Origin of the sequence: Fictibacillus arsenicus (assembly GCF_001999465.1) — a bacterium.
Lineage (GTDB): Bacteria > Bacillota > Bacilli > Bacillales > Fictibacillaceae > Fictibacillus > Fictibacillus arsenicus.
This window is the reverse complement of record NZ_MQMF01000002.1, coordinates 974,445-1,032,115: the sequence shown is the minus strand read 5'-3', so window position 1 is coordinate 1,032,115 and position 57,671 is coordinate 974,445. Positions and strand designations below refer to the sequence as shown.

Genomic DNA, 57,671 nt, shown 5'->3' with positions numbered 1-57,671 from the left:
GCAAGTGATCTTGGAAATGTCATTGATATCAAATTATCACCAGAAGCTCGAGGCGTAAGCGGGGTAGGTACTGTCCATCATATTGCATGGCGTGCCAGCAGTTATGATGAACATGAAATGTGGCAAAAGCACGTGAAAGAACATGATTTTCATGTCACGGAGATTATCGACCGTCAATACTTTAATGCTATTTATTTCCGTGAAGAAGGTCAGATTCTCTTTGAAATCGCAACAGATCCTCCTGGTTTTACACGGGATGAGACAGTAGAGGAACTAGGGGAGAGCCTGCTTCTGCCGCCATGGCTCGAACCACATCGAGACCAAATACAAAGACACTTGCTGCCTGCAAAGCCAAGAATCTTAGAGGAGGACAAATAAATGAAACACTTGTTTAAAAAAGGAACCGATGAAAGAAAGCCAGTACTTCTCTTATTGCATGGTACTGGAGGAAATGAAGAAGACTTATTAGCTCTAGCAGATATGATTTCGCCAGATTCTGCTGTGTTAAGTGTACGGGGTAATGTTTCTGAAAATGGTATGCCTCGGTTTTTTCGCAGATTAGCAGAAGGTGTCTTTGATGAGGAAGATTTGATCTTCCGTACAAAAGAACTTAATGAATTTATTGATGAATCTGCAAACAAATATCAGTTTGACAGAAACAACGTGGTCGCAGTCGGATACTCTAATGGTGCCAATATTGCTGGAAGCCTGATCTTCCATTATGAAAATGCGTTAAAAGGAGCTATCCTGCATCACCCTATGGTGCCAAGGAGAGGGATCGAGCTGCCGGAGCTTACTAATCTTCCTGTGTTCATCGGAGCAGGTAAGAATGATCCGATCTGTCCGGCAGCTGAAACGGAAGAGCTTGAGAATTTGCTCACCAAGGCTGGTGCTAAGGTACAAGTAAAATGGGAGAACATGGGGCATCAGCTTTCTAGAGCTGAAGTAGAAGAAGCTGCAGAATGGTTTGCCGAAAATTTTAGCTAAAGAGGTGAGAGAATGAAATCAATCGATCCTGACACTCTTTCCATAAAAGAGAACTATAAATTTTTAACAGGAAGCATCATTCCGAGACCTATCGCATTTGTCAGTACATTATCAACTGATGGGGTCTTAAATGCTGCACCATTCAGCTATTTTAATGCCCTAACTTCTAATCCGCCTTTGATTGCCATTTCTATTGGCAGAAAGAACGGTATTCAAAAAGATACATCACGAAACGCAGAAGCACAAGGCGAATTTGTCGTTCATATTCCAGATGAAACCTATATTGAAGCGGTAAATCTCACTGCCGCTAACCTTGGTCCAGAAGAAAGTGAAGTGGATCTTGCAAAATTGACAGCTGTGGATTCTGTTAAAGTAAAGGTTCCAGGGATTGCAGAAGCAAAAATCCGGATGGAATGTGTTGTCGAACAAATTTTGCCGCTTGGCGGAACATCAGATCAGCCTGCAACCGATCTTATTATTGGAAGAGTAGTTCATTATCCTATTGCTGAAGAATTATATAACGGCGGCAGAATTAATGCAGAAAAATTAAGGCCAGTTGGAAGACTTGCCGGAACTGTTTATGCAAAACTTGGAGAAACCTTTTCATTAAACCGGCCAGAATAATAAATGAAGTCTCTCTCTTTTAAAGGGGGAGATTTTTTTCGTGTCAAAAAACGACAATGGTGGGTTGTTAATTAACACTGAGTCTATGGATATATATCCTTTGGGATAATAATTGTTACTCTTTTTTGGGTATTATTTATCGTTTTGCCTGAAATAATCATAGGCAATCTGTAGCGAAGAATTTGAACTGGAGAACGGTTCATTATGGGTTTCCCCTGATTTATATGAAAGTATGAAGAAAAATTCGGTAGATAAATAGAAAGTTTGTAAAAGAAAAAAAGGGACGTAATTCACATTTTTTAACAAATTTTTCTTATTTCACTAAAATAAGTTCGTTTGTCCTGAGTCATAAGACAGTAATATTTCCGATAATTAAACACTTTAAATTTTTTCTTGTCCAAAAGTCACGAAATGACGAATATCACCTCATACAAAGGATTTATTTTCCAATATATAGGTAAAAAAGTGACATATTATTACACTAATTTACAGTAGACTTGCTTTATCCTTTAAATAGCAACAAAGAATTACTAGATTTTTATCTAAAAAAAGCAGGAGGTGTGACCGGGATTTACTTTTACTAGTTTGATCTGTACGACAAAAATGAATAGGGAGGGAAAAGCAACATGAGTAAAAAACGAAATAAAGTACGATGGCTATCCGTATTTTTAGCTTTTTTAATGGTTGTTCCATTGATGTTCCCATCTCAAGCTAATGCCGTATCGAAAGACAAACCTTCTACTTCAGCTAAAAAAGGAGCATTAGAAGGTACTAAAAGTAAGGTTTCCAAAAAACTAAATGAACAATTCAGCAAAAAGGATAAGGTCACGTTTCTTATCAAATTTAAAGATCAGGTAGATACAGCCGAGGTAGCAAAAAAAGCTGCTAAAGAAGCAAAAGCTCAAAAATTAACTGCGAATCAATCAAAATTAATGAAGCGTTCTTCAGTCGTTTCCTCTCTTCGTGCAAAGGCACTTGAAACTCAACAGCACACTAAAACATACTTAGAAAAACAACAGAAAGCAGGAAAAGCAGCAGATATCCAATCTTTTTATGTCGTTAACGGTATGGCAGTAACGGCTACAAAAGATGTTATGGAAGAAATCGCAGCTTTCCCTGAAGTTGAGAAAGTCCTTCCAAATGAAACAAGACAGCTTATTCAGCCAGTAAGTTCTGTTAAACTTCCTGAAAAACCAAAACAAAAATCTGCATTGCAGGTACAACCGAATAATGAAACATCATCCATAGAATGGAATATCGAACGTGTAGGAGCTCCTGCCGTTTGGAATATGGGAATAGATGGCGCTGGAACTGTAGTTGCATCCATTGATACGGGTGTACAGTGGAATCACCCAGCCCTGAAAGAGAAGTATCGCGGATTTGATCCGGCTAACCCTGATGCTGCAAACCATGAATACAACTGGTTTGATGCAGTTGGCGGACAAGCAGCTGCTTACGATGATCTCGGTCATGGTACACACGTCACGGGTACGATGGTAGGTTCAGAGCCTAGTGGTGCAAATCAGATCGGTGTGGCGCCAGGTGCAAAATGGATTGCTGTAAAAGCATTCTCTGCAAACGGCGGATCTGATGTAGATTTATTAGAAGCCGGTGAATGGATTCTCGCTCCAAAAGATGCAGCAGGAAACCCTCACCCTGAAAAAGCGCCAGACGTTGTTAACAACTCTTGGGGCGGCGGACCTGGACTTGATGAGTGGTACAGAGAGATGGTTGCAGCATGGCGTGCAGCTGAAATTTTCCCAGAATTCTCAGCTGGTAACACAACCATCTTTAACCCAGGCGGTCCTGGATCTGTAGCAACACCTGCAAACTATCCTGAATCGTTTGCAACAGGTGCCACAGACATTAACAACAGTTTAGCTAGTTTCTCACTTCAAGGTCCTTCTCCTTATGATGAAACGAAGCCTGAAATCTCTGCTCCAGGCGTAAATATTCGTTCTTCTGTTCCAGGAAGCGCTTATGAGGGCGGATGGAATGGAACATCTATGGCAGGACCTCATGTATCAGCAATTGCTGCGTTGCTTCGACAAGTTGATGCGAGCTTAACGGTAGAAGAAATGGAAGACATCCTAATGTCTACGGCAACACCTTTAACTGATGCAACATTCCCTGATTCTCCTAACAATGGCTACGGACATGGGCTTGTAAATGCTTTTACAGCTGTATCTTCAGTAGTTACAGGTTTAGGAAGAATTGAAGGGACAGTAACAAAAGAGGGAGAGGATACAGAAGCTCCTTCTGTCACACATGAAGCACCAAGTGAATCTTACAAAGAAATGCCTTTAAACCTTGAGGCACAAGCATCAGATAATGTCAGTGTAACTTCTGTTCTATTAAGCTACCAAAACGAAGATGGAAGCTGGATTGAAGTGGCTGCTGAACGCACCGGTGGAGACTATAAGTCTGGTACGTATGCGGCAACCATTCCTGGAGATGCATTAACCGGTGATCAGATCGTTTATAAGTGGATCGTCAACGACTTCGGTGGTAATGAGGTTTCCACAGATGATTATGCAGTAACGCTCTTGCCTGGAATTTCAACTGGCTATGAGGAAGATTTCGAAGGCAGCCCGACTGGCTGGACTTCATTTGGTACTAACAATAGCTGGGAGCACGGTGTTCCAGCAAGCGGACCTGGAGCAGCACATTCTGGTGAAAAGGTGTATGCAACTAACCTTGCAGGAAACTATGCAAACAGTGCTAACATGACACTCGTCATGCCTCCAGTTGATCTGCCAGAGGGCAACAGCTATCTGCAGTTCAAACAATGGCATGACCTAGAACGCAACTATGATTATGGACATGTATTTGTTTCTACTGATATGGAAAATTGGACACAGAAATTGCGCGTTAACTCCACATCCGGAGGTTGGATCGATGGAGAGGCAGACTTAAGCGAGTACGCGGGTCAGCGCGTTTATGTAGCATTCAATGTTACTACTGACAGTTCAGTTGTAAAAGCTGGCTGGTATTTAGATGATGTGAAGCTTATGGATCAGCCTTTAGCACCTGCTCAAAAAGCTAAATTAGGTGAAGGTTCCATCGATAAAGCTCCATCTTTAGAAGCGAAGCCAAAGGTAGACCCAGCTAAAATCTCACCAATGAAACCTTCAGAAGAAAAAGAGCCATCTAAAGACGGAGATGCAGCACCGATGGCACTTCCGATGAGAGCACAAGTTAGTGTACTCGAGTCTGGAAGATCGGTGTACACAGATCCTCAAGACGGATCTTACGGCTTAACTCATGGAGCAGGAACTTACACAGTAATGGCTGAAGCATACGGATTCCGCTCAGCAACTCAAACTGTAAATGTTGAACAGGATGGAACAGCTATTGCAAACTTTACTTTAGAAGAAATTCCAAGAGGTACTGTTTCAGGTACTGTAACGAACGAAGTTACAGGAGAACCAGTTGCTGGAGCTACTGTAATGCTTATGGAAGATGCAGCAGTAGCGCCTGTTGAAACAAATGAAGAAGGAACGTACACAATTGAAGCTTATGAAGGAGAGTACACTCTAAAAGTCGTTGCTCCTTCTTACTACAGCGAAGAAGCATCTATTACAATCACAGGCGGAGAAAATGCAGAACAAAACATCGAATTGAAACCTTTCATTGGTTATCCTGGCGAGATCGGCTATGATGATGGCACGGCTGAAAATGCACGAGCATTCTATGATGCAGGAAATGGATGGGCAGTGAAAATGTCTCTTGCTGAAGGTAATGAAAAAGCAGCCGTAACTGGCGGATTGTTCCGATTCTGGGATACAGAATGGCCAGTACCAGGCGGAACTGATTTCCAAGTGGCTGTTTACGATGCAAGCGGTCCAGACGGTACTCCTGGTAAGAAACTAGCAGGTCCGTTTAATGCAACTGCACTTCGTAACGGCGAATGGACACATGTTGACTTAAGTGAGCATGGCATCATGGTAGAGGGAGATTTCTACATGGTGTATATCCAGAGTCACCCGAATCCGAACACACCAGGTCTTGGAACGGATGAAGATGGAGAATGGTCAGGAAGAAGCTATCAGTTAGTTGGAGGAGCATGGTCTCAGTCTCCTGAAGATGAAGGAAACTACATGATCCGTGCAACGGTTAACTACGAAGTAACGGCACCTGTCATCACTTCTCCTGCAGATGGTTCGTTTACAAATGTAGAAAACGTAACCGTATCTGGTACAGCTGCTCCCACAACAACCGTTGAGATTTATAACGACGGAGAAGAAGTTGCGAGTGTAGCAACTACAGATGAAGGAACGTTCTCTGCAGATGTCACACTTGAGGATGGTGTGAATACACTTACAGCGAAAGCCGTTACAGAACAAGGTTCAACCGATGAATCAGCTCCAGTAACGATCACGCTGGATCAGACAAAACCGAGAGTAAGCATCACTTCCCCAGAAAACAATATGAAAACGAATCGTGAATCTGTAACAGTTACAGGTACAGTTGATGAAGCTAACCTTGACTGGGTAAAAGTAAATGGTCAAAGAGCGCAAGTTGATGAAGAAGGTAACTATAGCCACCGTATGCTCCTAAATGAAGGAGAAAATGTGATTAAAGTTGTGGCTCTCGATAAAGCCGGAAATCGCCATGCTAAGACTGTAAAAGTGTATGCGAAGTTTGAAGCGCCAGTTATTGAGAACTTGATGCCTGATACAGACAAAGAGCTGAAGAGCGGGGAGTCTGTGAAGATCGAGTTTGACAGTGAGCCTGGCCTTGATGCGGTATTCGTGATTCACATGCCTTTAACAAACACAGGCGGATTAGCAAATGCTACTGAACTGCCGATGCGAGAAACTTCAGAAGGACATTACGAAGGATACTACACAGCAACTTCCAATGTGAAAGCACCGGGAGCTGTAATTGAAGTAATTGCTTCTGATGATTATGGCAATGAAACTCACGAAAGAGCTGCAGGAAAACTGTATATTAATACGAAGAAAAAGTAATAAAATTTAGTAAAAAAAAGTTTATGCCGGTTCCTTCTTTTCTAAGGGGGAACTGGTTTTTTTGTGATATTTAGTACCTGGTCATATAATTTGTTCATAATTCGACAAATATAAGTAGATGCTAAACACATAATCTGTGTTAAGATAGTTAAGATGTGAAATAAAGGAGACTGATTTAATGAGCGAACATTCGAAGTACGACATTCGTGAATGGAAGAAAAAATTAGCACCGTTTGAACGACCGCGTATATCAGCAAGTGTATGGCAATTAATTAATTCAGTTGGGCCATTCCTGATCTTATGGGTTTTAGCTTACCTGAGTTTAAATATATCGTTTTGGTTAGCGCTTCTCTGTGCAGTTCCAGCAGCAGGCTTCTTAGTCCGCACATTTATCATTTTTCATGATTGCACACACTATTCATTTTTTAAAAGCCGACGTGCAAATCAAATCGTTGGTATCTTTACAGGGCTATTTACTTTTTGTTCATATGAACAATGGAAAAACAGCCATGCGACTCATCACGCTACAAACGGAAACTTAGAAAAGCGAGGCGTTGGTGACGTCTGGACGATGACATTGCAGGAATATGCCGAAGCTTCATGGTTTAAAAGATTACAATACCGAACATATCGCAACCCGATCGTTCTTTTCTTGATCGGACCGTTATATATCTTTTTAATCGATTACCGCTTTAATGCTAAAAACGCTTCAAAAAAGGAAAAAATCCATGTTTGGCTGACAAACGTTGCATTAGTGGCAATTGTTTTATCTGTAGGCTTTGCGATTGGATGGAAAGCATTTCTGCTAGTTGAACTTCCGATCTTCTATATTGCAACATTCTCAGGCGTTTGGCTGTTTTATGTCCAGCATCAGTTTGAAGATGGTTATTTCGAGCATAACGAAAAGTGGAACTATGTAGAGGCTGCTTTAAAAGGAAGTTCGTTCTACAAGCTTCCTAAAGTGCTGCAATGGTTCACTGGTAACATCGGATTCCACCATGTGCATCACTTGAATTCCCGTGTTCCTAACTATCATCTTGAGAAAGCCCATAAAAGTGATCCAAGGCTTCAAGACGTGCCTACACTTACGCTTTTAACAAGCCTAAAGTCATTAACGTTTAAGCTATGGGATGAACAGTCTAAGAAGTTTATCGGAAACAGAGATATCCGCAACTTTATTCGTAAAAATAAAACAGCATAAGTGTAAACCATCGGCAGCCTTTATTGAACAGCCGATGGTTTTTTATTGTTCCAATTGCTAACATCTGTACATATATTGGTTGTATGCCTACTCAGGAAAAGGAGGAGGGAGCAGATGAGGTTAAATGTTCAATATATACCGATGAGTAAAATAAAGCCTAATTTTACCGTTAAAATAACAGAGCACATAAAAAAACTTAGAAATGTAATGTGGGATTGTATGCACATATTAGTTGTGAAAAAAGAAAAGGATGGAAACTACACGATCATCAGCGGTAACGATCGTTATGAATACCTTCAAAAACATACTAAAAATAAGTTTGCTCCGTGTATTATAGATGAAAACAAAATGTTCACAGAATTAAAATATTGGATTCACCGAGTATTCAATGTGCAAAAACAAGACAAGGAAAATAAGGATTTTTTTAATAAGTTAAGTCCAAAGAGTGTTTCAATTATCCGTAATTTTTTAAAAGAAGAACCTCGTTTTAAGAGTTTATCACGTGTGGAAAGAACAAAAATTCTCATACTGGCTTTAAGGTATAAAAAAACAGTAATTACTTCAATGAAACTTAAGGTAGATGAATGTTTGGAAAAAACTACCCAATAGATTAAAAATAGGGTACAATTTTAATGTTAGGAAAATAAAGGGAATAAAGAAGGGGACTGTGGTGACAAAAAAACAATTTCAGAGCAAACCAATTACGATGTCTGTTACACAGCCTGCCTCTTTAAATAAAAATGTTAAATGTTAGAGACCATCGTACTTACGAAGGTCTCTTTTTTTTTAGAATAGCCTGTTATAATTTCATTCATCATCGCTTCTTCCTAATATTGGTTTGTTCATATTCAGTTAAAAAAAAGGGAGATTTGATGGATGAAAAGAAATAAAAATGACGGAAAACTAATTTCAAAAGTTGAGGTTCCTGTGCATTGTGATTACGAAGGTCAAATAACAATATTCAGGATTGAATATTTGGTAGATGAATTAAAAGTAGTCGGGTTTATTATCAGGCCAAAATCTGATAACAAGCTGCCAGTTCTTATATATAACCGTGGAGGAAATGGCGAATATGGAAAACTTGACGATGAGCGTCTTTATCGGTTGAGCAAATACGCCTTAGAAGGGTATGTTGTTTTAGCATCACAATATCGGGGGAACGATGGTGGTGATGGGAAGGATGCATTTGGGGGTGACGATGTCCGGGACGTTTTCGCGCTTTCGTGGCTTGCAGATGATCTGCCTTATGCAGATAAAGGCAATAAAGTAATGATTGGTCATTCACGCGGCGGAATGATGACTTACCTTTGTATGAAGTACGAAATGGATTTAAAAGCGGCTGCAGTGATTGGAGCTCCGACAAATTTACTGCGCAGACCATTAGCATTTCCTATGGATAGCATTTTAGCTGAACGCATTGGTGACTTTTCAAAAAAGAGAGATGAATACTGTGAACGATCTGCATTACTTTGGCCAGAAAAAATAAAAACGCCTATACTCATTCAGCATGGAGAAGCAGACTCTAGAGTGGATTATAAAGACGCAGCAGAACTTGCAGAATTACTAACAAAAAATAATGTAGTGCATAAGTTCATTCTTTACAAGGACGGAGATCATGCACAAATAAATATGAGCAAAATCGAGACAGAGAAATTTTTGAATGGTTTTCAAATTATATAAACAATTAAAATAGAAGAGCAAAAAAACATGCACTCAAAAATTCTTGAGTGCATGTTCTAATTCATATCCCATAAATCACTAACTTTTATAGTAGGGTCGACTCTTTTGACAGCAGATAAGATTTTACGAATGGTTATCATTCTTGGACTTTTTCTAGGGTTCGATGCTAATTCTTCTATCATTTTTCTTTCTAAACCTGAAGTTCGTGTTAACCAGTCAGTATCTCTATTATGCCGTTCGAGCCAAATGCCAAGCTTACTGCGTTTCTGCTCCACTCTATTCATTTCGATGATACCCCCAAGTCATTTGCTTTTTCTCTATACTATTTGTTACCCCCTGGAAAAAAATTAAAACCTTTTTATACATTTTTCTACATCTTTTGGACTATTATGGGAACAATTTGATGTTTATTAGTTAAAGTTTTTTAGTAAAAAAATCCTAAAACAAATGGTTGATTCTTTTTTTATTGAAGCAGGAAATCAATTAAAGACACAGAAAAAGCTTTATGTAGGTAGGTTTTTAAGAGGTTGCTATTCAAAAGAATATGATTAGTCTTTAATCATTCTTGTGAAAAAATTTATAACTAAGCAAATGGGGGCAGCATTTTCGCTTTATTGGTGACATGATGAATGAATGAAGAACGGTTCGATCGGCGAGAAATTGTCGTCTTCAGGTGGAAATAGCATTTTTACAGGTGTAAATAACAGGTTTATCGACGGAAAAGACACTTCTATCGGCGAACGTGTAACAGAAAAAAGAACACGTACCGTAAACCCATATAAACCCCACCGATCCCCTCAGCCAATCATTCTTCTACACCTTAATTTTCTAAGCATTTATTTAATACGTATTTTCTTTTCTTTTTGAGAGATCTTCAATTATAGTGATAGCAAAGGTGGTGTCATAAATGGAGGATGTAAGAAGTTTATTTCATGTTCTGAACAGAAGATATAATGGTCTAGAGAAAGAGTGCTGCCGTATGGAGGGGACAGGCATTTCACTTGTACATAGTCATATCCTTTACGAAATTGACAAACATGACGCACCTTCCATGCAGCAGATTGCAGATTTGCTGGGCATTGATATTACAACTTTCAGCCGGCAGATTCAAACGCTTATGAAAATGGGACTTGTGATTAAAAGTACTAATCCGTCAGATAAACGATTTTATTTTTTATCTTTAACGGAAAAAGGGAAGCGTACTGCACATGAGATTAATAACATGGTTAATGCAAACTTAGATGAGATCTTTTCGCAAATGAATGAATTTGAACGGGATACGGTTGTTCATTCATTAAAAATACTAACTAGATCGATGGGGCAATTAAGAAGGAGCAAGTTATCAAGATAGATTCTTATATAAAACTTTCGAAACCCGATTCAGGGTTTTCTTTTTTTAGGTTGCTTTAAAAACCTTATTTCATCTATGACAGTTGATTGGAGTGTAAGGTGTGAGACTCCTGCGGGACAGGCGGGCAGGTGAGACACTTAAAAGTGAAACGTTACGAATGTGGCTCGCCGCCTGCCCAGCGGAAAGCGAATACCTGGAACGGAAATCAATCCCTTCCAAAACCAGCAAAATTTGCAAAAACAGCCTTTACGTACAACAAAAAGAGCACCTGAATAAGCAGATGCTCTGTAATAAATGATTGTTAAGTTATTATTGCTGAGTCATGCTGAAACTTTTATCTAATTTCTTTCTTTCCTGACTGAAAGAAGAAAGTGAACGAGCAGCTGTTGCAATTGGGGGTCTTGGATGTTTTTCTTGGTGAAATGACGTCTTACCAGATTTCGAATAATCACTTCACTCATTTTCCTTTTCCTCCTTTCTTTGTTTTCTCCATATTTCTCGCCTAATCGATAAAAATCCTCCAAAATGTCGAAACAATAGTACTCGTTCCCTAGATAATTAATCCAAAAGCAAATAGCAGGACAATGGATGTATAAATACTTGGGCTAATTTAAAAGTAAATATTCAGAATATATTGACTAGTGTGAACGCTTTCAATTATCATTTAGATGTAAGACCAGGTCATAAGGAGGGGGTTATCAAAGATGAATTCTATTTGGTTAGCCATTATTGGGATGGCAGTATTTGCGTTCGGGTACAAGTATTACTCCAAGTTTGTAGCTGAAAAAATCTATAAGCTGGACCCGAATTATGTAACACCGGCACACAAGTACAACGATGGGGTGGATTTCGTTCCAACGAACAAATTTGTACTCTGGGGGCACCACTTTTCATCCGTAGCAGGGGCTTCACCGATTGTAGGTCCTGCCATTGCCTTGTATTGGGGCTGGCTGCCTGCATTTTTATGGGTCATTCTTGGTACGGTATTTGCTGCAGGTATTCATGATTTCGGTACGCTTGTACTATCGGCAAGACATAAAGGACAGTCGGTAGGATCGATTACAAGCACGATCATCGGTAAACGTGCAAAGGTTATGTTCTTATTCATTATTCTTATCTTGATGTTAATGGTTAACGCTGTATTTGCTTGGGTAATTTCAAATCTGTTTATTAAGTTCCCAGCAAGTGTACTGCCGATCTTTATCGAGATTCCACTTGCGGTTTGGATTGGTTATGCAGTTTATAAAAATAAGAAAGAAATGCTTGTTCCGTCTATTATTGCGCTAGTGATCATGTATGGAACAGCTATCCTTTCAAGTAAAGTTTCATTTCTGCAAATCGATCTTGTGAAGTATTTTGGCGGTGAAGGAGCTGCTGGAGTATTTGGTCTAGGAGCAGTTGGGTCATCATTCTTAATCTGGATCGTTATTTTGATGGTGTACTGCTACATTTCATCCGTTCTTCCGGTGTGGAAGCTTCTGCAGCCGCGTGATTACATCAACTCCCACCAATTAGTAGTAGGTTTAGTAATGCTTTACTTAGGACTTGTTTTCCTACAGCCTAAAATTACAGCTCCAGCTGTGAACGCTGCTGCAGGAGATGTTCCTTGGTTCCCATTACTATTTATCACAATTGCCTGTGGTGCGATCTCAGGATTCCACGGTCTCGTATCTTCAGGAACAACATCTAAACAGCTTGATAAAGAAACAGATGCACGCTTTGTTGGTTATGCAGGTGCTGTTGGTGAAGGTACGCTTGCATTGATTGCAATCATTGCTGTATCAACGGTTTTTGCTACTCAAGGTGACTTTTTAGCAACTTACAACAGCTTTGCTGCTGCGAGTTCAGGCGGTCTCGGAGCTTTCATTCAAGGGGCAGCTCAACTCGCTACAGGACTTTGGATCCCGGCAGATATCGCTGCTACGATTGTTGCGGTTATCATCGTAAGTTTTGCTGCAACATCACTAGACACATCTTTTCGTTTGATGCGTTACATCATTTCAGAACTTGGTGTTGAATACAACATGCCATCTTTAGAAAAGAAGCACGTTGCAACATCCATTGCAGCTGTGTCTTCAACAGCACTTGTTATTCTTCCGCAAGGTCCGAACGGTTTTGGATCAGGAGGATATCTGTTATGGCCATTGTTCGGAACAAGCAACCAGCTGTTAGCAGGAATAAGCTTATTACTTATCACGATCTGGCTGAAACGCCTTGGCCGAAATTACATGGTAACACTGATCCCGATGTTGTTCGTGTTCTTCATGACACTTTGGGCAATGATTCAGCAGGTAGTCTTCACGTGGTCTGGTATGGGAGATAACGATGCGAACATGCTGCTCTTTATCTTCGGAAGCTTGATTTTAGGCTTTACGCTCTGGATCATCTTAGAAGCACTATCTACATTTAGAAAAAAGACGGTTGAACCATTATCTACAGATATGTAAATAAGGAGTAGAGTAGAGGCTATTTTGATAGTCTCTACTTTCTTTTCAAGAAGGAGGCAGCAGGCATCATGACTTTTGTAGAAAAATTAAAAGCCGCGGTAGATTTGTATGACCAAATTTTGAAGCAGCCGCACCGCGCCGAGATAGCAAGAGAATTAAGAGATGAAGAGGATCTGTTCATGCTTTTATGTGTATCAGAAATGCTTGGGATCCCAAACCCTGCCTATTATTACACACTTGAACTGTATCCGCTGCTTCTCGATAAATTTCACGATTGGCATGTAAGGATGGGGATGGATAAATCACCTTTAGAAGGAATTCGCTGCTGTTAGGAGAGATAACGATGAGGGTATATTTTATTGGAGGAAAAGGCGGAGTTGGTAAAAGTACAACGGCTTCTGCATTTGCAGTAATGTGTGCAAGAGAAGGGAAACGGACATTGCTCGTTTCAACTGACCCGGCACATAACACGGGTGACCTTTTTCATATGAAAAAGGTTACGGGAAAAACACAGGTAGCACCAAATCTGGATCTGATTGAAATTGACTCAGACCAAGAGGCCATAACGTACATGGCTCAGGTGAAGCAAAATATTAAAGGGCTGGTCAAAGTGACGATGCTTGAAGAGGTTCACCGCCAGCTGGATCTAGCAGGTAAATCACCCGGTGCTGCAGAAGCGGCTGTATTTGATAAGATGACCTCAATTTTGCTGGAGGACAGCAAGGATTATGATGCAGTTGTGTTCGATACTGCGCCGACCGGGCATACGTTGAGACTTCTGCTTTTACCGGAATTCATGGGAGTCTGGATGGACGGGTTGTTGGAGAAACGTAAAAAGGTACAGGACAATTACACACAGCTTTTGTACGACGGTGAAACAAGAGAAGATCCAATCTATGATGTGCTGCAAGCCAGAAGGCAGAAGTTTAGTATGGTAAGAGAATTAATCGTTGATAAGGAAAAAGTAACGTATATGATGGTTCTGAACCCTGAGAGGCTACCGATACTGGAGACCGCAAGTGCCGTGAATACCTTAAAAGAACATGGCATCTCAGTAAGCAAGATCATTGTGAACAAAGTGATACCAGAGGATGTAGAAGGTTCATTCATGCGGAACCGTAAAGAAGCAGAGCGACCGTATCTTGAGGAAATTAAACAAATGTTTAAAGATACGGACAAAGTCTATGTACCGATGTTTGATCATGACATTGCCACAAGAGATGGATTAGAAGAGTACAGCCGTTTTCTTGAAACGGTTAAATTGCAGAATGTGTAATAGGAACCAGCGTGCGGATTTTGAGTCTGACGCTGGTTCTTCTTTGTGGGTTCATTTGAGGAGGACAGAAATTGGATGTAATTGGTGAAATATGTGATGAAGGGTAATTTTTCTATGATGGAGCTGGTTTTTTATGTGATTCGCTGTGATATTTATGTGATTATACTGCTTTTTAATTTAATCGTTCTGCTCGAATTAGAAATTGTGTTTTTAGGCGGGGTTAAGTTACTTTTTTCTTGCTAAAAATAAGGCGACAGTGTGCTTTTTAGTGATTGTTTCTCCATGTTTCAGAATCGCTTTCTCAATTCCACTAAATAAGTTATCCTTTTGCTCTTGAGGAAGCACTTGGTGCCCGGAATGTGTGTTTAATAGTCCGATATAGTCTTGTGGTGTGTAGATTTGATCCCATTTGTATGTATGGACTTGTAATTGATGAAAGTGACCGGATTGCAGGGTGAGATCGCTTCGTTCCTTAATGAATTCTTCTATAGAAGGTATGCTGCTGTCATCTAGATGCGATGCATGCTCTTGGTAGACGCTTCTTATAGATTGATAAACAGGTTCGTTGGAAGCAATGTGAGCGAACCAAAAGAAGGCAGACACTCCGTCTTCCTTTAATAGAGAAGCTGTTTTTGGATATCCGATTTCAGCTGAAATGAAGTGAAAAGCGGTGCCAGAGAAGGCAAGATTATACTGATCCGTTGCTTTCCAGTCCTCGAAAGCTGAATGAACGATTTTAACGTTCGGATATGCTGAAAACTTGTTATGAGTGAGCTTTGCAAGGTTCTCGCCATATTCGATACATATAATGTTCGTAAAGCCTTGTCCAATAAATCCTTCCGTTGCTTTTCCAGTTCCGCAGCCGATTTCCAGTAGGTGATCATCTGGCTGTAAATTAGCGTATTGAATAATATCTTTATAGAGTTGATCAGGGTAATGTGGACGATATTTTTCATAGGATGAGGCAACAGAATTAAACGATTGTTTAAGAGCATTCATGTATGATCAGCCCTTCTCGAGAGATTTAAGGAAAATGATACCAAATTTAAGTCTCGTTGCCTAGAGTGAATTGTGTCTAAATTGTAGGGGGTCTGACCCGGGTCAGACCCCCTTTTTGATAATTCGTTCATTTTGCCTTCTGTTCTAAAGGATTTGCCTCCCTGCATAGGATGGGAAGATGAATAACTGCTGAGGGGGAGGTAAAATGAGCGAGAGAGATTACTTAAGGTGGTCCCAAATTCCTTATCCAGGAGAACTATATCCCCCAATGAATGCTGTTACACCTGAAGCAGGATCGTGGCCTATGTTTTTTGTAGCAAGAAGAGGTCAAGATTTTATAGATCCATTTGGCCAAACCATTCAGTGGAACATCAAAAACCCGAATACGGTAAATTGGGAAAGTGAGCTAATCATAGTCAAGCAAACACTTCAAAATATTACCCCTCAGCAGATTCGAATCGCACAAAGCTGGGGAACAGGAGAGGTCAGCAAGCAATTAATACCAGTCATCTATAACATGATGGAAACGTATGGTGTTGCCTCAACCAATGCTGCCAGGTTTTTAGGTTTTTATCACGCGGCTATTAATGATGCTTTTGTAATGGCATGGCACTTTAAATATCTTTGGGATGTGGCGCGTCCTTGTCAATATGACCGCAATTTAGTGCCGATTTTGTTCACACCCCGCTTTCCAGGTTATCCTTCAGCACATGCTGTTATGGCTGGATGCTCAGAAATAATACTGATTCATTATTTTCCTCAAGAACGATTTCGGATCAATCAAATGATGGAAGAGTGCGCGATGTCCCGTCTTTATGCAGGGGTACACTTTAAAGTCGATAACGATGAGGGGCTTAGGCTAGGCAGACAGCTCGGGCAGATTGTCGTTAACCTCATAAAATCGCAAAATATATGAAGAAAAACCGGACGCAGCGGTCCGGTTTTATTAATATCCTCTATAAACATATTCTTCTTCAGGCTTGTCGATTTTCCTCCAGCTTTTTACTTTTACATAAGGGATATCCGCCTTAAAGGGCTGATAATACATCGTTTCAATGGTGCCATCGACTTCGATCCACTTGTCGTTCTTGAATGTAGTCCCTTTTGGGAATTCGACCATCATGCCGAAGACCCCAGAATCTGCAATACAATGAATCACTCCAAAACGAAGGAGAAAGAGTTCATTGCTTTTCGTTTTTGATTGATCCTCAGCGTTATAAGTAAAGCCCTTAAACTGAACATTCTTTCCAAGGAAAATTCCCGGCTTGTAATAGATGCTTTCTATTCCTTTTAAATAGTTCTTATCATTTAGCACGACTTTTTCGCCTTTTGTAAAAGGCCTTAACTCTTTATCCATTATGGTGTTGTAGCTTTCTTTCCCGTAATACACGCTAGTGTCAGGTTTTAAAAACTGATGCTCTCCAAAATCACCTTCGTTCTCGAGACCTTTAAAGTGAAATCCTTTTGTTTTAACAGTCTCTGAGTCAAGAGAAGCGATAGGAAAAAATAACCCTGATATGATTGGGAAAATCAGAATGCTGTTTACCGTCATATTTTTTAATCGTGACGGTTTTTTGTGATGATCGTGGCCGCAATCCAAAGCGCATGTTTCGTCATGCTGATAATCATCGTCTTCGCTTTTTCCGTAAATATAGAACTGGACAAGCGTCAGAAAACCTAAGATAAAAATAGCTGAAAAAGAGATATATGAATATTTCATGTTAATGTATTTGCTTATATCACCTGTGGCATGCAGATGCATAAACAAAAAGGTAAATCCGATTAAAATAAGGATGCGTATCATGTAATGGCACCTCCTTTTTATAAGAATAATGATCCGATTAATACAAGCACAGATATATATCCAATAAGGCTTAGAACTAATTTCTTCTTAAAAGCAGCGAGCATCATAAGCACGTTTTTAATATCAAGCATCGGTCCGTAGACTAAAAATGCCACGATGGAACCGATTGTAAAGGTACTTTGAAATGAGGAAGCAATAAATGCATCCGCTTCAGAACAAAGCGATAGTACGAAAGCTAACCCCATCATAACAAGGGATGATGACACTTCACCTTGTCCGATCGCTAAAAGTGTAGATGTCTTCACGTACGTCTGCATTCCTGCTGCAATTAAAGCACCGATAACGAGGTACTTTCCAACTGAGAAAAATTCTTCAACCGCATGTACGAATGTCCCTTTAAGTTTGTTGAAAAATGAAACAGGCTGGGTTTCGATCGCTGCAGCGGTTTCGTTAGCTGCTGGGTTCGTGGACAAATGATGGATTTCGTTTTTAAGTACTTTTGCATTCTTAAATTGAACGGCGAGAAGAAATCCAACTAGTACAGCAACAACCATCGCGAGTCCGCCTCTATAAATCATCACGTCCCATTGATTTCCGAAAGCAACAAAAGTAGAAAATAAGACAACAGGATTAATGATTGGACCTGTAAGCATAAATGGAATCGCTGCAAAAACAGGTACACCTTTTGCGATCAATCTGCGCGTGATGGGGACAATGCCGCATTCACAGGCAGGGAATATCGCACCTAAAAAAGCTGCAAATAACACAGCCAGCACTTTATTTTTCGGCATGATGCGTGCCACCATTTCTTCGGTAACAAACATTTGTATAACACCGGCAATGAGCACTCCTATTAGAACAAAAGGAAGTGCTTCAATGAGGATGCTAATAAATACGGTATTCATCTGTAAAAACGTTTTGTCGAGCATCCTAAAATCCTCCAAACTCGTAACTTCTTTAACTCATATAAATATAAACTTCATAAAGATAATAATCCAATTACAGCATATACACTATAACTCAAAAATCAAAGGAAAATAAATGGTAAATGAAGAATTAGAATAAAATGGGAAATGGGGACTGTCCCCATACAATTTATTTCCCGCGATGAAATCGAGTAAAAGGGGTTAACAGGATGAACCATTTTGAACTGCGTCCTAAGCAAAGATCTGCATTTCGAATTTCGCTAGGCAAAAAGTATTATACGTTTAAGAGATTTCTAGAATGGTATACAGATAAGAAAAAATACGCAAAAACCATAAATAATGAAAAACTGCCTTTTGTCAGTTTTACACATCAAACCATTCTTCTTCGTAAGCTTAAAGATGTTGAAATGTGGTATCAGCATAATAAGGTAAAGAATCTTAAAATCGCGATACAGTGTTTAAATGGGATGGTAGTAAAACCAGGAGAAACCTTTTCGTATTGGAAAGGTATTGGGACAATAACCAAAGCAAAAGGATATGTTGATGGAATGGTGCTTTTTTATGGGAAGTTCAAGAAAGGAACTGGGGGAGGACTCTGTCAGCTTTCCAATCTGATTTACTGGATGACGCTTCATACACCGTTAACAGTTACCGAACGTCATCGGCACAGTTATGATGTGTTTCCAGATTCCAAAAGAACACAGCCGTTTGGAAGCGGAGCGACATGTGCCTATAATTACTTGGATCTGCAGATCACTAACCATACTGAGGTAACCTATCAGCTTCATCTGTATTTAACTGAGACACACTTAGTGGGTGAATGGCGGTCAGAGCAGGAGCCCTTACAAAGCTACGAAGTGTATGAGAAAGAACATTGGATTACACCTGCATATTGGGGAGGCTATTTACGCCACAACCTCATTCACCGTAAAGTATTTAACCGGCAAAAACGGCAGATCGACGATGAATATGTGACAGAAAACCATGCAATCATGATGTATGAACCTTTATTAGAAGCTTCTCAGAAAGAAGCATAAAATTGCCTTAACCGAAAACAACAGGCTAAGGTTTTTTAAGATTATAAATGCATAATTAGGTAATTAAAGGTGCAGTTCAATGCCCATTTTTCGTTTTTACTCTTTTCTTGAAAATCACTTTCTCCTGCATTATTGTAAATGAATGCTCAATGATTACGACAAAAAGGGTAATGATAATAAAAAGAGAAGAGAGAAGGGCTGCCTATGATTCGCACGTTAGCGGTAGTTGATCAAAAAGTAATCATAAATCCGCCATTAGAACGCTTGGAGGAAATCCAGGCAGACTGGGTTTGGGTTGACTTTGACAGCCCGGTAAAAGAAGAAACGAACCTGCTGCGCTCATTTTTTGATTTTCACCCTCTGGCAGTAGAAGACTGCGTTAATAACTTGCAAAGACCAAAAGTAGAATTTTACGAAGAACATTTGTTTTATGTTGTTCATGCACTGGATGAAAAAACATTGGAAGCAACCGAAGTAGATTTCTTCACAACGAAAAATATGGTGGTCACCTTTCATAAAACTGAAGTTCCTGAAATTGATTTTGTGTGGAACTATTTGAAAGGTTTGAAGGTGGTTCCGCCTGAACTAGGAAAAAATGAACTTATTCATAAATTAATGGACAAGCTTGTAGATATGTATTTTCCGATCATGCACAGACTTGAAGAGCGCGTTATTTCGATTGAAAGCAACGAGGATGATGAAGCACCTAAGCTGATCAACCAGATTTTTGATATTCGTACTGATCTTCTTTCATTACGAAAGACTGTGGTACCTATGCGGGAACTTCTTTATCGAATCCTGGAGTCAAAGCGCGTTGGACTTGATGCAGATGAAAGGTCCTACTTTCATGATATTTACGACCATCTTTTAAGATTAACGGATATGATGACTTCTGCCCGTGAGATGACATCAGATATCCGCGACAACTATATATCTCTTAACTCATACCGCATGAACAACATCATGAAAACATTAACGGTCATTACGACAATCTTCATGCCTTTAACTTTTATCGCGGGTCTCTATGGAATGAACTTCGTTAATATGCCAGAACTGAAATCAGAAAATGGGTACTTTTATGTACTAGGTATTATGATTTTATTAGGAGTTATGATGTCTTTATGGTTTAAGAAAAAAGGCTGGTTTGAGCAGGATTAAATAGAGAATACGTAAAGAAAAATATTTTTATTCCAAAACTATACAAAAGATATAGGACTAAATCAGTATATTGAAATATTTAAAAAAATTCATATAAGTGTACTGTATTTGACAATAAGCGGGTTTTTATAACCTGCTTATTGTCATTTTTTATAGTAAAAAGATCTTGTTATTCAAAAATTTGTGTTTTTTTTACTGCGTTTGTTTTTCGGTCGCTACTTTCGGACTAGTTTTAGTCTATTAAAGCAAGGGAACGGAATTATTACTATTAAATAATATTACACCGGGGGTAAACGATGAAAAAAATTTTATTATGGTTAACACTTTTTATGCTTGTAATGGGGTTACTAGCGGGTTGCTCTAACTCTAACGGGGAGGGTGCCGAACCAAGAAAGACAAAGGATGGAAAAATAATTGTAGATTTTTGGACTTTTTGGGGTTCAGAGACAAGAAGGCCCATAATTGAAAAAATAGTAGATGATTATAATGCTTCCCAAGATAAGGTCTTTATTAAACATACCTTTTTGCCATGGGGAGATATTTGGACAAAGAATCTTGCAGCGATTGCAGCAGGGAATCCACCAGATGTCATTATAAATGATATTAATTCTGTTTCCCATAGAGCGAAAAATAACCAAGCAGAGAATCTGTCGAAGTACATAAATAATGCTGATTTTAAAAACAAGTTCTATCCGGAACTTTGGAAAACTGTCGAATATGAAGGTGACCCATATGCAGTACCTTTCAATACTGATACGCGATTATTATTTTATAATAAAAAAGCTTTTAAAGAAGCGGGGCTTGACCCAAACAAACCTCCTGAAACATGGGAAGAACTAGAAGCCTATGCAAAAAAACTGGATAAAAAAGATGGAGGTAAATATGAACGTATAGGATTTTATCCGCTCTGGGGTTCTTTTGGACCTGAAAGCTGGATGATGAATGCTGATAATGGTGAGGGTTACATCGACAAAGATGGTGATGTGGCAATCGCGACAAAAGAAAAAGTAAAAGCGCTGAATTGGATCAAAAGTTGGAACGATCGTATAGGCAATGAAAATATTAATGCTTACAAAGCAGACTTTGGAAGTGAACAATCAAATCCTTTTATTGCAGGTAAAGTTGCTATGATGATCGATGTAGGCACTTTCTACACACAAATTAGAGACTATGGAAAAGATATGGATTTTGGCGTGGCACCTATTCCTGCGGTTTCTAAAAATGAGAAGAATTGGAGTCAAGGAGGAGGATTCGTTGCTGAAATTCCAAAAGGTTCAAAGAATCCGGATGAAGCATGGAAGTTTATTGAGTACTTAACTGATACAGAAGCACAAACATACTGGGCAACAGAAAACTTTGATAATGTAGCAAATATTAAAGCCGCTGAAAAAGCACAGTCATTGCTTGAAGGAAAAGATAAAGAAGTATATGGAGCAACAGTTAAAAATATGGAGGTAACGAAATTGCATCCTGTTCCAGTAAATGCACCAGATTATCAATCCAAGATCAATCCAACAATTGATGCTGTACTCCTAGGGGAAAGAAAAGCAGAAGAGGCTCTTAAAGAAGCTGAGAAATCTGTAAAGCAAAGTATAGATCAGTAGAGATCAAGGGAGCTATGCCTCCCTTGTTTAAGTATGAAGGGGGTTTTGAGATGGAGACGGTCTATGCGAATAAAAAAAAGAAAAAGATAAGTAAAAAAAGCCAAAAGGTAAAAGCAAAAAACCGCCATATGATCCGTTCTTTAAGATTAAGAGAAGAGCTATCCGGATATTTATTTATCGCTCCATGGATCATAGGTTTTCTATTTCTAATGCTTGGTCCATTGTTGTTTTCTTTATATACAAGTTTTACGAATTACAACATTACTTCAGAGATGGAATTTATCGGATTGGAAAATTATAAACGCATGTTTACTGCAGATCAGCTGTTCTGGACCTCATTGTGGAATACACTTTACTATGTTCTTTTTTCTGTCCCGGTTACAACAGCAGGTGCGATATTATTAGCGGTTCTTCTTAATCAGCGAGTACCTGGCATGAAGTGGTATAGGACACTTTATTATTTGCCAGCAGTACTTTCTGGGGTCGCGGTCTACTTGCTTTGGATGCAACTCTTAAGTCCATCAACAGGTCTTGTGAACACGGCTCTATCGTGGTTTGGAATTAAAGGTCCTGCTTGGCTTTTCAATCCTGATTGGACTAAACCTGCTCTTATCCTCATGAAGCTTTGGAGTGTTGGTGGCGGAATGCTGCTCTATTTGGCAAGCTTACAAGGCGTTCCAAAAACAATGTATGAAGCTGCTGATATAGATGGTGCTGGATCGCTTCAGAAGTTTTTCTATATTACGATCCCGATGATCACACCCGTTATCTTTTTTGATGTAGTCACCAGCTTGATTGGAGGATTTCAAATTTTCCAGGAGGCTTATGTGATGACGGAAAACGGGGACGGGGGACCAATAAACTCTCTTCTTTTCTATAACCTGCACATGTGGAATAACGCGTTTGAAATGTTCAACATGGGATACGCATCTTCAATGGCTTGGGTATTGTTTGTAATTGTAATGATTTTAACCGTTTTGAATCTAAAATTAGGTAAAAAATGGGTTTATTATGATGGAGGGGATGAGAAGTGAGCACAGGTGCAATACCGTTTTATCAAAAGAAGTTCTTTCGTAAACTCATAAAAAAATCACTTGTTTCCTTGATTCTTTTTGCAGGCAGTCTTGTCATTTTGTCACCTATTATCTGGATGATTTCTACATCTTTGAAAACGCCTGAAGAAATCGCTCAATTTCCTCCTTCATTTTTACCAGATCAGTTTCGTTGGAGCAATTACATAGAAGCTTGGAGTACTGCTCCATTTACGAGGTGGGCAATGAATACTAGTTTTATTACGTTTTTCGTAGTGATCGGCAGTGTACTAGTAAATTCATTAGTAGCATACGGCTTTGCCAAGATAAGATTTAGAGGGAAAAATATATTATTTTTGATTGTCCTCTCATCCATGCTGATACCGGGCTTTGTTCTTCTTATACCGCAATATATGCTTTTTTCAAATCTAGGGTGGGTCAATACGTATCTTCCTCTGATCGTACCAGCTTTTCTGGGCAACGCATTTTTTATCTTTCTATTAAGACAATTTTTTATGACTCTGCCTAATGAAATGATTGAAGCTGCAAAAATCGACGGTGCTAATCATTTTCAAATCTGGTGGAAGATAGCAATGCCTTTAATGAAGCCAGCTGTTATCACCATCGCTATTCTTTCGTTCAATGGGGCATGGAATGATTTTTTAGGTCCTCTATTGTATATAAATGATGAAAAATTATATACCTTACAGATTGGTCTTCAAACTTTTAAAGGAACCGTACAAACTCAGTGGCATTATTTAATGGCTGCATCTGTAATGGTTCTGTTGCCTATAGTTCTTATTTTCTTTTTCTTTCAAAAATACTTTATTGAAGGTTCCAATATAACTTCTGGAACAAAAGGATAAATTAGTAAGTGGAATTCTTATATGTTTGATATACAGAAGAACCAGTGTCAGTGCTGTTTAAAACCCTCTGAACAGGGGAACCTACTTGTAAAGAACCCGTTTGGAGGGAAAACAGATGAAAAAAGATATTATCGGTACATATGCAAGAGAAGAAGAGGCAGTTGGGGCGATTAAAGCACTTGTTGAAAAAGGCTACAAAGCTTCAGAAATTTCAATTGTAGCTAAAGATGATGAGATCGTTGACAATGTGGCAGATGAAACGCATGTAAATGAAGAAAAAGTGCTGGATGATGATATGGATAGTGCTACATATGGCACGATCGCAGGCTTCTTAACAGGAATCGGCGGCGGAATTGCCGTCCCAGGGCTTGGTGTTCCAGGAATAGGTCCATTGCTTGCTGCAGGACCTTTTGCATCGATGTTTGATGACGGGGAAAACGATATGAAAGAAATTCTTGTGAAAATGGATGTTTCAGAAGATGATGCAGAACGTTATATGCAGGATTTAGAAGACGGGAAAATCATCGTGATGGTCGAACATAAATAGATGATGGATAGACAGAGCGCCCTGAGGGGGCGCTTTTTTTTATTTGAATAGAAAACAAGTGAAGGGAGAAAATAAACTCAAACTTTGACCTAAGCAGGGTGATGCTATATGTTACGGCGGAAAAAGAGAACAAGTTATACACTGCTTCCTTTACTAGGGCTGGTGTTTACGGGTGGATTTTTTGCTTTTTTTACGTTAATCAGGAATCAAGAACCTTACCGCACCTTGGATAAAAGGTGGAGTCGTTCAATCTATGATTCGGGCACTTTATCAAATCCTTTAATGGTGTTTTTCTCCCGTCTCAGTTCAGGATTTTTCACAGTTCCACTTGGGCTGATGCTGTTCTTCAGCTATCAAAAAACAGGGAATCGGGACAAGAGCAGATTAATCCTTTTTAATGTGATTGGTATACGAATGTTGAATGCACTTTTTAAACAGTTGTTTAAAAGAAAGCCTCCTGAATGGGAGAGGTTAATAAAAGCAAGCAAGTATGGCTACCCAAGTGCACATACAATGAATGCTGCAGGATTTTATGGATTATTGCTCTTTTTATCAGGAATGTGGAGAAATTTGTGGGCGCTTTTCGTATCATTTATTTTTTTGATTATGATTGGAGTCAGCCGTGTAAAGCTGGGAATCCACTATATTCTAGATATGGTTGCTGGACTGGCAGGTGGTTTATTCCTAAACCTGCTGAGCATAAAAACATACAAATGGTTCTTTAAACGCTGATTTTTTGTTTCAGCGTTTTTTTGTTCATATTGAAACTTTTTCCATTCTTAAACCGTTAATATAAAGTAGAGAGACAAAAGGGGAGGTAGACATGGGATTGATATTAGATATTGTGTTTGCCATTGTGATCACTGCTGGTATTGGAATTGCCATTTTTTATTTTATAAAGAACATACGAGATAAAAAGAAATCAGTGCCGGTGTATGGATTATCTTATAGCGGTGAATATACGCAAAAAAACTTTTGGACGAATGAGATTGTTATTTTTGCTATTATCACTCAAGGATTTAGTTTCTTGAAATTATCTTTAATTGTAAACATCATGATGCTTAGTTTGATTTTAATGCTTATTTTTTTGTACTTTACACAAATTTTGCGCGGTGCTATTGGTAAAAACGGAATCGTGTCTGCGAAACATTTTTATGAGTGGAGACAGGTTGATTCTGTTGAATGGATAACGGGTCTGCAAGCAGAGAACCCAGGGTATCCAAGCTGGGGGCTTGTCCGTTTTCATACAGGAAGCCGTTATGTTGAATTTATTATTAAGAAAAAGGCAGAAGAGGAAGTACGGTCATTTGTAGAAGAAAAAATGAACTTCGCTAAAGCGAACTAGTTCAAAGGATTTGTTTTTGTTGTAAAAGGTATTCTGTTTTTTCCCTCGAATAAGTTAAATGTAAAAGGGAAAAGGTGGTTTTAAATATGAAACCATGGATCAAGGCAGGGTTTATCACAGCTGGCGTAATAGTTCTTGTCAGCACATTTTTTATTGGTAACCAAGCAGACAAAGCAGTGGTTCAACAAGGCAGCTTTAATACGGATTCACTTTACATCGTCAGTGTTTTATTAGGAGCTTCTCTAATCGCTGTCGGGTTAAGGATTAAGGGTAATAAAAGTAAAGCATCAGCTCCTAAAAACAGTGCGAAATAAGCACTGTTTTTTATCGTTTTTTGTAGGTCATTCCAATCTTTTGTATAATACGAGTAGTTAACTATTAATTGTGTCAGAGGAGACAAACATGAAATACGAAGATTTTAAAGAAATTGTACACGGCAGAAGAAGCGTGCGTAAGTTTACAGATGAAGGTGTTTCTGAGGAAGATCTATACGAAATCATGGATTGTGCCCGATATGCACCTAGTGACACAAACTCGCAGACATGGGAATTTATTGTGATCCGTAATAGAGATAAAGTGAAAAAGATTGAAGAAATGACGTGGGATGCCATTCATAAACTAGCGGCAAAAGCAGAAGAGAACGGAAAGACGAAGGAAGCGAAACTGCTGACACGTTCATTCGGCCCTTATGCTACTGCGTTCTCGGGAGCTCCCGTTTTAATCATCTGTTTAGCCACTCCGTATGAATCAAAGTTCCGTGAAAAAATCTTTGATCCGATCGAGCTTGCAGAAGAGTCCGTTTGGGAAGAAGAGGGCATCAAGAGCAGCTGTCTTGCCATTCAGAATTTAATGCTTGCAGCCCATGCGCGCGGCTTGGGATCATGTCCCATGACTGGTCCTGTTTTATTAGCACAGGATGGCATCCGTGAATATTTAGATATTCCTGCTCAGAAGCAGATCAACATGGTAATTTCACTCGGCCATCCGCAGGACCAGCCGAAAAAACTGGCTCGTAAAGCAGTTGAAGAGATTGTAACGTATGTAGATTAATATGAAACCGGCTATTTGGGTTAGTTATTGACCTGGAGTAGCCGGTTTTTCTTTATTTGTGCTCGTTCAAGAGGATTTATCCTCGCTGAACGAGCGCCATCTGAGATTTATGAGCCATATTTTCATCAGAAAAATGTGGAAAAAGGATTTTTTTCGACATTTAGCGAATATATGCAGGATAAAAGTATGATGAATAAAGAAAGAGGAACATCTATGAAAGAAACATTTGATTTAATAGACTTTGCGCTGCAAAAGAGCGGTCTTGAATCTCTTAAAGATACCACTCAGGTTCAATACTTAGGTGAAGGCGCATGGCATCAGGCATATCTTATTCAGCTACGTGATAAAGAAGCTGTTGTTGTAAGGTTTCCTAAGCAGGAAGCATACGGCAGGAAAGTAGAATTTGACGAGGCGGCAAGTCTTGCAGAATACGCAGGTACGAAAGCCTATTACACACTGGCAAACAGCGTGAAACCTGGTATCTGTCCGGAGTTTTTTCATTATCATGTTGAAAAAGATAAGACGTTTACCGTTGAATCCTATGCTGGAAAAGCGATAAAACTTGAGAGCTTTACGTTCATGGAAGCATTTCAGGCTGGTGCAGAAATGGGTGAGTTTTTCCGAAATATGAACATGGCCCAGCACGGCTTAAAGGGATTCGGATACTTGAAATGGAATGGTACAGCCGTTGAAGGACAGTTTCAGTCCAGTGTCACTGATTTTATGAAGGAAGAGAACGAAGAGTACTTAAGCGATTTTAGAGAGTTCATCCAAAACTATGATCAGCCGATTCTCCCATCTGCAATTACTCATTTAGAAGAATGTATGAATAATAGGGAGATTGATGAATCAAACATCGTACTTACAAATCAGGATACCTCTCCTGAAAATATATTGCTTCATACAGATGGAAGGGTAAGTCTTATCGATCCTGTTCCGCTTTTATATTGCGGAGATTCTTTAGCGGGCAACTTTATAAACAATTATCACACACTGTATCCTGCATTTTTTAATTCACCTCGTTACGCTAAGCATCAGTTTGACCGTTTTGAGGAAAAGCTGCAAACGATAGCTGATGGATTTATGGAAGGCTATTGTAATGGTGATGCTACTGTAAGAAGACGGGTGAAACAAGAGGAATTTATTAAACTGACAAGCTTAACTGCTTTTTTGCAAAAAGTCTTGCATTCTGACATGACGTTAGAACAAAAAATTCGTTACGGAGAAAAAGCTGCAATCGCCAACAGAATTCCTGTACTTGTTAAAAGAATAGAAGAATTTCAATGGGAAGATGAAAAAAGCGGAACAAAGTTGGCATAACACGCATAGCATAGGCATATTCTTAATTTGAAAACTGACAGTTGAACGATAAGCTTTTTGTATGACTTTTAAAAGTTTTCAAAAAACGGTTGACTTTTAAAAACCGAATGCTCTATAATCCTATTCAAGAACAATAAAAACATCAACACGTTAATGTGTTAAACATAATTTGATATCTCTTATCCAGAGAGGCGGAGGGACTAGGCCCGATGAAGCCCGGCAACCAACAAACCACATTTGGTTTGGAAAGGTGCCAATTCCTACAGATCATTTTCGATCTGACAGATAAGAGGAGGCCAAAATCCTCTTCTTAGGAAGGGGATTTTTCTTTTTTCCTCTTCTAACCTTCAAAACAACTTCATGTCAATTATTTCATTTTTAAAATTGTATACCGTTTAAGGGAAAAGTTATAACCTTTATCCCTAGTTTACCTATAGATTTTATCAACTTAAACAAAAAAGGAGAGAGTAAAATGACAAAATCTTTTGATGGATACGATATTGAAACATTGCTACTACACGGGGGGCAAGCGCCTGATCCAACCACCGGTTCAAGGGCGGTGCCAATCTACCAAACAACGTCTTACGTTTTTTCGGATACGGATCATGCACAAAGCTTATTTGCACTAGATGAGCCAGGGAATATCTATAGCAGAATCGGTAACCCAACAGTTGACGTATTTGAAAAAAGAGTAGCACTTCTTGAAGACGGGGTGGCCGCAGTGGCAACTTCTTCCGGGATGTCGGCTATCGCACTCGCTATCTTAAACATTGCACATGCGGGAGATGAAATAGTAGCGGCAACAAACCTTTATGGAGGTACTTACAACCTATTTTCTATCACTCTTCCGAAATACGGAATTAACGTAAAGTTTGTTGATGCAGAGGATCCGGAGAATTTTAGAAAAGCAGTTACTCCGAATACGAAAGCGTTCTTTGCTGAAACAATTGGAAATCCTAGTTTGAACGTACTAGATATTGAGGCTGTAGCTGATATTGCACACGAAAACGGAGTGCCGCTGTTAATCGATAATACGTTCGCAACGCCATATGTGACTAAGCCATTAAGCTGGGGAGCGGATATTGTTATCCATTCAGCGACAAAATGGATCGGCGGGCATGGTACAGCGATCGGCGGTGTGGTCGTTGACGGTGGACGCTTTAATTGGAACACTGAAAAATTCCCAGGATTCACTGAGCCCGACAGAAGCTACAACGGGTTAAGATATGCGACAGATTTTGGAACACTCGCATTCGCTACAAAACTTCGCGTTCAGCTTTTACGAGATTTCGGTGCATGCTTAAGTCCTCATAATGCATTTCTACTTTTACAGGGACTAGAAACGCTGCACCTTCGAGTTGAAAAACATGCGAAAAATGCACAAGAGGTGGCAGAATATCTCGAAAAACATCCAGCGGTCGATTGGGTATCCTACCCTGGCCTTGAAGCACACCCAAGTCATGAGCTGGCTAAAAAATATTTAAGCAACGGTTTCGGTTCGATCGTAAACTTCGGAATAAAAGGCGGACGCGACGCAGGTCGTAAAGTGATCAACAACATTTCACTTTGGTCGCATGTAGCAAACGTCGGTGATGCAAAGTCACTCATAATCCATCCTGCTTCTACCACTCATCAGCAGTTAAGTGGTGAGGAATTAAAAGCTACTGGAGTAACTGAGGAACTGATCCGCTTATCCATCGGCCTCGAATCGGTAAAAGATTTAACGAACGATCTGGACCGCGCGATTCAGGCGGCAACGGGAATTGAATCGGAAAATAGAGAGATCACGATTAACGATGAAGGTGTAATCCGCTGGGCATTGCAGTCGTCACTATACAGAGCAGTTGAAAACGGCCAGGAGATTCAGCGGCCAAAGACACTTGCAATCGTCGGGTTAAGTTCCAATCCGGCAAGACCGAGCCACAGACTTGCTCGAAAAATGCAGCGTCTTGGCTATAAGATCGTACCGGTAAATCCGAGAGAAACGGAAGTACTTGATGAAAAAGCTTATCCAGATCTAAAGTCTATTCCGTTCCCAATCGATGTGGTTCAAGTGTTTAGAAGTCCTGAAGCAGCGATCGAGCTTGCGAAAGAAGCTGCGATCACTCAGCCAAAAGTATTCTGGCTTCAAGAAGGAGTCATCTCACCGGAAGCGGCGAGGATCGCAAAAGAAGCAGGAATAGACGTTGTCCATAACCGCTGCACATATAAAGAGGCGCAGCGTTTAAGAGGTACGATAGCAACATATGCGTGTGAAGTGTAAATAGAAATAGACAAATAGAGATAACAAAAGTGGAGGGAAATTGAAATGAAAAATTGGTGGAGAGGAACGCTGCTCGTTAGTTTAGCAGCTGTACTATTATTGGCGGGCTGCTCAAGCTCAGCAAAAGAAGGAGAAAAACCAGAAAAGATCAGATTGGATTACGCGTTCTATTCACCGACAAGTCTGGCACTAAAAAAGTTTGGCTGGGCAGAAGAAACCTTTAAAAAAGAAGGCATTGAAGTAGAGTGGGTGCAGAGTCAGGGAAGCAATAAAGCGTTGGAATTCCTGAATTCCGACAGCGTGGACTTTGGTTCCACGGCCGGAGCAGCTGCACTTATCGCAAAAGATAAAGGTGCACCGATCGAATCTGTCTACATCTATTCACAGCCGGAATGGACAGCACTAGTTTCGAAGGACGGAAACACGATTAAGGATGTAAAAGACCTTAAAGGAAAAAAGGTAGCCGCAACATTTGGAACAGATCCTCACATCTTTTTATTGCGTGCACTGAGTGAGGCTGGACTTTCAGCAAAAGATGTACAGATCGTAAACCTTCAGCATGCTGATGGTGCGAACGCTCTGATCAAAGGTCAAGTTGATGCTTGGGCGGGACTTGATCCGCACATGGCAAGAACAGAGTTAGAATCTGGCGGAAAATATATTTACCGCAATCCGGATTTTAATACGTATGGAACGCTGAATGTCCGATCAGAGTTTGCTAAGAATCATCCGAAGCAAGTGGAACAAGTGATTGAGCTTTACGAAAAAGCAAGAAAGTGGACACTTGAAAATCCAGAGGAAGCAGCAAAACTTTTATCTGAAGAGGCGGGGATTAAAGAAGATGTCGCTAAAAAACAACTCGAACGAAATAACTTCTCGGAACCTGTTCCAGGATCACAGCACGAAAAAGCTATATCGGCTGCAGGCGAAGTACTTCAGACAGAAGAGATTGTCAAAAAGGATACTGACATCCAGAAACTCGTAAAAGAATTGATCAACCCTAAGTTTGCTGAAAAAGTAATCAATAAATAACACAGAAGGAAGGAGGAAGTGCCAGTGATTTCAGAAACACAAAAATGGAAAGCGGGCGATAGAGCAGCAGCTGCTAAGCTCTCTTCTCCAAAAGGTTTATTCAAAAAAGGGCGCGGAATTGTTCTTGGTTCTATCCTGCCGGTCGTCCTGCTTATAGCTTGGGAGCTGGCTGCGAAAGCTGGATTGCTGGCGCCGCACCTGCTTCCGGCACCAAGCGTTATTTTAGAAAAGATAATTAGCATGTATAGAGATGGTTCTCTGTTCGGCCATGTTTCAATTACATTAACACGCGTGTTCTTAGGATTTGCGATTGGTACAGCAGCCGCGGTTGTGATTGGAGCCGTCGTCGGGTATGCCAAAACAGCTGAACAGCTTCTGGATCCATTGTTTCAAGCAGTTCGTTCCATTCCTTCTCTCGCTTGGGTGCCACTGTTTATTTTATGGATGGGAATCGGAGAGCCTTCTAAGATTTCCTTGATTGCAGTCGGCGTGTTTTTTCCGGTGTATTTGAACATCGTGGCAGGCATTCAAGGGGTTGACCGAAAGCTGATCGAAGTAGGAAAGATTTATCAGCTATCTCCATTTCAGCTGACGAAGCGCATTATTTTACCAGCAGCATTGCCATCCTTTATTACAGGAATGAGAAGCGGACTCGGGCTAGGCTGGATGTTCGTTGTCGCCGCTGAGCTGATGGGAGCAAGTGAAGGATTAGGGTATTTGCTAGTCGTCGGTCAGAACACGTATTCACCAGATACCGTCATTGCCAGTATCCTGCTTTTTGCCTTATTAGGGAAAGTGACAGACTCGGTTCTAAAATGGATTGAATATCGTTCTCTTAAATGGCAGGACAGCATAAGCAACCAAGCGTAGAAGGAGGGGAAACAGATGCTTCAGATTAACCGTTTAAAACGGACGTTTAACAATAACCAGGCTGGATTTCAGAACATTAATTTTTCCGTGGATAAGGGTGAAATCATCGGAATCTTAGGCACGAGCGGATGCGGTAAAAGTACACTGCTGCGTGTGCTTTCAGGACTCGATTCGAACTACGAAGGTAAGATTTCTTCAAATGACGGAAAAAGCAATATCGGGATGATGTTTCAGGAACCAAGGCTTCTTCCATGGCTGTCTGTGAAAGACAACATCTCATTTGGTCTAGAAAAAGAAGAACGAAAATCAAACAAATATCAAACGTATTTAGACCTTGTAGGATTAACCGGCTTTGACAATCATTATCCGAAAGATCTCTCTGGCGGAATGGCACAGCGGACAGCAATCGCAAGAGCGCTGATCACAGATCCTGAAGTTTTGCTTTTGGATGAACCGTTCAGTGCACTAGACGCATTTACAAAAATGCAGCTGCAGGACCTCCTTCTATCAATCTGGCAAAAGAAGCAAACGACAATGCTTCTTGTCACTCATGATATCGATGAAGCTCTCTACCTGTGTGATAGAATTTTCATCTTAAAAGGCCAGCCTGGAGAAGTTTTTGCTGAAGTAACTGTTGAGAAACCAAAGCCGAGGACGCGTGGAGATGCTTATCTCTCAAAACAGAAGGCGCATATTTTAAATCTATTAAATGTTGAAAAGAAAGCAGCAGGTGACGAGCAATGACAAAACTAGCAGCCATTGAACCTGTAAGCGGGACCTATAATGTTGTGACTGACAGAGATGACGCACCATTTTCTTGGGATACCATAACGGAAAGGTTCAACAGAAGAGATGATGGCAAGACGAACATGGCTTATGAATGTGTGGACCGCCATGTAGAAGAGGGGCGCGGAAAAAAGACAGCTCTGCATTACTTGGATGATTCACAGGAATATAAAATCACGTACGAGGAACTAAAGAAAACAACAGATAAATGGGCAGCAGTGCTTTCTAAGCATGGTGTAAAAAAAGGAGATTTCGTATTTGTCTTCCTGCCTAAACATCCTGATTGTCATATTGCCATGCTTGCAGCTATTAAACTAGGAGCAGTTGTCGGTCCGCTGTTTGAAGCATTTATGTCTGATGCTGTAAGAGACCGCATTGCAGATTGTGAAGGAACTTTTTTAATTACAGATCAAGACCTCTATAAGCGGGTCCCACGAAATGAGCTGCCGAGCCTTCATACGGTCTTTTTAACAGATGGAGCTGGAAGAAATGGAGAGATCTCATTAAAAGATGAAGTGAAAGCTGTTGGAGATATTGAGAGCCTAGTGGAGTGGGTCGATCCAGAACATGGTTTGAATATCCACTATACGTCAGGCTCTACAGGCAAGCCGAAAGGGATTATTCACGCTCATCGTGCAATGACACAGCAATATTTAACCGGCCGCTGGGTACTTGATATTCAGGAAGACGATGTTTACTGGTGCACGGCACATCCAGGCTGGGTTACAGGAACCGTGTACGGAGTATTCGCACCTCTTTTAAATGGAGCAACGATCGTGGTACACGGCGGACGTTTTAAAGCGGAGCAATGGTATGAAACGCTGCAAAATACCGGCGTAACCGTTTGGTATAGTGCTCCTACTGCCTTTCGAATGCTTATGGCAAAAGGGAATAAGCTGCCTGAACAATATGATCTATCGAAACTGCGCCATATTCTGAGTGTAGGTGAACCATTAAATCCAGAGGTTATTTATTGGGGCAAAAATATTCTTGGAAAAAGAATTCATGATACATGGTGGATGACAGAAACAGGTGCGCAGCTTATCGTGAACCTGCCGAATGCAACAATCAAGCCAGGATCGATGGGAAAAGCATTTCCAGGTATTACGGCAACCGTTTTAGATGAAGAAGGAAAAGAACTGCCTCCGTTTTCTGTCGGTCATTTAGCGATCAAGGCACCTTGGCCGGCTATCATGAAAGAAGTGTGGCAGAACGCTGAGAAGTATAGATCTTATTTTGGATGGGGTGACTGGTACGTTTCGGGTGATCTTGCTTACCGTGATGACGATGGCTATATCTTCTTCCAAGGACGTTCGGACGACATGATCAATTCATCAGGTGAAAGAATCGGTCCGTTTGAAGTTGAGAGTAAACTTATTGAGCACGAAGCTGTGGCGGAAGCAGGAGTGATCGGGAAACCTGATCCTATTCGTGGAGAAATCGTTAAAGCTTTTATCGTGCTGAAAGACGGCTATTCACAGAGCAGTGATCTGTTAGAAGAGATCCGTGTCTATGTTAGAGGGCAACTTGCGGCGCACGCAGCACCGCGCGAGATCGAAGTGGTAGAGGAACTCCCGAAAACAAAGATCAGCGGAAAAATTTTACGAAGAGAGCTGAAGGCCCGTGAGCTGCAAAAACTTGCTTGAAACAAACCGGAAAATCGGCAAGGTGAGAATCGGTGATTTTGCCTTAGAGTCAGGCCAAGTAATAACTGATGCTGAGCTGGCATATGAGATAACCGGAAATATGAAGGGACCGGTGCTCCTGTTATGTCATGCTCTTACAGGAAATCAGCATGCATACGGTTCAGAAGAAGAGCCAGGCTGGTGGAGAGGACTGATCGGACCCGAAGGATATATTGATACAACCCTTTTTCAGGTTATTACGTTTAATGTTCTTGGAGGATGCAGCGGTTCAACGGGGCCAGCTGAAGTTAATCCGGAAACCGGCAAGCCCTATCATAAAACGTTTCCCTTTGTTACGGTACGAGACATGGTTCGTGCTCAGCGCCAGGCGTTAGATGTTTTAGGCGTGCCAAGGCTTTTTGCTATTTTAGGAGGTTCCCTTGGCGGCATGCAAGCGATGGAATGGGCCGTTCAGTATCCTTATTTTATGGAAAAAGTATTCATTTTCGCAGCTACGCCATTCCTGAATGATTATGGTGTAGGTTTTAACAGGATGGCCATTCACGCGATTGTAAATGATCCTGTCTATAGAAGCGGCAGGCGTGCTGAAGGAGAAAGAATAGTAGGTCTTGAGATTGCAAGAATGGCGGGTCTTCTGACATACCGTCAGCCGAAGCTTTTTAATGAAAGATTTCAAAGGGAAGTACGTGAGACAGATGTTGAAGGAAAGCCATATTTTCAAGTGGATTCTTATTTGAATTATCAAGGGGAAAAATTGACGAAACGATTTGATGTGGATAGTTATTTGACCCTTCTATATGCGATGAATGCTTATGATATTGGCGATAAGCTTGGCGGCTGGAAACGGGCAGCCTCACAGATTCAAGCGGAAGTCCATGCTTTCGGGTACGAAGGCGACCTGCTTTATCCGCCTGAAGTGATTGAAGCATTCGTTAAACACACTCGTTATGGCACTTTTTATTCGATTGAAACAGACTTTGGGCATGATGGTTTCTTAGTAGAGTTCGACAAGTGGGGACCTTATGTAAAGAATGCATTGAATCAGGAAAGGAGGCTGCAATATGGCACCTATTAAAGCGGCATTGCTTGGTTTTGGAACAGTAGGGCAAGGTGTTTATGAAGCGTTGAAAACTCACAGGGAACAGCTGAAATCTGTACTGGGTGAGGAAGTCATTATCGAAGCCATCTTAGTAAAAGATGGTGCAAAAAAGCGGGATGTTGATGAACATATCCTAGTCACGACTGACTTTGAGGAAGTATTGAACATCCCAGATCTGCAGATTGTTTTTGAAGCCATTGTAGGAGAGGAGCCAGGGTTCACGTATTTAAGCAAAGCCATTGAAAAAGGGTGCCGCGTTATCACTGCCAACAAAGTGATGTTTGCGAGACACGGTAAAACATTGCTTGAAAAGGCTGAGGAAGCGGGGGTTTCTGTTGGCTATGAAGCGACGACTGCTGGGGGAACACCGATTATCCGCAGCATTTCACAGCTCTTGCAAGTGAACGATATTCTCTCGGTCGAAGCTATTTTAAATGGTACTTCTAATTATATTTTGTCAAATATGCGTGAAAAAGGGTTAACGTTTGAAGAGGTGTTAAGGAAGGCTCAGGAACTCGGATATGCAGAAGCAGATCCGGTTAATGATGTAGAAGGATTTGACGCCTTTTATAAGCTCATGATTCTTAGCGAATTATCTTTTGGAAGTTCTCCAAACTGGGATGAGGTGGAGCGAAAAGGAATCACTGAAGTCTCGTCTGAGCAGATTGAAGTATTTAGCCGCTGGGGCTTTAAAGTGAAGCATTTAGCGAGGATCAAAAGTGACCGCGGCCATTTCACAGCTTCTGTAAAGCCGGTGCTCGTTGATGCGGAACATCCTCTATACGGAGTGGAAGATGTTCAGAACGCAATCATGGTAGAAACAAGTCTTGCTGGTAAAGTGACTGTTCAAGGTGCCGGAGCAGGCAAACTCCCAACGGCGAGTGCGATGGTTGAAGACCTGACGTATGTGCTTCAAGGTCATTCAGGCGGATCTGTTGCGAGGAAGAAGCAGTCTGTTTTAAAAGCTGATTCTTCGGGCAGGAAATCAGTCGTCGGTTCATTCGTAGGGGAATACGCCGTGATTGGTCCATCCGTAGGTTTTAATGGTTCAGATGATATTCAGCTTTTAAAACAAGATGTAAGAGGAGACTTGGTTTATTTACTGATCAGATGTGAGGAAAAAACAGCTGAATCGTTAAAAACGAATTCTGATCTTGTTGTATATGAAGTGGCAGGGAAATTGAAACCAGCAGAAGTAAAAGTTGAAGAACGAGATCTCGTGCTTCAAAGAGTGATTAATCTTTAAAGCGCCAGCTTCATCAAGTGGATGTTGAGAACATTGCAGAGTGGCTCCTGCAGTGTTTTTTTTTGGCTAAAGTAATAAACTTAAATATTTTTGGAATTTTATCAAATATAAACATTTTTTTACAAAAATAATGTATAATTCATCTGTAATAAAAATTTAATAAAGGGGGAGAATTGAAATGTCAATTCTACAAAAACAAGGGATGACATCAGAAGAACTTCAGCTTTTGAGTTCTGAAATGTCGAAAAAACAAAAATCTAGCGGCACAACTTGGTTACTATGGCTGTTTACAGGTGGTTTTGGTGGACATCGTTTTTACCTTGGTAAGACCGGTACTGCAGTTGCTATGCTCTTTACATTTGGCGGTTTAGGAATTTGGGCATTTATCGATCTTTTCTTAATTAACGGAATGGTTAAATCTACAAATGAAAAGATTGAGAATGAAGTACTTTCCGAAATTAGATTATACAAACAAGCTCAAAAAAATTCAGAAGTTGCAGCAGCTGCTCAAAACTAATAAAGCTGGTGAATAACTTGTACTCAGAATTACTTAAAATAGATTTAACACTTGAAGAGCTTGCATTTTTAGAGTCGGAAATGCTTAAAAAATCTAAAAGTAAAGAAGCAGCTTGGGGATTATGGGCCGGACTTTCTTTTTTTGGAGCACATCGTTTTTTTACAGAGGACTATAAATATGCATCAGCTATGTTAGGGACAACATTTATACCTTTAGCGATTTTAATTTATATGCTTTTTGATTACTATTATAATGAGCCATTATTTTATTTTTCTTTATTTCTATTAATAGGGTCTGTTATTTGGAGTTGGATTGATGCCTTCTTTTTAAATAGAAGAATGATCCAATTAAATGAAACAATAGAGCAAAATATATTGAATCAAATACAACAAAATAGAAATCATAAAAAAAGACAAAATCTTTAATGATACATTTAAAGCCTGCCCTCATAAGAGTGCAGGCCTTTTTTCTCTCTCTAGTTCTCTATCTCTATAGTCATTCGAGGGGTTTTCTAAGCAAAAGGTATTAACGCAATTGATTGCTAGATTAACTCAGCGCCTTACTTCCAGCTTGGAAGAAAGGTGGTGATTAACACCAGCCTCCTCCGTAACCGCCGCCGTAACCGCCGCCGTAACCACCGCACCAGCAACACCCAACGATGATTAACAAGATAAATAGCACTACGATCAAGGCAAAGCTGTTTCCGTGTGACTTAAATCCCATATAACCCACCTCCTTCTTTACAATGACAGATTATTAAAGGTACAAGTTAAAGGTTTGGGCGGAATTAGCCCATTTTTTCAGGACAAGAGCGAAATAGTACTTATACTTGAAAAAGCTGAAACATATATTTACCAAACTTTGGATTAAGGTATAATTACACCAAAGCTAATGTAGGATTATTGGATTTGTTCTGGGGGTATTTTATGTTAGATAATATGCTTTACCTTTTCTTTGTCTTTCCTGTTTTGAGTTTATTGCTAGGTCTTATTGGCGGCCTGTTGAATGTCGCAAGCTGGAAGACAGCATTAATCGGAGCGTTAATTTTAACTGGTTTCTATATCTACTGGTCCTCAACTCTGACACCTGAAGAGGATTTAGGTGGTTCAATAGAATTTTTAATAATCGATGTGTTACTGATCTACGGCGTAAATCGTCTTGTACTTTTAATAAAATCTTTTTTCAGGAGCTGATATGATGTACGGAATTCTGGGATTTCTAGATCGGGAAACCGAAGAAAAAATTGATAAATTAAGAGATGGAATGAAAAAGGCGGGCATAGCTGATTACGGTATAAGGCCGCATGTAACGATTGCCACTCATAATGAGCTCGAAGTAGAGTTGTTTAAAAAAGAGATGGAACAGTATTTTATGAATCAGCTAGCTATTCAGTTGTTTTTTCCATCAATCGGCATGTTTTTAAACAGCGGAACCTTGTATGCAGCCCCCACTAAAGATCCGAATTTAACAGAATTCCACACTAATTATCATGAACGGTTTAAGGGAGTAATCGATCCGAAATCTTTATATGCCCCGTCACAGTGGGTTCCTCATTGTACGATAGCGAGTCATCTGACACATGAAAGGCTCGTGGAAGCTTTTGATTACTCGGCGAAACATTTAGAGCCGTTTACAGCTCGAATTGAAAGTGTGGAGTTGCTCGAGCTGGTGTTTGATGAAGATATATGTACAGATATGAAGGATATATTTACAGTGGATTTAAAGGGAATTTAGATGGTTAGGTCATCTTTTAAAATAGCTTTGTCACATTGTTTGCTAAGTTTATTTTGTTTGTTATTTCTAGGTGATTTTTAACACCTTGCGTATGAACAGCTTCTAGGTGTGCCTATAATAATATGGATTTTTTTTCTTTCGGCTATTTCTTTTATGTTTGGTTTAATTGCAATAGGGAGTATAAATGGGTTTTGGTCTTCAATTGGGAGAGGGATGGTAATTATTCTTTCTTTTGGTGTCGCTGTGTTTTCTGGATTCATCTGGTTGTTTGATAACGTAATTAAAGAGATATCATAGCTGAAGTTTTAAAGGATCTATTGTATGGTTATACATATAAATAGCCATATAGAAAGGAATAAAATTAAGATGTGGAATGAATTTAAGACCTTTATTATGCGCGGCAATGTGATGGATCTTGCCATTGGGGTAATCATCGGAGCAGCATTCGGAAAGATTGTAACTTCTTTAGTTGAAGATGTAATTATGCCTCCAATCGGCCTATTGCTAGGGAAAGTAGATTTTAGCAACTTATACATAAACCTCGGAAAAGGAGATTATTCCTCATTGGGTGAAGCCCAAAAAGCAGGAGCAGCAACTCTGAATTATGGTCTTTTTATTAATACACTCATCAATTTTTTAATCATTGCTCTTGTTATTTTCCTAGTTGTGAAACAGATCAACCGTTTGAAAAAGAAAGAAGAAGTGAAAGAACCAGATACAAAAGAATGCAAATATTGCTTATCTACGATCCCTTTAAGAGCAATTAAGTGCCAAAATTGTACAGCAGATTTAAATGATGATGAAGTAGTTAGACAGCCCTCAGCAGAATAAGAGGGCTGTTTTTGCAAGTTAAGGTGTCAGCAAAGTTTTCTTTATCATGTATCTATCATGGAATTAACATAGAAATAATTACAATAAATGGATAATATGAAGAAAACAGAATAGAGGTATTTTTTATGAAGAACTTCAGAAAAGTTATTTGGATAGTAACGGGCTTTTTCTTAGTCGGTTTTTCTTTACTTTTTGGTCCAGACCTATTGGTGAAATTCCAAGCGAACCAACAGGCGTCACAGTTTTTAAAACATGCAGCGAATCAAAACTTTGAAGAAGCGTTTGATCAGATTTATTTTTACAATGGTGCGTATGACGAAGACGTAACAATTTCTGAGGAAAACGCAAAAGGTATCTGGGTAAACAGAAACAAGAAGTTGTTTACAGAAGGGACTTATATTAAGTCTTACGACGACTTAAGTATTCGTATGAACGACGGCTGGCCTATTGGCTATGTCGATCTCGTTATGGTGGAAAACGGTCAAGAGAAAAAATATCGGGATGTATATATTTCTTTTAATAAAAAGAATAAGTGGAAGGTAGGCATGCTGCAAACGATGCAGGAAAGAGAGTGGGAAAAACCATATAGCGGGTATGTTGTACAATAAAAAAGCTGATCCCTTTGGACCAGCTTTTCTTTGCTTATTTTTTGATTAGACCGATTTCAACAAGACGTTCATATAAGAAGTCGCCAGCTGTGATCGGCGGATACTTCTCAGGATTATCTTCAGAGATGCATGAAGGAATCGTCTCCAACAATGAATTCGGATATGGATGTACGAAGAACGGCATGGAATAACGAGATGTGTTCTCACCTTCAGGATTTACTACACGGTGAGTGGTTGCCGGGATCACTTCATTCGTGATGCGGGAAAGCATGTCCCCAGCGTCAACGATAATTTGTCCTTTTTCAGCTTTAACAGGCACCCATTCTCCTTCACGAGTCAGAAGCTCTAGGCCAGAAGCCGTTGATTCTACTAAAAGAGTGATCAAGTTAATATCTTCATGTTCACCTGCACGGATCGCACCTTTATCCATTGAATCATCAAGAGGCGGGTAGTGGATTGCACGAAGAATGCTGTTTCCGTCTTGGATCATATCAGCAAAAAATCTTGGACGAAGGTCCATTTGAATCGCTAATGCTTCAAGCATGTTGCGAGCAACACGCTCTAATTCACGATAAAAGTTCAAAGCAAATTGACGAAGCTCAGCTACTTCTTCTGGCCAAACGTTAGCTGCATAATCACTTGAAAGCGGATGTCCAACCGGAAGCTCTTGGCCCACGTGGAAGAATTCTTTTAGATCTCCAACTGAACGATTCTTCGCATGTTCTTTTCCGAATCCAGTGTATCCGCGAGCTCCGCCTTCAACACCTTCATACTTTTGCTTAATTTCTGTATCAAGAGTGAAAAACTTTTCCCACAGTTCATAGTTTTTCTCGATTAAGTGAGTGTTCACACCATGACCTTCTAAAATGATAAAACCTGTTTCTTTCAGACCAGCTTCAAACTGAGCAGCAAAATCTTTGCGCTGTTCAGAAGTGCCGTGTGTAAAGTTTTTCAGATTTAATGTTTTAACTAGTGATGTAGTTTGTGTAGACATATTAAATAGCCCCCAGACATTTATGTAATCGCTTTCAAACAGTTTAAATTTTATCATAAAAGTATTGAGTAGCAATAGATATTTTCAAGAGTAATACTATTTTTAAACATAGGTAGTACGGAAATACAAGATACTGGAAGCGGTTAAGTGATTATTAGATTCTTTGTGTTACTATTAAACTACAAATTATTGATTGGAATCGGTAGGTGAAGTCATGCCTCAATCTGTAAAAATTTCTGTTCGGACACTTGTAGAATATGTATTCCGTTCAGGTAGCATTGAATCAGGATTTAAAACTACATCCTCATTGATAGAGGGAACGAAAGCTCATCAAACGATACAAAAAACATATGGGGAAGCAGATGCTGCGGAAGTATTCTTGCAGATGAGCTATACATATGAAGATATCGATTACGTGGTGGAAGGCCGCTGTGACGGTCTTTTGCTGGAAGAAGATCTTGTAACGATTGATGAGATCAAATCAACTGCAAAACAGTTAGATGATATAAAGAAAGAGTCTTATCCCGTCCACTGGGCTCAGGCAAAGTGCTACGCCTATATGTACTTAAAGAAAGAAGAAAAAGACGAAGTAAAGGTACAGCTCACATACGTACAGGTGGAGTCAGGTGAACAAAAAAGATTTCAGGAAACCTGTACCTTAGCAGAACTAGAGGAGTTCATGCTTCATCTCGTAAAAAGTTATGCTCCTTATGCGAAACTTCGATTAGCGAATCTGCAGCAGAGAAACGAGAGCATCCGAGAACTTCCATTTCCGTTTGATCATTATCGAAACGGACAACGGAATTTTGCAGGTGCCGTTTATAAAACGATTGCGGATAAAAAAACATTGTTTGCCAATGCGCCAACGGGGACTGGGAAAACGATCTCCACCCTTTTTCCAGCTGTTAAAGCAATAGGAGAGGAAAAGGCAGAAAAGATTTTTTATCTTACAGCAAAAACGCTGAACAGAAAGAATGCGGAAGAAGCCCTTCAGCTGATGAAAGAAAAAGGGTTGTTTTTTCAAAGTGTAACCATTACGGCGAAAGACAAGGTTTGTTTTAAAGAGGAGACGCGCTGCGATCCTTCGTATTGTGAATTTGCGGACGGGTATTTTGACCGAATCAACGGTGCGGTATTAGATATTTTAAAAAATGAAACCATAATGAATCGTGATGTCATCTCTCAATATGCCCAAAAACATAAAGTTTGTCCGTTTGAATTTTCGATTGATCTGGCATATGCGGCTGATGGTGTGATTTGTGATTATAACTACGTGTTCGATCCGCGTGTATCGTTTAAACGTTTGTTTGAAGAACAAAAGAAACGTACGGTGCTGCTCATGGATGAAGCGCATAATCTTGTAGATCGTGCGCGCAGTATGTATTCTGCAGAATTGCAGAAATCAGCATTCTTGCAGCTGTCCCGGGAATACAAAGGAAAGAACGAGAGGCTGTGGAGAACAGCTAAGGCAGTAAATGATGAAATGCTGAAATTGAAAAAAGAATATGGAGAGAAGCAGGTTGCCGTTCCTGATCTTCCTGAAGATTTTATCAGCTGTTTGGATGATTTTCTGGTGCAGGCAGAACAACTGCTCGCAAGCGGTGAAAGTGATGAAAAGTTGCTTGAGGCATTTTTTGCTGCGAATCAGATGGTGAAAATATCAGATTTTTATGATGAGCGGTTTGTTACATTTATTGATGTCTTTAAAAGTGAAGTGGAGGTTCGTTTGTTCTGTATGGATCCGTCACAGCTTCTTTTTCAAACCGGGAAAAAATATGGGTCCCGCATTTTCTTTTCTGCCACTCTTTCTCCACTAGCCTATTTTATGGAGATGCTTGGCGGCGGAGAAGAAGACTATGTGATTCGCATGCCGTCCCCTTATGAGAAGGAACAGCTGGACGTTTTTATCCAGCCTCTTTCTACTCGTTTCAGGGATAGAGAAACGACAATTGAACCGATAAAGGAAATGATTATCGATCTTGTGGATAAGCGGCCGGGGAATTACCTCGTCTTTTTCCCGTCCTATCGCTATATGACTGATGTGGTAGATCGGCTTTTGGAAGAAGATCCAGCATTTCAACCTATTGTTCAGCACCCTGCTATGTCAGAGGAGGAGCGTGAGAAATTCCTGGCTAACTTTGATACGGCTGGGGAGCAATCGCTCGTTGGGTTTGCTGTCATGGGCGGTATTTTTTCAGAAGGAATCGACTTAAAAGGAGACCGCTTAACAGGAGCAGTAATAATCGGAGTCGGATTGCCTCAATTAGGATTGGAGCGCGATACGATGAAGGATTATTTTCAAAACGCAGGGAAGAATGGCTATGATTTTGCATACGTTTACCCGGGCATGAACAAAGTGCTGCAAGCGGGTGGCAGGGTGATCAGGTCGGAAGAGGACCGTGGCACCCTTGTCCTCGTAGATGATCGGTTTTTAAACCGCAAATATGTGGAGATGCTGCCGGAAGAATGGCGGGATTTTGTTGTGCTGAAGGGATAGTGTTTTGGGGCGAATTTGTCGAATGTTTTTGAAGGCTCAAAAAAAAATTTGAAGGACTATAAATTTTTTTGTAGGCTCATAAATCTCTTCAAAGGCTCATAAATGAAATTATACTTATTGTAAGGTAGCTTGGCACCGTATTATTTATTTTTTGTTTTGGAAAAACAAAAAATTAGGGGCTGCCAAAAGTAAGTTTGCTTACTTTTGGAACAGCCCCTTTTTACTTTTTATATAAGCCAGCCCATAAAAATGGCAAACCAAACGTGTCTGCGGGTTGTTTCACTTCTTTCATTTTACGAAGTTCGAGCTCTTCAAAATGTGAAAATACCTCACGCATCTTTTCGAATGTATAACCGAGGCCGCCTTTCATCGTCCGCTCTCTATAAATTTCTTCATCTGGTAAATCAAGTCCCATTCCTTCTGCATCAAAACACGTTATCGCAAAATGCCCGCCGGCTTTTAAACAATTGTTTAATAGATGAAGATAGCTCACTCTTCTGTGAGGAGGGACATGATGAAAACAGCCAGAATCATAGATTAGATCGTATTCATCCAGAGGGATATCAAGTTTAAAAATATTGCCTTGAATGAAGTTAACATGAACGCCTTTTTCATCCGCTCGTTCACGTGCCCATCGAAGCCCTTCGCTCGAAAGATCAACAGCATCCACCTCAAACCCTTGTCCTCCTAGATAGATAGCGTTTCGCCCAGGTCCGCATCCTAGCTCAAGAACTCGCCCACGCTTAATAATGCCTTTTTCAATATAGTCCACTAGATTCTCGTCCGGTGCGTCAATAAAAAATGGAATCTTTTTATTTCGATCTTCATAAAAAGAATTCCAGAATGCATCTTCATCACGTAAAAGCGAGTCCAGCATGTCATAAACATGTTCATTTTTAGTAATCAATTTTGTCAAAAAATCGTCCGCCTTTCATAGGTAAAATAGGCATTTGACTGACTGAGATGTATATCTCTATTTTACCAAAAAATAGTTTATAATTGGAGTTAGATGTGAATAAATAGAGGTGGAAATAATGAGAGAATTAGCGAGCCTTACATTGAAAAAAGCAGGAACTGAACATGTGGCAGGAATAGCTGAAGTTTGTTCACAAGGATGGAGAGCAACATATGGTTATTTGGAAGATGACGCGTATGTAGAGCAGGTTATTGAAGACTATTATAACCACGATAGGATCTTGAAAGAAGTCACGGAGTTCAGTGAACATTGGCATGGCTACTTTATTGCAGAAGAAGATGGTCAAGTAGTAGGTGCGATCGGGGGCGGAACATCGGGTAACCAAACAGGTGAAATCTACGTCTTTTATATGGATCCACATAAGCGAGGATTAGGAATCGGAAGTAAACTGTTGAGCTTTTATACGGATTATCAAAAAAGTCTAGGGATTAAAGAACAATGGGTTTCAGCTCAAAAGGGTAATATGAAAGGGATTCCTTTTTATGAAGCGAAGGGATTTGTAAAACAATCCGAAAAGGTAAGTAAACGATCTGGTCACATTTCATTCCAATATATGAGAAAAATCTAAGCAAAGCCCCTTAAAACAAGAGGGGCTTTGCTGCTTTTGCAGCGAGAATTGAAAACTCGTGGAATTATTGATGAAACTCGCGGGAATATCATCAAAACTCGCAGAATTATCGCCAAAACTTCTGCAATAGCAGCGTTTGGACCCCAATAAAGAAGCTTGGCGGATGCCAAGCGACCTATCCATATTGAATTTTTCAGTGAATTCACTCTGATCTATTTATCAACATGTTTTTTACGCAGCAATAAAGATTGAAAGTCCATGCTCCCGCCTGCTTCAGGAACGACATGAAAGTTCAGCACTTCGAATAATGGCGATACTACGTCTTGAATATCTTCGTTTGTATAAAAAGAAAAGAATCTTTTTGGGATATAGGTGTCGTCTTCCCAAACGCCTTCTGAATCTTTACCGCCGTATACCCCCATATAAAACACCCCATTTTCTTTAAGCACTGTATGAATGTTTTTGAGAACAGCAGGCAGACTCACTTTTGGAACGTGAAGCAGTGTATTCATCGCCCATACAGCATCAAAGGATTCAGCATCAAAATCGAGTGTATAATAATCCATCACTTCTGCTTTTAATCCTTTCATACGGCATGTTTCGACCATGCTTGGAGAAAGATCGATACACGTTACATCAAAGCCATGATCCAGCAAATATTTACCGTGCTGTCCAGTACCTGCTCCGATATCTAGAACTGTACGAAATTCCTCATTGTGAAGGGCATCCATATAAGATTTCAGCTCAACAATTTTCCATTCTCCTATATCGCCTTTGTCTCTTGAATCAGCTTTTTCGTTATAGCTTGCTTTCAGACTTTCTTTTAACAAAAGATCCATGAAGTTCGCTCCTTAAAAAAGATATGTTCGAAAAGCAAAATGATAGATTCATTATAGCGAAAGATGTCAGACTGGTAAATTTTAAAATGAAAGAAAATTCTGCAAAGGAAAGCCCTTACATTCGCCTTAGCCCCTGACAGCAGTGGAAGGTAGTAAGAAAGTTGTGTTCTTAATTTCCTCCTTGAAAGCATATCGAACAGTCTGTAGAATGTTAAGAAATTCAATTTTCTGAATAATCATAACAAAAAGGGAGGATCATCATGGCACGTTCAGCAATCAAAGCAGTACCAACACCAAAACCGCCAGAGCCAGATCAAAAACCAAAGAACGTCTTTAACAGGCTATTGGACTGGGTAGAGAAAAACGGAAATAAGCTACCGGATGTTCTTACTTTATTTGTGATTATTACAGCACTTATTCTTATTGGATCACTTATAGCTGGAGTATCAGGCTGGAGTGCAGTGAATCCTGCCAACAACGAAAGAATTACAGCTGTGAATCTATTAAACGAAGAGGGCATTAAAAGGATGCTGACAGAACTGGTCAGCAACTTTGTGAATTTCCCTCCTCTAGGACTAGTCCTCGTTGTCATGCTTGGCGTGGGACTAGCTGAATCAACAGGTCTGATCTCAGCATTTATGCGCAGAGTCGTTCTAGCCTCACCAAAAGCACTTATCTTGCCGATTATTATATTTATTGGAATCGTCGGAAACGCTGCTGCCGATGCCGCATTAATTGTACTGCCGCCTGTAGCAGCGATGGTGTTCTTAACACTCGGACGTCATCCGATCGCAGGGCTAGCAGCAGCATATGCTGCTGTGGCGGGAGGATTCAGTGCCAACATCATCATCAGTATGCTCGATGTCATGCTTGCTGGTTTCACAGAATCAGCAGCACATCTTCAAGATAAAGAGTATACAGCGAATCCAGCAATGAATTATTACTTCATGCTAGCTTCCACATTTGTTCTTTTGCCTGTAGCCGTTTGGGTTACAACTAAAATTGTAGAGCCGAGACTTGGTGAGTACCATGCACCCGAAGATCTTGAGGTAAAAAAACAGGCTCTTTCTTCAGAAGAAAAAAGAGGCTTAAAGTGGGCCACTATTTCTCTTCTCGTTTACACAGGTATCATACTTCTTGTTACGGTTCCTGAAGGAGCAATGCTTCGTCATCCGAAAACAGGCGAGCTTATCGACTCACCATTTATGGATTCACTCGTACCCATTATGCTTCTATTCTTTTTAATTCCAGCAATGGCTTATGGGTTTGGCTCTAGGACGTTAAAGAACGACAAAGATGTTGCCGAACATTTAACGAAAGCGATGAGCGGAATGGGGTACTATATCGTTCTTGCCTTTATCGCGGCTCAGATGATTGCTTATTTTAGCTGGAGCAACTTAGGATCGATCATTGCTATAACTGGCGCTGACTTTTTAAAGGAATCAGGATTTACGGGCCTGCCGCTATTGTTAGCATTCATTTTATTCACAGCACTCGTGAACTTGCTCATTGCTAGCTCATCAGCTAAGTGGGCGATTCTAGGTCCAGTTTTTGTACCGATGTTTATGGCGTTAGATTACAGTCCGGCCTTTACACAGATGGCGTATAGAATTGGTGATTCGATTACAAATACGATCACGCCTATGCTTGCATATTTTGCGATTCTGCTTTCTTTCGCTAAAAAGTTCGACAAGAACATGGGAATGGGGACACTCATTTCGTCCTTGCTTCCGTACACGATCGCCTACACGATTTTCTGGTGTATCTTATTTGCTATTTGGTATGTGCTAGGGCTTCCATTAGGTCCTGGCGAATATATAAAAATGTAGATTATATAGAAGGAGTGAGCGGGTTTGGAAAAATTATTCAGCCGGTTGGCAAACTATCAAGATGAAATGGTGGAGATCCGCAGACATCTTCATCAAAATCCAGAGCTGTCTTTTGAAGAAGTGGAAACACCAGCTTTTATTGCGGCTTATCATGAAAAATTAGGATTAGACGTTCGAACAGGAGTAGGCGGAAGAGGTGTAGTAGCTACATTAAGAGGCGGAAAACCTGGCAAAACAGTCGCACTGCGGGCTGATTTTGACGCACTCCCTATTCAAGAAGAAAACGATTTTCATTACAAATCGAATGTTCCAGGAGTGATGCATGCTTGCGGGCATGATGGCCATACAGCTACACTTCTTGTCTTGGCAAAAGTATTAAATGAAATGAAAGATGAGCTTGAAGGAAATGTTGTATTTATCCATCAGCACGCCGAAGAATTAGCACCAGGCGGAGCGATCGTCATGATCGAGGACGGCTGCTTGGACGGAGTTGACGTTATTTACGGAACACACCTTTGGGCAACAATGCCAACTGGAACGATTGGATACAGAACAGGTCCAGTGATGGCAGCTGCCGACTCTTTTACAATAAAAGTTCAGGGGAAGGGCGGACACGGCGCTCAGCCTCATAAGACGAAAGACAGCATCGTGATCGGAGCGCAGCTTGTTTCAAATCTGCAGCAAATTGTAAGCCGCCGAGTGAATCCGCTGGATGCCGCTGTTGTATCTGTTGGTGCGTTTGAAGCGAAAAATGCCTTTAACGTAATCGCCGATTCAGCGAAACTAACTGGGACAGTTCGAACGTTTAAAGAAGAGGTGCGTGTTGGGATCGAACAGGAGATCGACCGCATTGCAAAAGGATCCTGTTTAGCAGCGGATGCTTCCTATGAATATGTATTTAAACGAGGTTACCCAGCAGTTGTGAATCATAAAGAAGATACAGAGTTTGTAGTCGAAGTCGCGAAAAAGGTGCCAGGTGTACTCGAGCTCGAGGAGATCGAACCGCAGATGGGCGGGGAAGATTACGCGTATTATTTAGAAAAAGTACCTGGAACATTCTTCTTTACAGGTGCAGAAGATACAGCTTGGGATGAGACATATCCGCATCATCATCCGAAATTTAAAATCAACGAAGATGCGTTATTGGTTGCTGCTAATCTATTAGGAGCTGCAACACTAACGTATTTGAAGCAAAATGCAGCTGAAAAAGTTGGGTTAGCCAAATAAAATGTTAAAAAGCCCCAGTTGAGGGGCTTTTTTTAAGGATTACTCCCAGCAGCTGTCAGTATTATTTTCCTTACATTTTTTAGACTTCTTGCAAGACTTCTTGCAAGACTTCTTGGTTTTTTTGTTTGCACGAAGTGCTTCTGCAGCTTCTTCTACTCGTTCAACTGCTGTCCGAGCTAAAATTTCACGAATTGCATCTTCAATAGAAGGTATACCAGCTCCGTTAGCAGCAGCTGCTGCAACTGGAGTAGACGCACCATCAGTAAGTTTTTTACGAAGTTTCTTTCCACCATCTCCTGCAGCAGCACTTGCACCTTTACCATTAGGAGACTCAGAACAACGACCGCCTTTTCCGCCTGTGCCGTTTGGAGACTCTTCGCTCCGCTTTTTTCCTTTTTTACTCATTTAGTATCACCCCCACTATTACTATATGAATAGGGGATATGAGTGCTTGTACATATCACCATTTTTTGAATTTTTTCGAGATAACTCTAGTAAAATGATGATTCCCCTACGTTAGTTAAGAGAGATTAAGTGAAAATGCAAAAGCATGAAGCATCTTGAGCGAAAACAGCAGTTGTTTGAGCGTAGCTTGAAAATCTTTAGCGAAACTTGAGTAAGTTTGAGCGCAAGTGATATCATGCTGAGCGTAAATTGGGATTTCTGAGCGAACGTGTAATAATTATTAGAACACGTACCGTGAAGTGATCAGATTATATGACCTCAATCTTAAAAAAGGAAAAAAATTCTTGCTGGAAGAAGAGAAACCTTTTATAATTAAAGTGTAAATTTACACTTTATTTTGAAGGAGCGGTGTAATTGTTGAAAATAAAATGGCTTTTACTTTGCTTAATCATCTATGTAACTGCCTTTTACTTTAGTTTGCACGTTTACTCTCGTCAAAGTGTGACCATAACTGCAGAAGATGCAGGGAGATTACTGCCGGTTAGAATGAAATATTTTCGAGGTGTACATTCAACTAAAGAAATTCAACAATGGGTAAAAGAGGCACACGAAACCGGGGAAACAATATCAATTGCTGGTATGCAGCACAGTCAGGGCGGTCATACATTGTATCCAAATGGGACTCTGCTGAACATGACTGGCTACAGCAAAATTTTAAAGTTTAATCCTCAAGAAAAGAAGATCACGGTGCAATCTGGTGTGACATGGGCTGACATTCAAGAAAAGATAAATTCTTATGGTCTCTCAGTTAAAGTGATGCAATCACAAAATATTTTTACGGTTGGCGGATCGTTAAGCGTTAACGTTCACGGCCGTGATATTCGATATGGTTCCTTAATTGATTCAGTAGATTCTTTTAGACTATTAACACCAGATGGGAAGATTATAAATGTGAGCCGGAAAGAGAATAGCGAATTGTTTCCCTTCGTAATAGGCGGATATGGTTTGTTTGGCGTCATACTGGATGTAACGCTTGAACTTGCAGATGATGAGCTTTATCAGCATCGATCTGCTGAAATGGATTACAGAGATTATGAAAACTATTTTAAAGAAAAAGTGAAACAAGATGATTCCGTGAAGATGCACCTTGCACGGATTTCTGTAGCATCTGAAACTTTTCTTAAAGAGATGTATGTTACGGACTATGTTCTGGCTGATCAACAAAATATTAAAGAAAATTATACAGAATTAAAAGAAGAACAAATGATTGCGCTGCCTAAGTTTATGCTAGGTGTATCTCGATACAGTGACTGGGGTAAGGACCTTTTATGGAAGACGCAAAAGGAGTACTTTATTAAAAATGACGGTAAATATGAGACACGCAACAATGTAATGCGGTCAGACAGTGAATTTATGGAGTATGAGAATCCTAATCGGACAGAAGTGCTGCAAGAATACTTTGTACCTGTTGATCAATTTGCTGAGTATATCAATGACTTAAGAGCAGTTTTAGAAAAAGAAGAACTAAACTTACTAAACATAACAATAAGATATGTAGGACATGACGAAGATGCTGTCCTCTCTTATGCAAAGAATGACATGTTTGCTCTCGTTATGCTGATCAATCAAGGCCGTTCAGAACAGGACATCCAAGCCACAGAGAAAGTCTTGCAAAAATTAATTGATGTGACTTTGGATCACGATGGAAGCTTTTATTTACCGTATTATTCGTATCCATCAGATAAACAGCTTAAAAGAGCCTATCCTCGCATCGAGGAATTCTTCGAAAAGAAAAGAGAATTCGATCCTGAAGAACGCTTTAAAAATCTTTTTTATGAGAGGTATGGACAATGAACTATCGAACATTTGTAGCATCGCAGAGTATTTTAATGACGGCCAGCTCAATGGTGTTCCCTTTTTACCTGCTCCTCATTAGAAATATAGGTGACAGCTACTCACAATTCGGATTGGCGTATGGACTCTTTGCGCTCACAGCAGCACTGACTCATCCTATAATCGGAAGACTATCAGATAAAATAGGGGACCGTTCTTTATTGCTGTTATATACGTGGGGAATGGCGGGAGTAATGATTATCGTTCCGCTCATTGAAACGATCTCAGCGCTTTATATTTTACAAATCATAATGGGTATTTTAGGAGCGGTACAGAAAACCACTGAAAAGACAGCACTTGCGAGACAAACTGCAGGACAACATACTGGACAGAAAATAGGAAACTACCATTTATGGACGAGTGTATGGGGAGCTGTTGCGGTGATGGCAACCGGGTATTTAATAGACTTCCTGACGATTGGAAGTCTATTTTATATCGCTTCCTTCTTATATATGATATCTGCTGTGATCTTAATGAGATCTGATTACATTTTGAAAGACCAAATGAAAGAAAAGCCCGTGCAGCCATAAGCTGACGGGTTTTATCTTTGTTGCTATTAGAAGGCGTTGATCTCCGCTCCAGGATGCTCGCTTTCCGCGGGGCGTGCGGTGAGCCTCCCTAGCGCTCTGCGCTATCAGGAGTCTCACCTGTCCCGCTGATCCCGCAGGAGTCTCGCACCTTGCGCTCCAATCAACTATTCAGCGATGTAAATAACAAAAACATCCAAAAGCAAATCTTCAGAAAACAGCCAAGAAAAACAAGCTAATGACTAAGCTCTGTAGGGCAAGCACAAATATTTTCTTCCCCGAGGGCTTAGATCCGCGATTGAGTATTCTGCTAAAAATGGTTTCAAAAGTAAGCACGATCAAAAAGGTATAAATAAAACCTAAAAGGATTTCCTCCATCGTTAGCTCCTTATTTCATAGAATCAGCAATGTTTAGCATATCTTCAGTTGTCCATGGATTGTTCGTTTGTGGAATAACATCCAATGTAATCTTGTAGGTCAGCTTCATATTTTGATCAGACCAGACTAATTCTCGTGTATCCACATGGTTCATTCTCATATCTGCTATGGAGCCATCTTTTAGTTTGAATGACAACGGTAAGTCAGGATTAATATTTTCAACTCTATTAAAATAGGTAGCAACAGATAAACGCGCATTGCTGTTTTTATGGTATACGACTTCTGCAAACCTTGGCTGAAATCCCGCATTCTTTTCAACTGTTGAGGAGATGGAATCAGGTATGAAGGGCAAATTGCTTGGAATTTTCACTTGTGATAATTCTTCGTCTGGAAGAGTGTGCAATTCTTTTTGAATGTCAGGGTGTTCTTTCATTAAACTTTCAAGTTCAGGTGAAGGTGATGAACAACCGAACAAAAACAGCAAAGCAGCGATTCCAGTCACCCTTCTCATATCTTTGCCTCCTAAAGAGTATTAAGAGGGATCATCCTCTTTTTCTTTCTTTCGCCTATATTTTTGAATGAATTTTTTTACGATATCCTTCCCTGCTAGAAGTGCACCGAGCCAGAAGAACACTTCTCCGCCAATAAACAATCCACTGACGATGCCTGTCTTGGCAGCAGCACTTAGTGATAAAAAGGGAATGATGGGAATAAAAATCCAAAGGACAAATGAGAGAATAATAAATATAATTCCAGTTTTCTTTTTCATTGTGAAAAACTCCTTTATTTATGTCTAGTTGATCATACGAAAATGTTTTCATAAAAGTTCCCACATATTCATTAACAGTATATGGCCGCCTGTTTTTTTCCACTAGAAGAAAAATAGTTAAATGGTCTAAGTTTCCAATATGATCATAGTTGTAAAAGTTTCCAAGTTTGGATAATGTTAAGAGGACACTGTTGTAAAAAGGTGGGGGACCGATTGAAGAAAGAACTAGTATATCAAAGCAGAGATAAAGAGATAGAAGTTTTTGAAGATGAGTTTGGCAAGATTACTTTAAAAGAAATGCCACACGAAGCAGCTGTTATGGTTGCTCTTGAAAATAATAATTTAATATTGATCAGTCAGTTTCGGCCTGCGGTAGATGAAATCATTATCCAGCTTCCTGGCGGTGGAATGAACCTTAATGAAAAACCTGAGAAGGCAGCGAAACGTGAGCTGCTTGAGGAAACGGGTATTGTTTGCGGAGAAGCTATGTATTTAGGCAGCATTCAGCCGAGTGCTTGCTACAGTAATTGCGTTACACATGTATATTTTACGAAAGACATTCTGGAATACAGATCTCAGAAGCTTGAGAAAAAGGAAGCTTCTATTCAAGCTTTTCATATTCCAGTAGAGCGTGCGTTCCGTAATATTGAACAAGGAATCTGGAAGGACAGCGAGATGGCTCATGGATTGCTGCTCGCTCGATTGAAGGGATTAATCTAAATGAGCTGTCTAGGATGCGGTTTAGCAAATGCAAAACTGCCTGTACATACCGTATATGAAGATGAACTTGTCCGTTGTTTCCTGGACATCGATCCTTTTAATGAAGGACATACATTAATATTGCCGAAAAGACACGTGAAGGAACTGACTGAATTAACGAACGAAGAAATACTTGGTGTTATGGATGCTGCAAAACTCATCTCTAAAAAGTTAAACACTTGTTTAAAACCGGATGGGATTACAATCAATCAAAATGGGGGAAAATTTAGTGATCTGACACATTTTCACATGCATGTTATCCCAAGGTATGAAAATGACGGATTTACGTGGAGTGAGTCAACGATCCAGGATGGTGCTCATAAGAAATTAGCTGAAACAGCGGGTAAACTTCTAGGAGTCTAATCTTTTTATATGTTAGATAAAATGTGCCACAATGATGACTAAGGAGGGATTCGTTTATGGTTACGAGTGTTCATGATCGTGCGGTATTACATAACGGTGTTCAGATGCCTTGGGTTGGCCTGGGAGTTTATAAAGCAGAAGATGGTGATGAAGTCATCCAGTCCATTAAATGGGCTCTTGATGCAGGGTACAGAAGCATCGACACAGCCAGTCTTTATAACAATGAACCAGGCGTCGGGCAGGCTATCGCCGAGTCAGATGTACCAAGAGAAGATCTTTTCATCACAACAAAGGTCTGGAACACAGATCAAGGCTATGACGAAACACTAGCGGCTTTTGATGCGAGTTTAGAAAGGCTAGGGCTGGAATATGTGGACCTTTACCTCATACACTGGCCTGTTCCTGGCAAGTATAAAGAAACATGGAAAGCTCTTGAGAAGATATATAACGATGGCCGAGCAAAGGCTATTGGGGTCAGTAACTTTAAGCAGCATCATCTTGAAGATCTAATCGCTGATGCAGAAATCAAGCCAATGGTGAACCAGGTGGAGTATCATCCACGTCTGACACAGGAAGATCTTTTAACATACTGCAAACAGCAAGGAATACAGCTTGAGGCTTGGCGTCCACTATTAAAAGGTGAAATTTTTAAAGAACCAACTTTGGTGGAGCTTGCCGAAAAGCACAATAAAACCGTTGCACAGATTATTTTAAGGTGGGATCTTCAAAATGGAGTTGTAACGATTCCAAAATCGGTAACACAGCACCGTATTGAAGAAAACATTGATATCTATGATTTTGAGCTGACGAATGAAGATATGACTCGAATCTCTGCACTTAATCAGGATAAACGAAACGGTGCAGATCCCGACGATCCTGAATTTTATAAGCAGTTTGAGTAATTGAAGATGCAGTCTTACCGTTGAGGAGGGGCTGCTTTTTTACATGATTAGAAAGTTTTGTGCCAGCTATATTTCTTTATTCTTATAAAAGAAGGTGGAACCATAGTTTTAAAAAAAGAAATACGGGAAAAATGATATACGTAGATGACAGAAAGGAAGTGCTAATATGTCAAAACGTGTATTGATTGTCGTAACAAATCACCAAAATATCGGAAGTAATAAAACAGGCCTGTGGCTTGAGGAGTTTGCAGTACCTTATAACGAATTTCGTGATAAAGGTTACGACATTACAGTAAAAAGTATTAAAGGCGGCAGTATTCCTTTAGATCCGAACAGTTTAGAAGGTGTCGAGCAAGATCAATATAAAGAGGCATTATCACTCTTAGAGGATACAGCTGAACTGAGTCCGGATGATGCTGTAAGCTATGACGCTATCTTCTTGCCAGGCGGCCATGGAACAGTCTTTGACTTCCCGAAAAGTGAAGCTCTAAAAGAAGTGGTAAGCCAGATGGCGCAGACAAATAAGGTAATCGGAAGTGTTTGTCACGGACCAGCAGGGCTTACAACAGCGACTCTGAAGGATGGGTCTTCAATCGTAAAAGGAAAGACCGTTACAGCCTTTACCGATGAAGAGGAAGAAGAAATGCAGCTGACAAAAGAAGTACCATTCTTGCTTGAAACAAAACTTCGAGAACTTGGTGCAGAATTTCAGCGTGCTGGCAAATGGGAAGATTTTGCCGTGACAGACGGAAATCTTGTTACCGGACAAAACCCGCAGTCCAGCAGAAGTGTTGCGCTTCGTATGATTGAAGTGCTTGATAAGAATTAACATATAAATTTTCGAAGCGGCCGGCTCTTGCTGGCCGTTTTTAAATATATTAAAAAGCCAGGAGTTTTAGCTGTTGTTTGTCGAAAATTCGATAAATATCTGTAAGTGTGGAATTAATAAAGATTACCACAGAATAATTCCTAATTACCCTGGATAAATCAGCAATTACCCTCTAATCATTTTTCGATGATTTGTGATATTCACCTATCGGGTAAAGTTGAGTATTTTATTAATGAAATTGGAAGTGTGGGGGAATGTTTGTGGGCTACTATATTCGTGTGGAGGAAAACGTCAAAATTTATGTGGAAGATGTTAATCCTGGGGGTGAAAAAACGATTCTTTTTATTCATGGATGGCCGGCAAATCATAAGCTGTTTGAGTATCAGTTTAATCAGCTGCCATCGATGGGTTTTAGATGCATCGGAATTGATCTTAGAGGATTCGGCAGGTCAGATAAATCTTATTCGGGCTATTCATATGATCGATTAGCAGATGATATCTTTGCCGTTGTACAAACATTAAAAATAACCGATTTCACGCTTGTTGGGCACTCAGTCGGAGGGGCGATTTCCATTAGGTATATGGCTAAACATGGAGGTTTTGGTGTTTCAAAACTTGCTTTGCTTGGAGCTGCTGCACCAAGTTTTACAAAGCGTCCGGATTTTCCGTTTGGTCAGACTGTTGAAGAGGTGAACACCTTGATCTCTGATACGTATAAAGATCGGCCGAAGATGCTTCAGGGATTCGGAGATATTTTTTTCTTTAAATATGTAACGGATCCATTTTCGGATTGGTTCTTTCAGTTAGGTTTAGAAGCTGCAGGATATTCGACTGCAGCAGTCTTAGGATCGCTGCGTGATGAGAGTCTATTTGCCGATCTTGGTAAAATTCAAGTCCCAACCCTGATTCTGCATGGTGTTCATGATCAGGTTTGTCCATATCCTTTAGCACTAGCGATGAATAAAGGAATACGAAATTCGAAGCTTGTCCCGTTAAATAACAGCGGGCATGGACTTTTTTGGGAAGAGTGGGAGAAAGTGAACAAAGAGCTTTCACAG

Annotated in this window: 59 protein-coding genes and 1 riboswitch (2 of these 60 cut by a window edge); of the genes, 47 read left to right on the top strand and 12 right to left on the bottom strand. The window is 40.1% G+C overall.

All coding sequences use genetic code 11. From position 1 onward, the window contains the following. The 7 genes from UN64_RS12490 to UN64_RS12460 all read left to right on the top strand — a co-directional run. Positions 1 to 378, top strand: partial view of a ring-cleaving dioxygenase gene (locus UN64_RS12490; protein WP_077363149.1) — the 3' end only. 570 nt of this gene lie to the left of the window's left edge; only the last 378 of its 948 coding nucleotides appear in the window; the start codon falls outside the window, past its left edge; the stop codon is at positions 376 to 378. Continuing rightward, positions 379 to 987: an alpha/beta hydrolase gene (locus tag UN64_RS12485; protein ID WP_077363147.1), complete on the top strand. Its 609-nt coding sequence runs from the start codon at positions 379 to 381 to the stop codon at positions 985 to 987. A gap of 12 nt (positions 988 to 999) precedes the next feature. Next, positions 1,000 to 1,611, top strand: a complete 612-nt coding sequence (locus UN64_RS12480; RefSeq protein WP_077363145.1) for a flavin reductase family protein — start codon at positions 1,000 to 1,002, stop codon at positions 1,609 to 1,611. 626 nt (positions 1,612 to 2,237) lie between these two features. Next, entirely contained in the window at positions 2,238 to 6,584 is a 4,347-nt protein-coding gene (locus UN64_RS12475; RefSeq protein ID WP_077363143.1) for a S8 family peptidase, read from the top strand. A 178-nt stretch (positions 6,585 to 6,762) separates the two neighbouring features. Beyond that, positions 6,763 to 7,785 carry a Delta(5) desaturase DesA gene (desA, locus tag UN64_RS12470; protein WP_077363141.1) on the top strand — a complete coding sequence of 341 codons (1,023 nt, stop codon included), beginning with the start codon at positions 6,763 to 6,765 and terminating at the stop codon, positions 7,783 to 7,785. A 114-nt stretch (positions 7,786 to 7,899) separates the two neighbouring features. Continuing rightward, positions 7,900 to 8,394 (top strand): ParB N-terminal domain-containing protein, encoded by a 495-nt coding sequence (locus UN64_RS12465; RefSeq protein ID WP_077363139.1) that lies wholly within the window; start codon positions 7,900 to 7,902, stop codon positions 8,392 to 8,394. A 267-nt stretch (positions 8,395 to 8,661) separates the two neighbouring features. Beyond that, positions 8,662 to 9,465, top strand: coding sequence for an alpha/beta hydrolase family protein (locus UN64_RS12460; RefSeq protein WP_077363137.1), 804 nt, complete (start codon positions 8,662 to 8,664; stop codon positions 9,463 to 9,465). A gap of 56 nt (positions 9,466 to 9,521) precedes the next feature. On the opposite strand, the gene UN64_RS12455 is transcribed toward UN64_RS12460, so the two are convergent. Continuing rightward, complete coding sequence (locus UN64_RS12455) at positions 9,522 to 9,749, bottom strand: hypothetical protein (RefSeq protein ID WP_077363135.1); 228 nt, start codon at positions 9,747 to 9,749, stop codon at positions 9,522 to 9,524. 623 nt (positions 9,750 to 10,372) lie between these two features. Between UN64_RS12455 and UN64_RS12445 the strand changes: the two genes are divergently transcribed. Then, positions 10,373 to 10,816 carry a MarR family winged helix-turn-helix transcriptional regulator gene (locus tag UN64_RS12445; protein WP_077363131.1) on the top strand — a complete coding sequence of 148 codons (444 nt, stop codon included), beginning with the start codon at positions 10,373 to 10,375 and terminating at the stop codon, positions 10,814 to 10,816. A gap of 338 nt (positions 10,817 to 11,154) precedes the next feature. Here UN64_RS12445 and UN64_RS21400 read toward each other — a convergent pair whose 3' ends face one another. After that, on the bottom strand, positions 11,155 to 11,277 hold the full coding sequence (locus UN64_RS21400) for a hypothetical protein (RefSeq protein ID WP_264191238.1): 123 nt from the start codon (positions 11,275 to 11,277) through the stop codon (positions 11,155 to 11,157). Positions 11,278 to 11,520: 243 nt separating this feature from the next. Here UN64_RS21400 and UN64_RS12440 point away from each other — a divergent pair, with 243 nt between their 5' ends. From UN64_RS12440 to UN64_RS12430, 3 genes are all read left to right on the top strand, one after another. Next, positions 11,521 to 13,263 (top strand): carbon starvation CstA family protein, encoded by a 1,743-nt coding sequence (locus UN64_RS12440; protein WP_077363129.1) that lies wholly within the window; start codon positions 11,521 to 11,523, stop codon positions 13,261 to 13,263. Between the two features lie 68 nt (positions 13,264 to 13,331). Beyond that, positions 13,332 to 13,595, top strand: a complete 264-nt coding sequence (locus tag UN64_RS12435) for a cory-CC-star protein (RefSeq protein WP_077363127.1) — start codon at positions 13,332 to 13,334, stop codon at positions 13,593 to 13,595. An 11-nt stretch (positions 13,596 to 13,606) separates the two neighbouring features. Further along, the gene (locus tag UN64_RS12430) at positions 13,607 to 14,539 is read left to right on the top strand and encodes an ArsA family ATPase (RefSeq protein ID WP_077363125.1); all 933 of its coding nucleotides are present in this window, start codon (positions 13,607 to 13,609) and stop codon (positions 14,537 to 14,539) included. A gap of 225 nt (positions 14,540 to 14,764) precedes the next feature. Here UN64_RS12430 and UN64_RS12425 read toward each other — a convergent pair whose 3' ends face one another. After that, positions 14,765 to 15,538, bottom strand: coding sequence for a class I SAM-dependent methyltransferase (locus tag UN64_RS12425; RefSeq protein ID WP_077363123.1), 774 nt, complete (start codon positions 15,536 to 15,538; stop codon positions 14,765 to 14,767). Positions 15,539 to 15,743: 205 nt separating this feature from the next. Here UN64_RS12425 and UN64_RS12420 point away from each other — a divergent pair, with 205 nt between their 5' ends. Then, positions 15,744 to 16,454, top strand: coding sequence for a vanadium-dependent haloperoxidase (locus UN64_RS12420; protein ID WP_077363121.1), 711 nt, complete (start codon positions 15,744 to 15,746; stop codon positions 16,452 to 16,454). Between the two features lie 30 nt (positions 16,455 to 16,484). Here UN64_RS12420 and UN64_RS12415 read toward each other — a convergent pair whose 3' ends face one another. Both UN64_RS12415 and UN64_RS12410 read right to left on the bottom strand, forming a co-directional pair. Beyond that, positions 16,485 to 17,342, bottom strand: a complete 858-nt coding sequence (locus tag UN64_RS12415; RefSeq protein ID WP_077363119.1) for a TIGR03943 family putative permease subunit — start codon at positions 17,340 to 17,342, stop codon at positions 16,485 to 16,487. A 17-nt stretch (positions 17,343 to 17,359) separates the two neighbouring features. Then, on the bottom strand, positions 17,360 to 18,271 hold the full coding sequence (locus UN64_RS12410; RefSeq protein ID WP_077363118.1) for a permease: 912 nt from the start codon (positions 18,269 to 18,271) through the stop codon (positions 17,360 to 17,362). Positions 18,272 to 18,477: 206 nt separating this feature from the next. Here UN64_RS12410 and UN64_RS12405 point away from each other — a divergent pair, with 206 nt between their 5' ends. The 20 genes from UN64_RS12405 to UN64_RS12310 all read left to right on the top strand — a co-directional run bounded on the left by UN64_RS12405 (position 18,478) and on the right by UN64_RS12310 (position 38,110). After that, a complete protein-coding gene (locus UN64_RS12405; RefSeq protein ID WP_077363116.1) occupies positions 18,478 to 19,305 on the top strand; it encodes a VanW family protein in 828 nt (275 codons plus the stop codon). 204 nt (positions 19,306 to 19,509) lie between these two features. Beyond that, positions 19,510 to 20,463, top strand: a complete 954-nt coding sequence (gene corA / locus UN64_RS12400) for a magnesium/cobalt transporter CorA (protein WP_077363114.1) — start codon at positions 19,510 to 19,512, stop codon at positions 20,461 to 20,463. A gap of 296 nt (positions 20,464 to 20,759) precedes the next feature. Next, complete coding sequence (locus UN64_RS12395) at positions 20,760 to 22,067, top strand: ABC transporter substrate-binding protein (RefSeq protein WP_077363112.1); 1,308 nt, start codon at positions 20,760 to 20,762, stop codon at positions 22,065 to 22,067. A 128-nt stretch (positions 22,068 to 22,195) separates the two neighbouring features. Further along, on the top strand, positions 22,196 to 23,101 hold the full coding sequence (locus UN64_RS12390) for a carbohydrate ABC transporter permease (protein ID WP_077363775.1): 906 nt from the start codon (positions 22,196 to 22,198) through the stop codon (positions 23,099 to 23,101). Next, positions 23,098 to 23,964, top strand: coding sequence for a carbohydrate ABC transporter permease (locus tag UN64_RS12385; protein WP_077363110.1), 867 nt, complete (start codon positions 23,098 to 23,100; stop codon positions 23,962 to 23,964). The genes UN64_RS12390 and UN64_RS12385 overlap by 4 nt, the downstream gene beginning before the upstream one ends. A gap of 115 nt (positions 23,965 to 24,079) precedes the next feature. After that, positions 24,080 to 24,511 carry a general stress protein gene (locus UN64_RS12380; protein ID WP_077363108.1) on the top strand — a complete coding sequence of 144 codons (432 nt, stop codon included), beginning with the start codon at positions 24,080 to 24,082 and terminating at the stop codon, positions 24,509 to 24,511. 108 nt (positions 24,512 to 24,619) lie between these two features. Beyond that, positions 24,620 to 25,243: a phosphatase PAP2 family protein gene (locus tag UN64_RS12375; RefSeq protein ID WP_077363106.1), complete on the top strand. Its 624-nt coding sequence runs from the start codon at positions 24,620 to 24,622 to the stop codon at positions 25,241 to 25,243. Positions 25,244 to 25,334: 91 nt separating this feature from the next. Next, on the top strand, positions 25,335 to 25,856 hold the full coding sequence (locus UN64_RS12370; RefSeq protein ID WP_077363104.1) for a hypothetical protein: 522 nt from the start codon (positions 25,335 to 25,337) through the stop codon (positions 25,854 to 25,856). 86 nt (positions 25,857 to 25,942) lie between these two features. Further along, positions 25,943 to 26,170 carry a hypothetical protein gene (locus UN64_RS12365; protein ID WP_077363102.1) on the top strand — a complete coding sequence of 76 codons (228 nt, stop codon included), beginning with the start codon at positions 25,943 to 25,945 and terminating at the stop codon, positions 26,168 to 26,170. An 88-nt stretch (positions 26,171 to 26,258) separates the two neighbouring features. Then, positions 26,259 to 26,906 carry a nitroreductase family protein gene (locus tag UN64_RS12360; protein WP_077363100.1) on the top strand — a complete coding sequence of 216 codons (648 nt, stop codon included), beginning with the start codon at positions 26,259 to 26,261 and terminating at the stop codon, positions 26,904 to 26,906. 213 nt (positions 26,907 to 27,119) lie between these two features. Then, positions 27,120 to 28,226 (top strand): hypothetical protein, encoded by a 1,107-nt coding sequence (locus UN64_RS12355; protein ID WP_171978889.1) that lies wholly within the window; start codon positions 27,120 to 27,122, stop codon positions 28,224 to 28,226. A gap of 176 nt (positions 28,227 to 28,402) precedes the next feature. Further along, positions 28,403 to 28,518: riboswitch (SAM riboswitch) on the top strand. Between the two features lie 180 nt (positions 28,519 to 28,698). Further along, positions 28,699 to 30,489, top strand: a complete 1,791-nt coding sequence (locus UN64_RS12350; RefSeq protein ID WP_077363096.1) for a PLP-dependent aspartate aminotransferase family protein — start codon at positions 28,699 to 28,701, stop codon at positions 30,487 to 30,489. Positions 30,490 to 30,534: 45 nt separating this feature from the next. Continuing rightward, positions 30,535 to 31,521, top strand: a complete 987-nt coding sequence (locus UN64_RS12345) for an aliphatic sulfonate ABC transporter substrate-binding protein (RefSeq protein ID WP_077363094.1) — start codon at positions 30,535 to 30,537, stop codon at positions 31,519 to 31,521. Between the two features lie 24 nt (positions 31,522 to 31,545). After that, positions 31,546 to 32,391, top strand: coding sequence for an ABC transporter permease (locus UN64_RS12340; protein WP_425590107.1), 846 nt, complete (start codon positions 31,546 to 31,548; stop codon positions 32,389 to 32,391). A 15-nt stretch (positions 32,392 to 32,406) separates the two neighbouring features. Continuing rightward, positions 32,407 to 33,135 (top strand): ABC transporter ATP-binding protein, encoded by a 729-nt coding sequence (locus UN64_RS12335; RefSeq protein WP_077363092.1) that lies wholly within the window; start codon positions 32,407 to 32,409, stop codon positions 33,133 to 33,135. After that, a complete protein-coding gene (gene acsA / locus UN64_RS12330) occupies positions 33,132 to 34,823 on the top strand; it encodes an acetate--CoA ligase (RefSeq protein ID WP_077363090.1) in 1,692 nt (563 codons plus the stop codon). The genes UN64_RS12335 and acsA overlap by 4 nt, the downstream gene beginning before the upstream one ends. Further along, a complete protein-coding gene (gene metX / locus UN64_RS12325) occupies positions 34,801 to 35,898 on the top strand; it encodes a homoserine O-acetyltransferase MetX (protein ID WP_077363088.1) in 1,098 nt (365 codons plus the stop codon). Before acsA ends, metX begins: the two co-directional genes overlap by 23 nt. Next, positions 35,885 to 37,168 carry a homoserine dehydrogenase gene (locus UN64_RS12320; RefSeq protein ID WP_077363086.1) on the top strand — a complete coding sequence of 428 codons (1,284 nt, stop codon included), beginning with the start codon at positions 35,885 to 35,887 and terminating at the stop codon, positions 37,166 to 37,168. Before metX ends, UN64_RS12320 begins: the two co-directional genes overlap by 14 nt. Positions 37,169 to 37,346: 178 nt before the next feature. Next, on the top strand, positions 37,347 to 37,685 hold the full coding sequence (locus UN64_RS12315) for a TM2 domain-containing protein (protein WP_077363084.1): 339 nt from the start codon (positions 37,347 to 37,349) through the stop codon (positions 37,683 to 37,685). 17 nt (positions 37,686 to 37,702) lie between these two features. Further along, positions 37,703 to 38,110, top strand: coding sequence for an NINE protein (locus UN64_RS12310; RefSeq protein ID WP_077363082.1), 408 nt, complete (start codon positions 37,703 to 37,705; stop codon positions 38,108 to 38,110). Between the two features lie 163 nt (positions 38,111 to 38,273). On the opposite strand, the gene UN64_RS12305 is transcribed toward UN64_RS12310, so the two are convergent. Further along, the gene (locus UN64_RS12305) at positions 38,274 to 38,408 is read right to left on the bottom strand and encodes a YjcZ family sporulation protein (protein ID WP_077363080.1); all 135 of its coding nucleotides are present in this window, start codon (positions 38,406 to 38,408) and stop codon (positions 38,274 to 38,276) included. Between the two features lie 203 nt (positions 38,409 to 38,611). Between UN64_RS12305 and UN64_RS12300 the strand changes: the two genes are divergently transcribed. The 4 genes from UN64_RS12300 (at position 38,612) to UN64_RS12285 (ending at position 40,858) form a co-directional block, all read left to right on the top strand. Further along, on the top strand, positions 38,612 to 38,878 hold the full coding sequence (locus UN64_RS12300; RefSeq protein ID WP_077363078.1) for a hypothetical protein: 267 nt from the start codon (positions 38,612 to 38,614) through the stop codon (positions 38,876 to 38,878). Positions 38,879 to 38,882: 4 nt separating this feature from the next. After that, positions 38,883 to 39,419 (top strand): 2'-5' RNA ligase family protein, encoded by a 537-nt coding sequence (locus tag UN64_RS12295; protein ID WP_171978888.1) that lies wholly within the window; start codon positions 38,883 to 38,885, stop codon positions 39,417 to 39,419. Between the two features lie 366 nt (positions 39,420 to 39,785). Beyond that, positions 39,786 to 40,250 carry a large conductance mechanosensitive channel protein MscL gene (gene mscL / locus UN64_RS12290; protein ID WP_077363074.1) on the top strand — a complete coding sequence of 155 codons (465 nt, stop codon included), beginning with the start codon at positions 39,786 to 39,788 and terminating at the stop codon, positions 40,248 to 40,250. Positions 40,251 to 40,375: 125 nt separating this feature from the next. Further along, entirely contained in the window at positions 40,376 to 40,858 is a 483-nt protein-coding gene (locus UN64_RS12285) for a hypothetical protein (RefSeq protein ID WP_077363072.1), read from the top strand. 34 nt (positions 40,859 to 40,892) lie between these two features. Here UN64_RS12285 and UN64_RS12280 read toward each other — a convergent pair whose 3' ends face one another. Next, positions 40,893 to 41,852: an isopenicillin N synthase family dioxygenase gene (locus UN64_RS12280; RefSeq protein ID WP_077363070.1), complete on the bottom strand. Its 960-nt coding sequence runs from the start codon at positions 41,850 to 41,852 to the stop codon at positions 40,893 to 40,895. 214 nt (positions 41,853 to 42,066) lie between these two features. On the opposite strand from UN64_RS12280, the gene UN64_RS12275 reads away from it, so the two are divergent. Beyond that, entirely contained in the window at positions 42,067 to 44,349 is a 2,283-nt protein-coding gene (locus UN64_RS12275; RefSeq protein WP_077363068.1) for an ATP-dependent DNA helicase, read from the top strand. Positions 44,350 to 44,569: 220 nt separating this feature from the next. Here UN64_RS12275 and UN64_RS12270 read toward each other — a convergent pair whose 3' ends face one another. Next, on the bottom strand, positions 44,570 to 45,226 hold the full coding sequence (locus tag UN64_RS12270) for a class I SAM-dependent methyltransferase (protein WP_077363771.1): 657 nt from the start codon (positions 45,224 to 45,226) through the stop codon (positions 44,570 to 44,572). A 157-nt stretch (positions 45,227 to 45,383) separates the two neighbouring features. Between UN64_RS12270 and UN64_RS12265 the strand changes: the two genes are divergently transcribed. Then, complete coding sequence (locus tag UN64_RS12265; protein ID WP_077363066.1) at positions 45,384 to 45,893, top strand: GNAT family N-acetyltransferase; 510 nt, start codon at positions 45,384 to 45,386, stop codon at positions 45,891 to 45,893. Between the two features lie 212 nt (positions 45,894 to 46,105). Here the strand turns inward: UN64_RS12265 and UN64_RS12260 are convergent, their stop codons facing one another. Further along, entirely contained in the window at positions 46,106 to 46,732 is a 627-nt protein-coding gene (locus tag UN64_RS12260) for a class I SAM-dependent methyltransferase (protein ID WP_077363064.1), read from the bottom strand. 260 nt (positions 46,733 to 46,992) lie between these two features. On the opposite strand from UN64_RS12260, the gene UN64_RS12255 reads away from it, so the two are divergent. Beyond that, complete coding sequence (locus tag UN64_RS12255) at positions 46,993 to 48,561, top strand: AbgT family transporter (protein WP_077363062.1); 1,569 nt, start codon at positions 46,993 to 46,995, stop codon at positions 48,559 to 48,561. Positions 48,562 to 48,585: 24 nt separating this feature from the next. After that, positions 48,586 to 49,788, top strand: coding sequence for a M20 family metallopeptidase (locus UN64_RS12250; protein ID WP_281249425.1), 1,203 nt, complete (start codon positions 48,586 to 48,588; stop codon positions 49,786 to 49,788). Positions 49,789 to 49,827: 39 nt separating this feature from the next. On the opposite strand, the gene UN64_RS12245 is transcribed toward UN64_RS12250, so the two are convergent. Continuing rightward, complete coding sequence (locus tag UN64_RS12245; RefSeq protein WP_077363060.1) at positions 49,828 to 50,193, bottom strand: hypothetical protein; 366 nt, start codon at positions 50,191 to 50,193, stop codon at positions 49,828 to 49,830. A 417-nt stretch (positions 50,194 to 50,610) separates the two neighbouring features. Here UN64_RS12245 and UN64_RS12240 point away from each other — a divergent pair, with 417 nt between their 5' ends. Further along, a complete protein-coding gene (locus UN64_RS12240; RefSeq protein ID WP_425590117.1) occupies positions 50,611 to 52,047 on the top strand; it encodes an FAD-binding oxidoreductase in 1,437 nt (478 codons plus the stop codon). Further along, the gene (locus UN64_RS12235; protein WP_077363058.1) at positions 52,044 to 52,616 is read left to right on the top strand and encodes an MFS transporter; all 573 of its coding nucleotides are present in this window, start codon (positions 52,044 to 52,046) and stop codon (positions 52,614 to 52,616) included. Before UN64_RS12240 ends, UN64_RS12235 begins: the two co-directional genes overlap by 4 nt. Positions 52,617 to 53,001: 385 nt before the next feature. Here UN64_RS12235 and UN64_RS12230 read toward each other — a convergent pair whose 3' ends face one another. After that, positions 53,002 to 53,502, bottom strand: coding sequence for a hypothetical protein (locus tag UN64_RS12230; RefSeq protein ID WP_077363056.1), 501 nt, complete (start codon positions 53,500 to 53,502; stop codon positions 53,002 to 53,004). A 21-nt stretch (positions 53,503 to 53,523) separates the two neighbouring features. After that, positions 53,524 to 53,760 carry a transporter suffix domain-containing protein gene (locus UN64_RS12225; RefSeq protein WP_077363054.1) on the bottom strand — a complete coding sequence of 79 codons (237 nt, stop codon included), beginning with the start codon at positions 53,758 to 53,760 and terminating at the stop codon, positions 53,524 to 53,526. 213 nt (positions 53,761 to 53,973) lie between these two features. Here UN64_RS12225 and UN64_RS12220 point away from each other — a divergent pair, with 213 nt between their 5' ends. From UN64_RS12220 to UN64_RS12200, 5 genes are all read left to right on the top strand, one after another. Beyond that, positions 53,974 to 54,480 (top strand): NUDIX hydrolase, encoded by a 507-nt coding sequence (locus tag UN64_RS12220; protein WP_171978887.1) that lies wholly within the window; start codon positions 53,974 to 53,976, stop codon positions 54,478 to 54,480. Beyond that, positions 54,481 to 54,882 (top strand): HIT family protein, encoded by a 402-nt coding sequence (locus tag UN64_RS12215; protein WP_077363050.1) that lies wholly within the window; start codon positions 54,481 to 54,483, stop codon positions 54,880 to 54,882. 56 nt (positions 54,883 to 54,938) lie between these two features. Continuing rightward, on the top strand, positions 54,939 to 55,784 hold the full coding sequence (locus UN64_RS12210; protein ID WP_077363048.1) for an aldo/keto reductase: 846 nt from the start codon (positions 54,939 to 54,941) through the stop codon (positions 55,782 to 55,784). Positions 55,785 to 55,950: 166 nt separating this feature from the next. After that, positions 55,951 to 56,613 carry a type 1 glutamine amidotransferase domain-containing protein gene (locus UN64_RS12205; protein ID WP_077363046.1) on the top strand — a complete coding sequence of 221 codons (663 nt, stop codon included), beginning with the start codon at positions 55,951 to 55,953 and terminating at the stop codon, positions 56,611 to 56,613. 260 nt (positions 56,614 to 56,873) lie between these two features. Continuing rightward, positions 56,874 to 57,671, top strand: the 5' portion of a protein-coding gene (locus UN64_RS12200; protein ID WP_077363044.1) for an alpha/beta fold hydrolase. It continues 12 nt past the right edge of the window; 798 of the gene's 810 nt are visible here — the first part of the coding sequence; the start codon lies at positions 56,874 to 56,876; the stop codon falls past the right edge of the window.

Excerpts from the sequence above, each read along its gene's own strand:
- UN64_RS12460 (WP_077363137.1), top strand. The coding sequence starts at position 8,662 with ATGAAAAGAAATAAAAATGACGGAAAACTAATTTCAAAAGTTGAGGTT.
- UN64_RS12395 (WP_077363112.1), top strand. The coding sequence starts at position 20,760 with ATGAAAAAAATTTTATTATGGTTAACACTTTTTATGCTTGTAATGGGG.
- desA (WP_077363141.1), top strand. The coding sequence starts at position 6,763 with ATGAGCGAACATTCGAAGTACGACATTCGTGAATGGAAGAAAAAATTA.
- acsA (WP_077363090.1), top strand. The coding sequence starts at position 33,132 with ATGACAAAACTAGCAGCCATTGAACCTGTAAGCGGGACCTATAATGTT.
- UN64_RS12230 (WP_077363056.1), bottom strand. The coding sequence starts at position 53,502 with ATGAGAAGGGTGACTGGAATCGCTGCTTTGCTGTTTTTGTTCGGTTGT.
- UN64_RS12455 (WP_077363135.1), bottom strand. The coding sequence starts at position 9,749 with ATGAATAGAGTGGAGCAGAAACGCAGTAAGCTTGGCATTTGGCTCGAA.
- UN64_RS12405 (WP_077363116.1), top strand. The coding sequence starts at position 18,478 with ATGAACCATTTTGAACTGCGTCCTAAGCAAAGATCTGCATTTCGAATT.
- UN64_RS12255 (WP_077363062.1), top strand. The coding sequence starts at position 46,993 with ATGGCACGTTCAGCAATCAAAGCAGTACCAACACCAAAACCGCCAGAG.
- mscL (WP_077363074.1), top strand. The coding sequence starts at position 39,786 with ATGTGGAATGAATTTAAGACCTTTATTATGCGCGGCAATGTGATGGAT.
- UN64_RS12480 (WP_077363145.1), top strand. The coding sequence starts at position 1,000 with ATGAAATCAATCGATCCTGACACTCTTTCCATAAAAGAGAACTATAAA.
- UN64_RS12315 (WP_077363084.1), top strand. The coding sequence starts at position 37,347 with ATGTCAATTCTACAAAAACAAGGGATGACATCAGAAGAACTTCAGCTT.
- UN64_RS12270 (WP_077363771.1), bottom strand. The coding sequence starts at position 45,226 with ATGCTGGACTCGCTTTTACGTGATGAAGATGCATTCTGGAATTCTTTT.
- UN64_RS12265 (WP_077363066.1), top strand. The coding sequence starts at position 45,384 with ATGAGAGAATTAGCGAGCCTTACATTGAAAAAAGCAGGAACTGAACAT.
- UN64_RS12485 (WP_077363147.1), top strand. The coding sequence starts at position 379 with ATGAAACACTTGTTTAAAAAAGGAACCGATGAAAGAAAGCCAGTACTT.
- UN64_RS12350 (WP_077363096.1), top strand. The coding sequence starts at position 28,699 with ATGACAAAATCTTTTGATGGATACGATATTGAAACATTGCTACTACAC.
- UN64_RS12215 (WP_077363050.1), top strand. The coding sequence starts at position 54,481 with ATGAGCTGTCTAGGATGCGGTTTAGCAAATGCAAAACTGCCTGTACAT.
- UN64_RS12225 (WP_077363054.1), bottom strand. The coding sequence starts at position 53,760 with ATGAAAAAGAAAACTGGAATTATATTTATTATTCTCTCATTTGTCCTT.
- UN64_RS12420 (WP_077363121.1), top strand. The coding sequence starts at position 15,744 with ATGAGCGAGAGAGATTACTTAAGGTGGTCCCAAATTCCTTATCCAGGA.
- UN64_RS12390 (WP_077363775.1), top strand. The coding sequence starts at position 22,196 with ATGATCCGTTCTTTAAGATTAAGAGAAGAGCTATCCGGATATTTATTT.
- UN64_RS12295 (WP_171978888.1), top strand. The coding sequence starts at position 38,883 with ATGTACGGAATTCTGGGATTTCTAGATCGGGAAACCGAAGAAAAAATT.
- UN64_RS12435 (WP_077363127.1), top strand. The coding sequence starts at position 13,332 with ATGACTTTTGTAGAAAAATTAAAAGCCGCGGTAGATTTGTATGACCAA.
- UN64_RS12375 (WP_077363106.1), top strand. The coding sequence starts at position 24,620 with ATGTTACGGCGGAAAAAGAGAACAAGTTATACACTGCTTCCTTTACTA.
- UN64_RS12360 (WP_077363100.1), top strand. The coding sequence starts at position 26,259 with ATGAAATACGAAGATTTTAAAGAAATTGTACACGGCAGAAGAAGCGTG.
- UN64_RS12335 (WP_077363092.1), top strand. The coding sequence starts at position 32,407 with ATGCTTCAGATTAACCGTTTAAAACGGACGTTTAACAATAACCAGGCT.
- UN64_RS12365 (WP_077363102.1), top strand. The coding sequence starts at position 25,943 with ATGAAACCATGGATCAAGGCAGGGTTTATCACAGCTGGCGTAATAGTT.
- UN64_RS12280 (WP_077363070.1), bottom strand. The coding sequence starts at position 41,852 with ATGTCTACACAAACTACATCACTAGTTAAAACATTAAATCTGAAAAAC.
- UN64_RS12370 (WP_077363104.1), top strand. The coding sequence starts at position 25,335 with ATGGGATTGATATTAGATATTGTGTTTGCCATTGTGATCACTGCTGGT.
- UN64_RS12430 (WP_077363125.1), top strand. The coding sequence starts at position 13,607 with ATGAGGGTATATTTTATTGGAGGAAAAGGCGGAGTTGGTAAAAGTACA.
- UN64_RS12205 (WP_077363046.1), top strand. The coding sequence starts at position 55,951 with ATGTCAAAACGTGTATTGATTGTCGTAACAAATCACCAAAATATCGGA.
- UN64_RS12305 (WP_077363080.1), bottom strand. The coding sequence starts at position 38,408 with ATGGGATTTAAGTCACACGGAAACAGCTTTGCCTTGATCGTAGTGCTA.
- UN64_RS21400 (WP_264191238.1), bottom strand. The coding sequence starts at position 11,277 with ATGAGTGAAGTGATTATTCGAAATCTGGTAAGACGTCATTTCACCAAG.
- UN64_RS12320 (WP_077363086.1), top strand. The coding sequence starts at position 35,885 with ATGGCACCTATTAAAGCGGCATTGCTTGGTTTTGGAACAGTAGGGCAA.
- UN64_RS12210 (WP_077363048.1), top strand. The coding sequence starts at position 54,939 with ATGGTTACGAGTGTTCATGATCGTGCGGTATTACATAACGGTGTTCAG.
- UN64_RS12475 (WP_077363143.1), top strand. The coding sequence starts at position 2,238 with ATGAGTAAAAAACGAAATAAAGTACGATGGCTATCCGTATTTTTAGCT.
- UN64_RS12260 (WP_077363064.1), bottom strand. The coding sequence starts at position 46,732 with ATGGATCTTTTGTTAAAAGAAAGTCTGAAAGCAAGCTATAACGAAAAA.
- corA (WP_077363114.1), top strand. The coding sequence starts at position 19,510 with ATGATTCGCACGTTAGCGGTAGTTGATCAAAAAGTAATCATAAATCCG.
- UN64_RS12445 (WP_077363131.1), top strand. The coding sequence starts at position 10,373 with ATGGAGGATGTAAGAAGTTTATTTCATGTTCTGAACAGAAGATATAAT.
- UN64_RS12410 (WP_077363118.1), bottom strand. The coding sequence starts at position 18,271 with ATGCTCGACAAAACGTTTTTACAGATGAATACCGTATTTATTAGCATC.
- UN64_RS12415 (WP_077363119.1), bottom strand. The coding sequence starts at position 17,342 with ATGATACGCATCCTTATTTTAATCGGATTTACCTTTTTGTTTATGCAT.
- UN64_RS12465 (WP_077363139.1), top strand. The coding sequence starts at position 7,900 with ATGAGGTTAAATGTTCAATATATACCGATGAGTAAAATAAAGCCTAAT.
- UN64_RS12300 (WP_077363078.1), top strand. The coding sequence starts at position 38,612 with ATGTTAGATAATATGCTTTACCTTTTCTTTGTCTTTCCTGTTTTGAGT.
- UN64_RS12245 (WP_077363060.1), bottom strand. The coding sequence starts at position 50,193 with ATGAGTAAAAAAGGAAAAAAGCGGAGCGAAGAGTCTCCAAACGGCACA.
- UN64_RS12345 (WP_077363094.1), top strand. The coding sequence starts at position 30,535 with ATGAAAAATTGGTGGAGAGGAACGCTGCTCGTTAGTTTAGCAGCTGTA.
- UN64_RS12275 (WP_077363068.1), top strand. The coding sequence starts at position 42,067 with ATGCCTCAATCTGTAAAAATTTCTGTTCGGACACTTGTAGAATATGTA.
- UN64_RS12440 (WP_077363129.1), top strand. The coding sequence starts at position 11,521 with ATGAATTCTATTTGGTTAGCCATTATTGGGATGGCAGTATTTGCGTTC.
- UN64_RS12285 (WP_077363072.1), top strand. The coding sequence starts at position 40,376 with ATGAAGAACTTCAGAAAAGTTATTTGGATAGTAACGGGCTTTTTCTTA.
- UN64_RS12235 (WP_077363058.1), top strand. The coding sequence starts at position 52,044 with ATGAACTATCGAACATTTGTAGCATCGCAGAGTATTTTAATGACGGCC.
- UN64_RS12425 (WP_077363123.1), bottom strand. The coding sequence starts at position 15,538 with ATGAATGCTCTTAAACAATCGTTTAATTCTGTTGCCTCATCCTATGAA.
- UN64_RS12380 (WP_077363108.1), top strand. The coding sequence starts at position 24,080 with ATGAAAAAAGATATTATCGGTACATATGCAAGAGAAGAAGAGGCAGTT.
- UN64_RS12355 (WP_171978889.1), top strand. The coding sequence starts at position 27,120 with ATGAAAGAAACATTTGATTTAATAGACTTTGCGCTGCAAAAGAGCGGT.